The 54,653-nt window shown below is 67.3% G+C and carries 57 protein-coding genes and 1 rRNA gene (1 of these 58 running past the window's edge); 28 read left to right on the top strand and 30 right to left on the bottom strand.

Features of this window, described 5'->3' with window-relative positions:
• Together AB4059_RS14285 and AB4059_RS14280 are read right to left on the bottom strand one after the other, a co-directional pair.
• Positions 1–18, bottom strand: the 5' portion of a protein-coding gene (locus tag AB4059_RS14285) for a hypothetical protein (RefSeq protein WP_498979774.1). Its footprint begins 216 nt before the window's first position; only the first 18 of its 234 coding nucleotides appear in the window; it begins with the start codon at positions 16–18; the stop codon falls past the left edge of the window.
• Positions 15–431: a hypothetical protein gene (locus tag AB4059_RS14280; protein WP_498979773.1), complete on the bottom strand. Its 417-nt coding sequence runs from the start codon at positions 429–431 to the stop codon at positions 15–17. The genes AB4059_RS14285 and AB4059_RS14280 overlap by 4 nt, the downstream gene beginning before the upstream one ends.
• Before the next feature lie 130 nt (positions 432–561).
• Between AB4059_RS14280 and AB4059_RS14275 the strand changes: the two genes are divergently transcribed.
• From AB4059_RS14275 to AB4059_RS14265, 3 genes are read left to right on the top strand one after another with little or no spacing between them, the layout of a single operon-like run.
• Entirely contained in the window at positions 562–1,587 is a 1,026-nt protein-coding gene (locus tag AB4059_RS14275; protein ID WP_498979772.1) for a radical SAM protein, read from the top strand.
• Complete coding sequence (locus AB4059_RS14270) at positions 1,584–2,552, top strand: hypothetical protein (protein ID WP_498979771.1); 969 nt, start codon at positions 1,584–1,586, stop codon at positions 2,550–2,552. The genes AB4059_RS14275 and AB4059_RS14270 overlap by 4 nt, the downstream gene beginning before the upstream one ends.
• Positions 2,549–3,043, top strand: coding sequence for a PH domain-containing protein (locus tag AB4059_RS14265; RefSeq protein WP_498979770.1), 495 nt, complete (start codon positions 2,549–2,551; stop codon positions 3,041–3,043). Before AB4059_RS14270 ends, AB4059_RS14265 begins: the two co-directional genes overlap by 4 nt.
• On the opposite strand, the gene AB4059_RS14260 is transcribed toward AB4059_RS14265, so the two are convergent.
• Positions 3,040–3,579, bottom strand: coding sequence for a DUF924 family protein (locus tag AB4059_RS14260; RefSeq protein ID WP_498979769.1), 540 nt, complete (start codon positions 3,577–3,579; stop codon positions 3,040–3,042). The two genes, AB4059_RS14265 and AB4059_RS14260, sit on opposite strands and share 4 nt — an antisense overlap.
• The gene (locus tag AB4059_RS14255) at positions 3,576–4,352 is read right to left on the bottom strand and encodes an AMP nucleosidase (protein ID WP_498962906.1); all 777 of its coding nucleotides are present in this window, start codon (positions 4,350–4,352) and stop codon (positions 3,576–3,578) included. The genes AB4059_RS14260 and AB4059_RS14255 overlap by 4 nt, the downstream gene beginning before the upstream one ends.
• A gap of 127 nt (positions 4,353–4,479) precedes the next feature.
• On the opposite strand from AB4059_RS14255, the gene AB4059_RS14250 reads away from it, so the two are divergent.
• The 6 genes from AB4059_RS14250 to AB4059_RS14225 all read left to right on the top strand — a co-directional run bounded on the left by AB4059_RS14250 (position 4,480) and on the right by AB4059_RS14225 (position 9,570).
• On the top strand, positions 4,480–5,835 hold the full coding sequence (locus AB4059_RS14250) for an amidohydrolase (RefSeq protein ID WP_498980062.1): 1,356 nt from the start codon (positions 4,480–4,482) through the stop codon (positions 5,833–5,835).
• Positions 5,832–7,112: an amidohydrolase family protein gene (locus AB4059_RS14245; protein ID WP_498979768.1), complete on the top strand. Its 1,281-nt coding sequence runs from the start codon at positions 5,832–5,834 to the stop codon at positions 7,110–7,112. The genes AB4059_RS14250 and AB4059_RS14245 overlap by 4 nt, the downstream gene beginning before the upstream one ends.
• A 21-nt stretch (positions 7,113–7,133) precedes the next feature.
• Positions 7,134–7,538 carry a DUF1761 domain-containing protein gene (locus AB4059_RS14240; protein ID WP_498979766.1) on the top strand — a complete coding sequence of 135 codons (405 nt, stop codon included), beginning with the start codon at positions 7,134–7,136 and terminating at the stop codon, positions 7,536–7,538.
• Position 7,539: 1 nt separating this feature from the next.
• On the top strand, positions 7,540–8,169 hold the full coding sequence (locus AB4059_RS14235) for a 2-hydroxychromene-2-carboxylate isomerase (protein WP_498979764.1): 630 nt from the start codon (positions 7,540–7,542) through the stop codon (positions 8,167–8,169).
• Positions 8,170–8,222: 53 nt separating this feature from the next.
• Positions 8,223–9,167, top strand: a complete 945-nt coding sequence (locus AB4059_RS14230) for a DegV family protein (protein ID WP_498962916.1) — start codon at positions 8,223–8,225, stop codon at positions 9,165–9,167.
• 64 nt (positions 9,168–9,231) lie between these two features.
• Positions 9,232–9,570: a hypothetical protein gene (locus tag AB4059_RS14225; protein WP_498979763.1), complete on the top strand. Its 339-nt coding sequence runs from the start codon at positions 9,232–9,234 to the stop codon at positions 9,568–9,570.
• Here the strand turns inward: AB4059_RS14225 and AB4059_RS14220 are convergent, their stop codons facing one another.
• Positions 9,571–10,245: a helix-turn-helix transcriptional regulator gene (locus AB4059_RS14220; RefSeq protein ID WP_498979762.1), complete on the bottom strand. Its 675-nt coding sequence runs from the start codon at positions 10,243–10,245 to the stop codon at positions 9,571–9,573.
• A gap of 307 nt (positions 10,246–10,552) precedes the next feature.
• Between AB4059_RS14220 and AB4059_RS14215 the strand changes: the two genes are divergently transcribed.
• Entirely contained in the window at positions 10,553–11,236 is a 684-nt protein-coding gene (locus AB4059_RS14215; RefSeq protein ID WP_498979760.1) for a Dph6-related ATP pyrophosphatase, read from the top strand.
• Here AB4059_RS14215 and fghA read toward each other — a convergent pair.
• Positions 11,209–12,039 (bottom strand): S-formylglutathione hydrolase, encoded by an 831-nt coding sequence (gene fghA, locus AB4059_RS14210; RefSeq protein ID WP_498979758.1) that lies wholly within the window; start codon positions 12,037–12,039, stop codon positions 11,209–11,211. The two genes, AB4059_RS14215 and fghA, sit on opposite strands and share 28 nt — an antisense overlap.
• Positions 12,039–13,148 carry an S-(hydroxymethyl)glutathione dehydrogenase/class III alcohol dehydrogenase gene (locus tag AB4059_RS14205; RefSeq protein ID WP_498979757.1) on the bottom strand — a complete coding sequence of 370 codons (1,110 nt, stop codon included), beginning with the start codon at positions 13,146–13,148 and terminating at the stop codon, positions 12,039–12,041. Before AB4059_RS14205 ends, fghA begins: the two co-directional genes overlap by 1 nt.
• 121 nt (positions 13,149–13,269) lie before the next feature.
• Between AB4059_RS14205 and AB4059_RS14200 the strand changes: the two genes are divergently transcribed.
• Positions 13,270–14,922: a tetratricopeptide repeat protein gene (locus AB4059_RS14200; protein ID WP_498979755.1), complete on the top strand. Its 1,653-nt coding sequence runs from the start codon at positions 13,270–13,272 to the stop codon at positions 14,920–14,922.
• 9 nt (positions 14,923–14,931) lie between these two features.
• On the opposite strand, the gene AB4059_RS14195 is transcribed toward AB4059_RS14200, so the two are convergent.
• Both AB4059_RS14195 and yihA read right to left on the bottom strand, forming a co-directional pair.
• Complete coding sequence (locus AB4059_RS14195) at positions 14,932–16,308, bottom strand: glutamate--cysteine ligase (RefSeq protein ID WP_498979754.1); 1,377 nt, start codon at positions 16,306–16,308, stop codon at positions 14,932–14,934.
• A 126-nt stretch (positions 16,309–16,434) separates the two neighbouring features.
• Entirely contained in the window at positions 16,435–17,034 is a 600-nt protein-coding gene (gene yihA, locus AB4059_RS14190; RefSeq protein WP_498979752.1) for a ribosome biogenesis GTP-binding protein YihA/YsxC, read from the bottom strand.
• Positions 17,035–17,189: 155 nt separating this feature from the next.
• On the opposite strand from yihA, the gene AB4059_RS14185 reads away from it, so the two are divergent.
• The 6 genes from AB4059_RS14185 (at position 17,190) to AB4059_RS14160 (ending at position 23,737) form a co-directional block, all read left to right on the top strand.
• A complete protein-coding gene (locus AB4059_RS14185; protein WP_498979751.1) occupies positions 17,190–17,957 on the top strand; it encodes a c-type cytochrome in 768 nt (255 codons plus the stop codon).
• A 109-nt stretch (positions 17,958–18,066) separates the two neighbouring features.
• The gene (locus tag AB4059_RS14180; RefSeq protein WP_498979750.1) at positions 18,067–18,693 is read left to right on the top strand and encodes a thiol:disulfide interchange protein DsbA/DsbL; all 627 of its coding nucleotides are present in this window, start codon (positions 18,067–18,069) and stop codon (positions 18,691–18,693) included.
• Between the two features lie 60 nt (positions 18,694–18,753).
• Positions 18,754–19,602 (top strand): thiol:disulfide interchange protein DsbA/DsbL, encoded by an 849-nt coding sequence (locus AB4059_RS14175; RefSeq protein WP_498979749.1) that lies wholly within the window; start codon positions 18,754–18,756, stop codon positions 19,600–19,602.
• A gap of 32 nt (positions 19,603–19,634) precedes the next feature.
• Positions 19,635–20,372, top strand: coding sequence for an endonuclease/exonuclease/phosphatase family protein (locus AB4059_RS14170; RefSeq protein ID WP_498963011.1), 738 nt, complete (start codon positions 19,635–19,637; stop codon positions 20,370–20,372).
• 112 nt (positions 20,373–20,484) lie between these two features.
• Entirely contained in the window at positions 20,485–22,500 is a 2,016-nt protein-coding gene (locus AB4059_RS14165; RefSeq protein WP_498979747.1) for a lytic transglycosylase domain-containing protein, read from the top strand.
• Between the two features lie 10 nt (positions 22,501–22,510).
• On the top strand, positions 22,511–23,737 hold the full coding sequence (locus tag AB4059_RS14160) for a multifunctional CCA addition/repair protein (protein WP_498979745.1): 1,227 nt from the start codon (positions 22,511–22,513) through the stop codon (positions 23,735–23,737).
• Between the two features lie 25 nt (positions 23,738–23,762).
• Here the strand turns inward: AB4059_RS14160 and AB4059_RS14155 are convergent, their stop codons facing one another.
• Together AB4059_RS14155 and AB4059_RS14150 are read right to left on the bottom strand one after the other, a co-directional pair.
• A complete protein-coding gene (locus AB4059_RS14155; protein ID WP_498980060.1) occupies positions 23,763–24,092 on the bottom strand; it encodes a VanZ family protein in 330 nt (109 codons plus the stop codon).
• 71 nt (positions 24,093–24,163) lie between these two features.
• On the bottom strand, positions 24,164–25,366 hold the full coding sequence (locus AB4059_RS14150) for a class I SAM-dependent methyltransferase (RefSeq protein ID WP_498979743.1): 1,203 nt from the start codon (positions 25,364–25,366) through the stop codon (positions 24,164–24,166).
• 55 nt (positions 25,367–25,421) lie between these two features.
• On the opposite strand from AB4059_RS14150, the gene AB4059_RS14145 reads away from it, so the two are divergent.
• Complete coding sequence (locus AB4059_RS14145; RefSeq protein ID WP_498979742.1) at positions 25,422–26,162, top strand: pteridine reductase; 741 nt, start codon at positions 25,422–25,424, stop codon at positions 26,160–26,162.
• Here AB4059_RS14145 and folK read toward each other — a convergent pair.
• Genes folK through tsaD form a run of 3 tightly spaced genes read right to left on the bottom strand, consistent with a single transcriptional unit; the run spans position 26,159 to position 28,031 of the window.
• The gene (folK, locus tag AB4059_RS14140) at positions 26,159–26,641 is read right to left on the bottom strand and encodes a 2-amino-4-hydroxy-6-hydroxymethyldihydropteridine diphosphokinase (protein WP_498979741.1); all 483 of its coding nucleotides are present in this window, start codon (positions 26,639–26,641) and stop codon (positions 26,159–26,161) included. The genes AB4059_RS14145 and folK overlap by 4 nt on opposite strands.
• A complete protein-coding gene (gene folB / locus AB4059_RS14135) occupies positions 26,638–26,994 on the bottom strand; it encodes a dihydroneopterin aldolase (RefSeq protein ID WP_498979739.1) in 357 nt (118 codons plus the stop codon). The genes folK and folB overlap by 4 nt, the downstream gene beginning before the upstream one ends.
• Positions 26,991–28,031 carry a tRNA (adenosine(37)-N6)-threonylcarbamoyltransferase complex transferase subunit TsaD gene (gene tsaD / locus AB4059_RS14130; protein ID WP_498980059.1) on the bottom strand — a complete coding sequence of 347 codons (1,041 nt, stop codon included), beginning with the start codon at positions 28,029–28,031 and terminating at the stop codon, positions 26,991–26,993. Before tsaD ends, folB begins: the two co-directional genes overlap by 4 nt.
• 150 nt (positions 28,032–28,181) lie before the next feature.
• Between tsaD and rpsU the strand changes: the two genes are divergently transcribed.
• The 3 genes from rpsU to dnaG all read left to right on the top strand — a co-directional run bounded on the left by rpsU (position 28,182) and on the right by dnaG (position 30,741).
• Positions 28,182–28,397, top strand: a complete 216-nt coding sequence (gene rpsU / locus AB4059_RS14125; RefSeq protein ID WP_036170822.1) for a 30S ribosomal protein S21 — start codon at positions 28,182–28,184, stop codon at positions 28,395–28,397.
• Positions 28,398–28,539: 142 nt separating this feature from the next.
• A complete protein-coding gene (locus tag AB4059_RS14120; protein ID WP_498962958.1) occupies positions 28,540–28,989 on the top strand; it encodes a GatB/YqeY domain-containing protein in 450 nt (149 codons plus the stop codon).
• 24 nt (positions 28,990–29,013) lie between these two features.
• Positions 29,014–30,741 (top strand): DNA primase, encoded by a 1,728-nt coding sequence (gene dnaG / locus AB4059_RS14115; RefSeq protein ID WP_498979738.1) that lies wholly within the window; start codon positions 29,014–29,016, stop codon positions 30,739–30,741.
• Positions 30,742–30,747: 6 nt separating this feature from the next.
• On the opposite strand, the gene AB4059_RS14110 is transcribed toward dnaG, so the two are convergent.
• From AB4059_RS14110 to AB4059_RS14090, 5 genes are all read right to left on the bottom strand, one after another.
• A complete protein-coding gene (locus AB4059_RS14110) occupies positions 30,748–31,728 on the bottom strand; it encodes an FG-GAP repeat domain-containing protein (RefSeq protein WP_498979736.1) in 981 nt (326 codons plus the stop codon).
• 425 nt (positions 31,729–32,153) lie between these two features.
• Positions 32,154–33,095, bottom strand: a complete 942-nt coding sequence (gene cyoE / locus AB4059_RS14105) for a heme o synthase (RefSeq protein WP_498979735.1) — start codon at positions 33,093–33,095, stop codon at positions 32,154–32,156.
• 5 nt (positions 33,096–33,100) lie between these two features.
• Positions 33,101–34,261, bottom strand: a complete 1,161-nt coding sequence (locus AB4059_RS14100; protein WP_498979733.1) for a COX15/CtaA family protein — start codon at positions 34,259–34,261, stop codon at positions 33,101–33,103.
• A gap of 1 nt (position 34,262) precedes the next feature.
• Positions 34,263–34,841 carry a redox-active disulfide-containing membrane protein gene (locus AB4059_RS14095; RefSeq protein WP_498979732.1) on the bottom strand — a complete coding sequence of 193 codons (579 nt, stop codon included), beginning with the start codon at positions 34,839–34,841 and terminating at the stop codon, positions 34,263–34,265.
• A complete protein-coding gene (locus AB4059_RS14090) occupies positions 34,838–35,539 on the bottom strand; it encodes an SURF1 family protein (protein ID WP_498979730.1) in 702 nt (233 codons plus the stop codon). The genes AB4059_RS14095 and AB4059_RS14090 overlap by 4 nt, the downstream gene beginning before the upstream one ends.
• An 81-nt stretch (positions 35,540–35,620) precedes the next feature.
• On the opposite strand from AB4059_RS14090, the gene AB4059_RS14085 reads away from it, so the two are divergent.
• Positions 35,621–35,845, top strand: a complete 225-nt coding sequence (locus AB4059_RS14085) for a twin transmembrane helix small protein (protein WP_498962972.1) — start codon at positions 35,621–35,623, stop codon at positions 35,843–35,845.
• Positions 35,846–35,929: 84 nt separating this feature from the next.
• Here AB4059_RS14085 and AB4059_RS14080 read toward each other — a convergent pair whose 3' ends face one another.
• The 6 genes from AB4059_RS14080 to AB4059_RS14055 all read right to left on the bottom strand — a co-directional run bounded on the left by AB4059_RS14080 (position 35,930) and on the right by AB4059_RS14055 (position 40,699).
• On the bottom strand, positions 35,930–36,811 hold the full coding sequence (locus AB4059_RS14080; RefSeq protein ID WP_498979729.1) for a cytochrome c oxidase subunit 3: 882 nt from the start codon (positions 36,809–36,811) through the stop codon (positions 35,930–35,932).
• A 27-nt stretch (positions 36,812–36,838) separates the two neighbouring features.
• The gene (locus tag AB4059_RS14075; RefSeq protein WP_498979727.1) at positions 36,839–37,435 is read right to left on the bottom strand and encodes a cytochrome c oxidase assembly protein; all 597 of its coding nucleotides are present in this window, start codon (positions 37,433–37,435) and stop codon (positions 36,839–36,841) included.
• A complete protein-coding gene (locus tag AB4059_RS14070; RefSeq protein WP_498979726.1) occupies positions 37,432–37,572 on the bottom strand; it encodes a hypothetical protein in 141 nt (46 codons plus the stop codon). The genes AB4059_RS14075 and AB4059_RS14070 overlap by 4 nt, the downstream gene beginning before the upstream one ends.
• 27 nt (positions 37,573–37,599) lie before the next feature.
• Positions 37,600–39,225, bottom strand: a complete 1,626-nt coding sequence (gene ctaD, locus AB4059_RS14065; protein WP_498979724.1) for a cytochrome c oxidase subunit I — start codon at positions 39,223–39,225, stop codon at positions 37,600–37,602.
• A 59-nt stretch (positions 39,226–39,284) separates the two neighbouring features.
• The gene (gene coxB, locus AB4059_RS14060; protein WP_498980057.1) at positions 39,285–40,118 is read right to left on the bottom strand and encodes a cytochrome c oxidase subunit II; all 834 of its coding nucleotides are present in this window, start codon (positions 40,116–40,118) and stop codon (positions 39,285–39,287) included.
• A gap of 101 nt (positions 40,119–40,219) precedes the next feature.
• Entirely contained in the window at positions 40,220–40,699 is a 480-nt protein-coding gene (locus tag AB4059_RS14055) for a DUF2244 domain-containing protein (RefSeq protein ID WP_498979722.1), read from the bottom strand.
• Positions 40,700–40,834: 135 nt separating this feature from the next.
• Between AB4059_RS14055 and putA the strand changes: the two genes are divergently transcribed.
• Complete coding sequence (gene putA, locus AB4059_RS14050; protein WP_498979720.1) at positions 40,835–44,053, top strand: bifunctional proline dehydrogenase/L-glutamate gamma-semialdehyde dehydrogenase PutA; 3,219 nt, start codon at positions 40,835–40,837, stop codon at positions 44,051–44,053.
• Positions 44,054–44,123: 70 nt separating this feature from the next.
• Here the strand turns inward: putA and AB4059_RS14045 are convergent, their stop codons facing one another.
• The gene (locus tag AB4059_RS14045; protein ID WP_498979719.1) at positions 44,124–45,512 is read right to left on the bottom strand and encodes an OmpP1/FadL family transporter; all 1,389 of its coding nucleotides are present in this window, start codon (positions 45,510–45,512) and stop codon (positions 44,124–44,126) included.
• A gap of 207 nt (positions 45,513–45,719) precedes the next feature.
• Here AB4059_RS14045 and AB4059_RS14040 point away from each other — a divergent pair, with 207 nt between their 5' ends.
• A complete protein-coding gene (locus tag AB4059_RS14040) occupies positions 45,720–46,412 on the top strand; it encodes a rhomboid family intramembrane serine protease (RefSeq protein ID WP_498979718.1) in 693 nt (230 codons plus the stop codon).
• A gap of 15 nt (positions 46,413–46,427) precedes the next feature.
• Here AB4059_RS14040 and AB4059_RS14035 read toward each other — a convergent pair whose 3' ends face one another.
• The 3 genes from AB4059_RS14035 to gpmI all read right to left on the bottom strand — a co-directional run bounded on the left by AB4059_RS14035 (position 46,428) and on the right by gpmI (position 50,676).
• Entirely contained in the window at positions 46,428–47,795 is a 1,368-nt protein-coding gene (locus tag AB4059_RS14035; protein ID WP_498979717.1) for a S41 family peptidase, read from the bottom strand.
• Positions 47,796–47,893: 98 nt separating this feature from the next.
• Complete coding sequence (locus AB4059_RS14030; RefSeq protein ID WP_498979716.1) at positions 47,894–49,123, bottom strand: murein hydrolase activator EnvC family protein; 1,230 nt, start codon at positions 49,121–49,123, stop codon at positions 47,894–47,896.
• An 11-nt stretch (positions 49,124–49,134) separates the two neighbouring features.
• Positions 49,135–50,676 carry a 2,3-bisphosphoglycerate-independent phosphoglycerate mutase gene (gene gpmI / locus AB4059_RS14025; RefSeq protein WP_498979715.1) on the bottom strand — a complete coding sequence of 514 codons (1,542 nt, stop codon included), beginning with the start codon at positions 50,674–50,676 and terminating at the stop codon, positions 49,135–49,137.
• A gap of 113 nt (positions 50,677–50,789) precedes the next feature.
• Between gpmI and AB4059_RS14020 the strand changes: the two genes are divergently transcribed.
• The 4 genes from AB4059_RS14020 to AB4059_RS14005 all read left to right on the top strand — a co-directional run bounded on the left by AB4059_RS14020 (position 50,790) and on the right by AB4059_RS14005 (position 54,469).
• Positions 50,790–51,473 (top strand): DUF4097 family beta strand repeat-containing protein, encoded by a 684-nt coding sequence (locus AB4059_RS14020; protein WP_498979713.1) that lies wholly within the window; start codon positions 50,790–50,792, stop codon positions 51,471–51,473.
• Positions 51,474–51,557: 84 nt separating this feature from the next.
• A complete protein-coding gene (locus tag AB4059_RS14015; protein WP_498979712.1) occupies positions 51,558–53,282 on the top strand; it encodes a M28 family metallopeptidase in 1,725 nt (574 codons plus the stop codon).
• Between the two features lie 25 nt (positions 53,283–53,307).
• Entirely contained in the window at positions 53,308–53,727 is a 420-nt protein-coding gene (locus AB4059_RS14010; RefSeq protein WP_498979711.1) for an MAPEG family protein, read from the top strand.
• 22 nt (positions 53,728–53,749) lie between these two features.
• Complete coding sequence (locus AB4059_RS14005; protein WP_498980055.1) at positions 53,750–54,469, top strand: 2OG-Fe dioxygenase family protein; 720 nt, start codon at positions 53,750–53,752, stop codon at positions 54,467–54,469.
• An 83-nt stretch (positions 54,470–54,552) separates the two neighbouring features.
• On the opposite strand, the gene rrf is transcribed toward AB4059_RS14005, so the two are convergent.
• A 5S ribosomal RNA gene (gene rrf, locus AB4059_RS14000) occupies positions 54,553–54,653 on the bottom strand; the annotation flags it as partial.

Genomic DNA, 54,653 nt, shown 5'->3' with positions numbered 1-54,653 from the left:
GTATTCGCCAATCGTCATTTGGTGAACGAGACTTCGAAGGAGATGTAGAACGGCGCCGTCTGCGGCACGTAGAACATCTGGCGCGAGAGCTTGTCGTCCATGCACTTGGCCAGGCCGGTCTCCGCATTGCGCCAGTGGTTGGTCACCCGGCCCTGCGCATCGAGTTCGAGGACGACGACGAAGGACTTCGGCGACTCCTCCGTGCGGCACGAATCGGCGGCGCGATCGAGCACGCCCGATTGCGAACGGCGCAGCATGCCCGCGGAGAGTTTCGACATCGCGGCTTCGTCGCGATCGGCGAGCGCCTTGGCGGCGTCGTAATCGAGTTTCGCGACGGCGACGGGCATCGCGGTCGTGGTGGGCGCGGCGATCGTGGTGGATGCGGTGGGGGTGGTCGCCGTGGCGGCGAGGAGCAGCAGGGTCGTGATCATGCGGCGATGCTACGGCATCGGCGGGATTCGAACCCTATCTGGTGCCTGAATCTTCTGCGAGATGGCGGCTGCCATTGATCGGCGTCTTGCCGAGGGGTGACAACGAAGCACGTCGGCAAGGAGCCATGTCGTGGCATTCACCATTTCGCCAGCCAGCTTGACCATTCTGTGCACTTATCGCTGCACCGCGGCGTGTGAGCAGTGTTGCTTTGAATCCAGTCCGCATCTGCGCGGGCAGCTCGATGGGGACATCATCAGGAAACGCATTTCGGAGGCTGCTGAGGCATTTCCGCGCCTGCGGATTGTCGTCTTCAGTGGCGGCGAGCCTCTCTTGCTGAAGGAGGCGCTCATCGAATCCGTTTCGCACTGCACCTCGCTCGGCCTGCAAACAAGGATCGTGAGCAATGGCTCCTGGGCGAAGCGCCTGGCGCGGGCACGCGACACGTGCAGACGCCTTGCCGAAGCTGGATTGACCGAACTCAACCTGAGTACCGGCCGCGATCATCAACAATGGGTTGGCCATGAGGCAGTGGTCAACGCGGCTGAAGCTGCGGTCGACGCAGGCGTACGCGTGCTTGTCACGGTCGAGACGGACACTGACGACAGCCAGTGCGTATCAGCGCTCAGGTCCGATCCACGAATCGTGAAGCTGGCATCCGGCTCCGACTTCGGAATCCAGGCGAATTTCTGGATGCCGTTCCACGCCGGCGCGCCATCTCGTCATCAAGCGCCGGACTTCGCGGCGCTTCGAAAGGGATGTTCGCAGGTCTTCAACAACATCGTGATAACGCCGGCCGACGAGGTCTCGGCCTGCTGCGGCCTGACCTTCGAGCACATCCCGGAGATGAAGCTTGGGCGGTGTTCGGAAGGTGGCCTCGCTGCGCGTTATCGCATGCAGGAAGAGGACTTCCTCAAGTACTGGCTCAAGGTCGATGGACCTTATTCCATCATCGAACGACTGCTGCCTGACTTGGCGCCCCAGTTGCTCGAGGGCGTTGTTCATCAGTGCCAGGCCTGCGTGATCCTGCATCAGCGAGACGACCTTCGCGCACTGCTGACGCAGCGCTATCCGGAGTTCGTCCCCGAAGTGATGACCCGCCATGCAATGGCAGCGGCGCTCGATACCTATGGCAGCGCCACCAAGGAGTCTCGATGAAGCGGCGATCCTTCATTCAAGCGGCACTGTTGTCGATTCCGGCGACGCAGGCGGCCGCGACCGACCGACTGTTCGGTACGCCAGGCAGCGTGGCCATCGCGAATAAGCGAAGCTTGCGTTTTGCGCTACCGCTTGAACGCTCTGGCGTGCCGAGGCAGTTCTGGGCGCAGTTGGATGCGATCGCGACGTCCATCCATGACGCCATGCGCTCGGCCACCCAAGGGCGCGCCCTTTCCGAAGATCCTGCGAACTACCTTCGAAGTCGCGGGCTCGACACTTCGGATAGAACCCTCTCGGACGAGTCGGTTCGCCTCGCAGTTGCCTTGTCCGATCCACATATCAAGCACGCAATCGCAATCGGCGACTACACTAATCTGTTCAATCTGCTCGAAGCCGCGGGGATGCTCAATCGTCCAGCGCCCTCGATCCTGCAGAAGCGCGTCGAAACGATCCTCTCGGACAATGCCGCAGAGTTGCGGCAGCACCTCGACCGTCGTCGCACTGCGCAGGACATCGGCCTGCTCGGGATGCTCAACGACGGATCGGCCGCGGCTACCATCGACGACTTGTCCGCGACGCGCGAGTTCCTTTCGCGCGGCATCTATGACCCAACTCGGATGGCTGTGGTGATTTCCATCGTTGCAGCCGTCGTGACGGCCGTGGTGGCGGTCATGGTTGCCGTCATCGTCGCCATCCCGGTCGTCGCTTATGGCGTCGCAGCCGCGGCCCGGATCGCACGCCTCGATCCAATACTGATGGACAACTATCAACGTCTGTCCCACGTCGGCACCATTATCGGTGATCAGCGTTTGACCGAGCACGCGCTTCGAGAGGTGATTCGCGCGGAGGCCGTCGCAGTCGTCGACGCGATGCGTGCAATGCGCCTGATGTCGATTCCGGACTCGGCCAGGGACGAGGCAATCGATGTGCTCGCGTTGTACGCATGGAAGGCGGCGGGCGCATGACTGAAACGGCTCGATTCCGCGTTCCCGCGTTCAACCGCGCCTCGCTCACGACGCTCGTCGTTGTGTTTGCATCGATCTACGGTGTCAGCGCAGCGATGCTCGAAGGATCCGCCCGCAATGGCGCGCTCATGGTCACTACCGCGCTCTTGGCGACGATCCTTGTCCATATGGCGTGGTCCGCGGTCTCGCTGGAGGCCGACGCCCTTCGCGTAGGCGCAGGCCTCTTCCGAAAACGCATTCTCTACTCGGAGGTCATTAACGTCGCTGCGGAGCAGCGCCCTCGACTGGGATGGCGCCTCAACGGAATCGGGTTTCCAGGATTTGCGTTGGGCTGGTTTGCAGGGTCGGGCGGCCGGCGCTTGTTCGTGGCAGCGGGGAACGGTCAAATACCGGCTTTGCGCGTATCGCTGCGCGGTTCATTCGACCTCGTCGTATCGGTCAAACATCCAGTCGAATTGGAGCGCGCCCTGCGTTCCCGCGCCATGCACTAACCGAAACCCCCACCCGCATCGAGCCACGCTTGTTCAGCCGCCGTGCTCTCGCGCCCGAGGACGCGGTTGCGATGCGGGAAGCGCCCGAACTGCGCGATGACGTCGGCGTGCTTCTTCGCCCATCCGCCCTGGTCGCCGTTGGGCATCGCCGCATACAGCGCTGCCGCGCGCGCCTGGTCGGCCGGGTCCTCGGAGTGTTCGAAGGGCAGGTAGACGAAGACGCGCAGCGCCGGCTCGATGTGTTGGTCGAAGCCCGCGTCGATCGCATGCCGCGCGATGCTGCGCGCCAGGGGGTCGGTCGCGTACTGGTGCGCGGTGCCGCGGAAGATGTTGCGCGGAATCTGGTCGAGCAGGATCAGCAGCGCGAGCGTGCCCTCCGCCGTCTCCCGCCAGGCATCGAGCCTGCGTTCGGCGGCCATGAAATGCAGCTCGTGGAAACGCGCGTCGCATTCGCTGTCGAATTCCGGGCCGCCGCCGAACCACTTCTCCTGTCCGGCCTCGCGCCAGAAATCGACGATGTATTTCGGATCGGTCATTCGTCGAACCTCAGGTGCTTGACGCTCTTGCCATGGCGGCGGATCAGCCGCAGCGCTTCGATGCCGATCTGGATGTGGCGCTCGACGAATTCGGCGCTGACGCGCGCGTCCGAGGCTTCGGTCTTCACGCCTTCGGGCACCATCGGTTGGTCGCTCACCAGCAGCAATGCGCCGCTGGGGATGCGATTGGCGAAGCCCGCGGCGAACACCGTCGCCGTTTCCATGTCGATCGCCATGCAGCGCATCACGCGCAGGCGCTCCTTGAAGGCCTCGTCGTGTTCCCACACGCGGCGGTTGGTGGTGTACACCGTGCCGGTCCAGTAGTCGTGGCCCAGGTCGCGGATCATCGTCGACACCGCGCGTTGCAGCGCGAAGGCCGGCAGCGCGGGGACTTCGGGCAGCAGGTAATCGTCGGACGTGCCTTCGCCGCGGATCGCGGCGATGGGCAGCACGAGGTCGCCGAGTTGGTTCTTGCGCTTGAGCCCGCCGCACTTGCCCAGGAACAACACGGCCTTGGGCATGATCGCCGAGAGCAGGTCCATCATCGTCGCGGCATTGGGGCTGCCCATGCCGAAGTTGATCATGGTGATCCCGTCGGCCGTCGCACTGGGCATCGGGCGGTCGAGCCCGACGACCTGCGCGCCCGTGAGCCGCGCGAAATGTCCGAGATAACCGCCGAAATTGGTGAGCAGGATGGTCTCGCCGAACTGGTCCAGCGGCACGCCGGTGTAACGCGGCAGCCAGTTCTCGACGATCTGGGGCTTGTCCTTCATGGGTTGGATTATGACCAAAGACACGGTGGCGCTCGAACATGCCACCGGCTAGCGTTCGTGGCTTGCGCCGCCAAGGGGATCGACCGTGTTGCTCAAGCCCATCGTTGCCGTCATCGCGACGGTCCTCATCGCCGGCTGCGCAAGCAGCGGAGCGACGAAGTCCGACGCACCCGCCTCCGCGTCCGCCAAGCCCAGCTGGCTCGACGATCCGTACCCGAGCACCTACCAGCGCGTGCCCTCGCCGCCGGTGCTCATCACCGGCGCGACCGTGCTCACCGGCACCGGCACGCGCCTGGAAGATGCCGACGTGCTGCTGCAGGACGGCAAGGTCGTCGCCGTCGGCACCGGCCTGCAGGCGCCCGCGGGCGCGACGCGCGTGGATGCGCACGGCAAGTGGGTCACGCCGGGCATCATCGACATCCACTCGCACCTGGGCGTGTATCCGAGCCCCGGCGTGAGCGCGCACAGCGACGGCAACGAGGCGACCGCCCCGGTCACGCCCAACGTGTGGGCCGAGCATTCGATCTGGCCGCAGGATCCGGGCTTCCTCACCGCGCTCGCCGGCGGCATCACGAGCCTGCAGGTGTTGCCGGGTTCGGCCAACCTCATCGGTGGCCGCGGCGCCACCCTGAAGAACGTGCCGTCCACGACCTACCAGGCGATGAAATTCCCCGGCGCACCGTGGGGGCTGAAGATGGCCTGCGGCGAAAACCCCAAGCGCGTGTACGGCCAGAAGGGTGGCCCCTCCACGCGCATGGCCAACGTCGCCGGTTACCGCGCCGCCTTCATCGAAGCGGCCGACTACATGAAGAAGCAGAAGGACGCGAAGGAAGGCCCCGGCAAGCGCGACCTGAAGAACGACACGCTCGCCGGCGCCATCAACGGCGACATCCGCGTGCACATCCACTGCTATCGCGCCGATGAAATGGCGACGATGCTGGACCTGGCGAAGGAATTCGGCTTCAAGATCTCCGCCTTCCACCACGGCGTGGAGGCTTACAAGATCGCCGACAAACTCGCCGCGGCGGGCACTTGCGGCGCGCTGTGGGCCGACTGGTGGGGCTTCAAGATGGAAGCCTTCGACGGCATCCAGGAAAACATCGCGCTCGTCGACCGCGTGCCCAATGGTTGCGCGATCGTGCATTCCGACAGCGAGGAAGGCATCCAGCGCCTCAACCAGGAAGCGGCGAAGGTGATCGCCAACGCGCATCGTGTCGGCATCGACGTCACGCCCGAACACGCGATCCGCTGGCTCACGCAGAATCCGGCGAAGGCGATGGGCATCGACGGCATGACCGGCACGCTCGAGCCGGGGAAGATGGGCGACGTGGTCGTTTGGAACGGCAATCCGTTCACCGTCTATGCGCACGCCGAACAGGTCTACATCGACGGCGCGCGTTTGTACGACCGCAATGATCCTTCGAGGCAACCCAAGTCGGACTTCATGCTCGGACAAGACGACTCGCGCGGAGGTGTGCAATGAACCGCGCCCTCGTGAAGACGCTCGCCATCGCCTGCGCACTCGCCTTGTCGGGCGGCGCGATGGCGCAGGACCTGCTCGTGCACAACGCGAAGGTGCATACGGCGACCGCGCGCGGCACGCTCGAACACGCCGACGTGCTCGTTCGCAACGGTCGCATCGCCGCGGTGGGCACCAACCTGCAGGCGGGCAACGCAACGGTCGTCGAAGCCAACGGTCGCGCACTGACGCCGGCCTTGTTCGGCGGCATCACCGACATCGGCCTGGAAGAAGTCAGCGGCGAAAGCACCACCGTCGACAGCCAGCAATCGCTCGGTGAGGAAAAGGATCCGGCGGTGCGGCCGGAGTTCGACGTCACCCTCGCCTACAACCCCGAGTCGGTGTTGCTGCCGGTCGCGCGCGTGGAAGGCATCGGTTGGACGATGCTCGCGGCGGGCTCGACGACCGGCGGCTCGATCGTCGGCGGCCAGGGCGGCGTGGTGCGCCTGGATGGCAGCCTCGATCCCGTCGGCCCGAAGGCCTTGTTCCTTTCGCTCGGTTCGGCGGCCTCCAATCTCACCGGCAGTTCGCGCGCCGCGCAGTGGATGATCCTCGACCAGCTCGTCGCCGAAGCGCGCGGGCGCATGTCGGCCGATTCGAAGTTCGCGATGCTCACGCCGATGGGGCGCGCGGCGTTCGCGAAGTTCCTGGATCGTCGCGGCCTGATCGTCGTCAACGTCAATCGCGCGGTCGACATCGTGCAACTGCTGCGCTGGAGCAAGCGCAACAACGTGCGCGTGGCCGTGACCGGTGGCGCGGAAGCGTGGAAGGTCGCCGATCAACTCGCGGCCGCGAAGGTGCCGGTGTTCGTCGACACGCTGGCCGATTTGCCGGCGGATTTCGACCAACTGGGCGCGACGCTCGAAAATGCCGCGCGCCTTCACAAGGCGGGCGTGGAAGTCGCGATCCAGAGCGCGGGTTCGCATCACGCGCGCAAGGTGCGGCAGATGGCGGGCAACGCGGTCGCCAACGGCTTGCCGTGGGAAGACGGGTTGGCGGCGCTGACGCGCGTGCCGGCGGAAGCTTTCGGCGTCGATGGCGATTTCGGCACGATCGCGGTGGGCAAGCGCGCCGACCTGGTGTTGTGGAGCGGCGATCCGCTGGATGTCACCTCCCTCGCCGACGCGGTGTGGCTGGACGGCCGTGCGCAGCCGATGCGTTCGCGCCAGACCGAATTGCGCGACCGCTACCTGCACTCGCCCACCGGCTTGCCCCGCGCGTATCCTGCCGGCTCCGAGTAAAGGCGCCGGGGAGGATCCGCGATGCATCACTTGAACTGGTTGGCGATCGTGGCCGCGGCGGTGTCCGCGTTCGTGTTGGGCGGTCTGTGGTACGGCCCGCTGTTCAAGCATGCATGGTGCCGCGAAGCGGGCGTCGACCCGAACGCGGCACCCAAATCGCATCCGGCGAAAGTCTTCGGCATCGCCTTCGTCGCGGCGCTGATCGCCGCGTACGGCTTCGCGATGCTGCTGCACCTGATGAACACCGGGCCGGAGTTGTGGAAGTCGGTGCACGCGGGCGTGATGGTCGGCTTCTTCTTCGTCGCGATGAGCTTCGGCATCAATTACGCCTTTGCCGGCCGCAGTTTGAAACTGTGGCTGATCGACGCCGGTTACCACCTGCTGCAGTTCGCGCTGTACGGCCTGATCATCGGGGCCTGGCACTGAGATGGCGGCGCCGCTGCGCTGGTATTTCGATTTCCTCTCGCCCTTCTCCTACCTGCATTGGCAGAAGGTGAAGGGCCTGCGTGCGACGCACGCGGTGGAACCGGTGCCGGTCGTCTTCGGCGCGATCCTCTCGGCGCACGGGCAGAAGGGCCCGGCGGAAATCGCGGGCAAGCGCGAATTCACGTATCGGCACGTGCTGTGGCAGGCGCGCGCCGAAGGCGTACCGATGACCTTCCCGCCCGCGCATCCGTTCAACCCGCTCCTCGCGCTGCGCGCGTGCATCGCCGCGGGCAGCACGCCCGAGGCGGTCGATGCGATCTTCGACTGGATCTGGCGCGACGGGCGCGCGGCAGACGATGCCGCGGCGCTCGCGCCCCTGCTCGATCGGCTCGGCATCGCGCCCGAAGCGATCGGCGCAGCGGAAACCAAGGCCGCCCTGCGCGCGAACACCGACGCGGCGATCGCCACGGGCGTGTTCGGTGTCCCGACGCTGCAGATCGGCGACGCCTTGTTCTGGGGCAACGACGCGCACGACTTCGCGCTTGCTGCACTGCACGATCCCGCGCTGCTCGACGATCCGCAGATGCAGCGCGTGTCCACCCTGCCCGTCGGGATTTCCCGCCTGCCCTGAGTTGCGGTAGGGTCCGCGAACTCGATCACGTTTCCCTCGGGGGAGTTTGCGCAATGCGTATTGGTCTGGTGGTGGATTCGGCCTGCGACCTGCCGGGCGATTACCTGCGTCGCAACGGCTTCACGATCCTGCCCATCACCGTGCGCATCGGCGACCAGACGCGCGAGGACCAGCGCGACGAAGTCCAGACGCTCGAGTTCCTGCGCACGCACGTCGCCGAACACGGCGCCGAAGCCGAGACCGCGCCCTTCTCGGTCGAACAGATCACCGATGTCTTCCTCAAGAAGCTGGTGATCGACTACGACTACGTCTTCTGCATGACGATCACGCGCACGCGCAGCCCGATCTACGACAACGCATTGCAGGCGAGCTACGCGATCCTCAACGAATATCGCGGCGTGCGTTCGGCCGCGGGCCACGACACGCCGTTCGCGTTGCGCGTGATCGACACGCAGACGCTGTTCGCCGCGCAGGGCATCACGGCGGTGGAAGCGGTTCGCCTGATCAAGGCCGGCGAAGGCGCGCCGAAGATCCGTGCGCGCCTGGAGAACCTCGCGCTGCATACCTACGGCTTCATGATCCCGCGCGATTTGTATTACCTGCGCGCGCGGGCCCGCACGAAGGGCGATCGCAGCGTGGGCCTGCTCAGTGCGGCGCTCGGTTCGGCGCTCGACATCAAGCCGGTGCTGCGCGGTTATCGCGGCCAGACCGAGCCGATCGCCAAGGTCAAGGGCTTCGACAATGCGGTGCAGAAGCTGTTCGCGCACACGGCCGATCGCGTGCGCCGCGGCCTGATGACGCCGACGGTGTGCCTGAGCTACGGCGGCGAGCTCGCGGAGATGCGCGCCCTGCCCGGCTACGAGGACCTGCGCGTGACCTGCCAGAGCTACAACATCGAATTGTTCGAGAGCGTCATGAGCCTCACGGGCATGGTCAACGTGGGCAAGGGTGCGCTCGTGGTCGGGTTCGCCGCCGAGCCGCACGCGTTCGAAGCCTGAGGCCTTGACGCCGCGCACGCAGTGCGCGGGTGAGCATGCACGCATCCCGAAAGGAGTCGACCCCATGACCCGCTACTACCTCAGCCTGCCCGACCCGAAGACCGCGCGCGGCAGCGACGCGAACACGTCCTTCCAGGCGCACGGCGCGGCGGGCTTCGCATCGGAGTTGGAGGACGCGTTGCGTTCGACGGCCCTGTTCGAACGTTGGCGCGGGCAGCAGGAGGATCCCGACGATGTCGACCAGGCGCTGGCCGCGGTCGACCCGGCGGCGAGCGTCACCGGCGAACAGAACGACCTGCGCATCGACCTGGTCGCGACGACGACGCTGCCGGCGAGCATCCTGCGACATCGCCTGCGCCTGCTTGCGGGCGATGGTTGGCAACTGCGGGACGTCGCGGCCTGACTAGCCCGATGTCGTCGTCGCGCGCTCGCCGACATGCGCGGCGAGCAGCGCCATGCGCCCGTGCACGCCTTCGCGTTCGAACACGTGGTGCAAGTGCGTCTTCACCGTTTCCGGGCTGATGCCCAGTTGCCGCGCGATCTGCTTGTTGCTCATTCCGCGCGCGGCCCAATGCACGATTTCGCGCTGGCGTTCGGTCAGCGAAGACCAATCGCCGGTGTGATCGGGCGTGCCGTGCAACGGCGCTTCGGCGATCGGCGCAGGCGCGGGCACGCCGGTGCCCGCGTGCAGCGCTTCGAGCAGGAGCTCGGGCGCGACGACGAACAGGCCGGACTCGGCCGCACGGATCGCACGCATCACCGTGTCGGGGGAATCGTGTTTGTCCAGGCAGGCGTGGCCCTGCGATTCGACGCAGTGCTGCAAAGCCTCGACGTTCGGGTTGCGGTAGAAGTACAGGCGCCGCGGCGCGGGCAGTTGGGGCTTGCGTCGTTCGCGATCGACCTCGGGGTCGTCGCCGTCGAGCAGCAGTAGCGCGGGCTGGCCATTCGGGGATTCGCGCGGTTGGCCCGGGGCATAGGCGCCCAGCCAGTCGAATTCGCCGCGCATCGCGAGCAGGCGCTGCATGCGCGAACGCCAGGCGGCGTCGAGACCGATCACGAGCACGGGCATTGCAGCCATCGGGGGCCCTTGGTTGGACACGGCGCGACGATGCTTCCCCCGAATGCTCTCGCCGCTCACTCGTGAACGCTGGTCTCCCCGTAAACCGGACAAGCCCGCGTTCCCCCGACACAGCGATTGCGCGCGGGGGTTGGCACGCGGAATCTCCGGCCTGCAGCACGAGTTCGAAGTCGTGCGCCTCGTCCTGAGTTGCATGTACCCCCTTCATGCAACCCCCTGGCGGCGGAGACCCAAGGCTCCGTCGCCTTTTTTTGTGCGGAACGTGAGGGCGCGCGAGAATGGTGTTCGTTTCGCGTGAGGACGCCGCATGCCGACGGATCGACAGGCCCTGCTTTCCTGGAGCGGTGGAAAAGATGCCGCGTGGGCCCTGCAGACAGTTCGGGCGGCGGGCGGGACCGACGTGGTCGCACTCGTCACGACCGTCACGTCCGGTTTCGATCGCATCGCGATGCACGGCATCCGCCGCGACTTGCTGCAGGCACAGGCGCGGGCGGCGGGCGTGCCCGTGATCGAAGCGGTCATCCCGCCGCAATGCGACAACGCGACCTACGAAGCCTCTTTCGCGACTGCCTTGGCGCAGGCGCGCGCACGTTGGCCTGCGTGCGAGGACATCGTGTTCGGCGATCTGTTCCTCGAAGACGTGAAGGCCTGGCGTGAAGCCTTGTGCGCGCGCCTTGGATGGACACCGCGGTTTCCCTTGTTCGGTCGCGACACCACGCAACTCGCGCGCGCGATGATCGACGGTGGGTTGCGCGCGCACCTGTGTTGCGTCGATACGCAGCAACTCGATGCCGCCTTCAGCGGACGCGCGTTCGATGCGTCATTGCTCGCGGAGTTGCCGTCGGCCTGCGATCCCTGCGGCGAGCGCGGCGAGTTCCACACGCTCGTTCATGCCGGGCCGATGTTCACGCAACCGCTCGCCGTCGAACGCGGCGCGTCGGTGCTGCGCGACGGGCGCTTCGCCTATACCGACTTCAGCGCCGCGGCGTGATACGCGATGTGGTCGCCGATGAACGAGGCGACGAAATAGAAACCATGGTCGTAACCCGGGCGCATGCGCATGTCGAGGGTGTGCCCGCCATCGGCGCAGGCGTCGCGCAACATCTCCGGCAACAGTTTGTCGGTGAGGAACGGATCGGCTTGCCCCTGGTCGACCAATAGCTGCAAGCGTTCAGTCGAAGCGCGCAACAGATCGCATGCGTCCCACGCGCGCCACGTCTCCGGGTCTTCGCCGAAATACGCCGCGAAGGCCTTGCGGCCCCAGCCGCGCGATGCCGAACAGATCGGCGCCAGGGCCGACACGCTGCGATAGCGGCCCGGATTGCGCAGCGCGCAGATCAACGCGCCATGCCCGCCCATCGAATGTCCGGTGATGCCGCGCACGTCGCTCGCCGGGAACGCGGCTTCGATCAGCGCTGGCAACTCCTGCGTCACGTAGGCATGCATCCGGTACTGCGCCGACCACGGTGCCTGCGTTGCATCGACGTAGAACGACGCACTCAAACCGATGTCATCGCCTTCGGCATCCGGAACACCGGCGCCGCGCGGACTGGTATCGGGGCCGACGAGGATCAGCCCATGCTCGGCGGCGTAACGCTGTGCGCCGGATTTCTGGATGAAGTTCTGCTCGGTGCACGTCAGCCCGGACAGGACATACAGCACCGGGCAGCGCGCGCTGCTTGCCTGTGGCGGAAGGAACACGCTCACGCGCATCTCGCACGAGGTCGATGTCGCCTCGTGCGCCCAGACTTCCTGCGTGCCGCCGAAGCACGCGTGCGATTCGATCCTGCGCATCAGAAGTGGATGACGGTGCGGATGGATTCGCCGCGATGCATCAGGTCGAAGGCTTCGTTGATGCGTTCCAGCGGCAGGTTGTGGGTGATGAAGGGATCGAGCTGGATCTCCCCGCGCATCGCCTGCTGCACCATGCCCGGCAACTGCGTGCGCCCCTTGACGCCGCCGAAGGCCGAGCCGCGCCACACGCGCCCGGTGACCAGCTGGAACGGCCGCGTGCGGATTTCCTGCCCCGCGCCGGCAACGCCGATGATGACGCTTTCGCCCCATCCCTTGTGGCAGCACTCCAGGGCAGACCGCATGACATCGACGTTGCCGATGCATTCGAAGCTGAACTCCACGCCGCCGTCGGTCATCTCGACGATGACCTCCTGGATCGGCTTGTCGTAATCCCTCGGATTGATCGTGTCGGTCGCGCCCTGCGCGCGCGCCAGGTCGAACTTCGCCGGATTGGTATCCACGCCGATGATGCGCGCGGCACCCGCCGCCTTCGCGCCCTGCACCACCGCCAGCCCGATTCCGCCGAGCCCGAACACCGCGACCGTATCGCCGGGTTTCACCTTCGCGGTGTTGTGGACCGCGCCGAGCCCGGTGGTGACGCCGCAACCGAGCAGGCACACTTTTTCGAGCGGCGCCTGCGGATCGATCTTCGCCAGCGAGACCTCCGCGCACACCGTGTATTCGCTGAAGGTGCTCGTGCCCATGTAGTGGAAGATGGGCTTGCCTTCATAGGTGAAACGCGAGGTGCCATCGGGCATCACGCCCTTGCCCTGCGTCGCGCGCACGGCCTGGCACAGGTTGGTCTTGCCGGAGGTGCAGAACTTGCACTTCCCGCATTCGGCCGTGTAGAGCGGAATGACATGGTCGCCTGGCTGCACGCTGGTCACGCCTTCGCCGACTTCGACCACCACGCCGCCGCCTTCGTGGCCGAGCACCGCGGGGAACAGGCCTTCGGGGTCGTCGCCGCTCAGCGTGAACGCATCGGTGTGGCACACGCCGGTGTGCGTGATGCGCACGAGCACTTCGCCCGCGCGCGGCGGCGCGACGTCGATCTCGACGATGCGCAGCGGTTGACCGGGGGCGAAAGCGACGGCGGCGCGGGACTTCATCGGCGTGGGCTCGGCTGATCGGGGGCGCCCACGCTACACCGCCGGGCCGGCGCGTGGAATGCGTCCTGTCGGCCGGGCGACTTGCGTTTTACCTCCTGTCTCGACAGCAGGATCCTCCGCCATGCGTCGTCATCGCATCTGGGCCGCTCTCATCGCCACCCTCGCGCTCGCCGCCTGCGAAGCGCCCGCACCCCGCACCGATGCATCCGCGACGCCCGCACCGCCGCTGTTCGAAACCTTCGGGCAGTTGCATCGCGACATCGGCACGCCGGTGCCCGCTGCGCAGCGTTACTTCGACCAGGGCTTGCGGCTCGCCTACGGCTTCAACCACGAGGCCGCGGGCCGCGCATTCGCCGAAGCCGCGCGCCTGGATCCGCAATGCGCGATCTGCGTGTGGGGCCAGGCGCTCGTGCTCGGGCCGAACATCAATCTGCCGATGCAGCCCGACGTCGTACCGCAAGCCGCTGCGCTCGCGAAGAAGGCGCTGTCGCTCGCCGACAACGCGAAGCCGGCCGATCGCGCGTTGATCGAAGCGTTGGCGAAGCGCTATGCCGATCCCGCGCCCGCCGATCGCGCGCCGCTGGACAAGGCCTACGCCGATGCGATGGCGAATGTGGTGGCGCAGTTCCCCGACGACGACGATGCGCAAGCGATGTACGCCGAAGCGTTGATGGACCTCACGCCCTGGAATTACTGGACCGCCGGCAAACCGAACGCGGATACGCCGAAGATCCTCGGCGCGATCGAGACGGTGCTCAAACGCAATCCGAAACACATCGGCGCGATCCACTACTACATCCACGCGGTCGAAGCGTCCGATGATCCCGGCCGCGCCGAGGCGCTCGCCGACACGCTGGGCGGTCTCGCGCCCGGCTCGGGGCACCTGGTGCACATGCCCGCGCACATCTACATCCGTACGGGCCGCTACAACGACGCGACGCTCGCCAATTTCCGCGCCTCCACCGCCGACAAGGAATTCCTCGCGGTCTGCAGGGGCACCAATGGCATGTATCCGCTCGGTTACGTGCCGCACAACTGGCACTTCGCAACGCTCAGCGCGGGCCTGATGGGATCGCGCACGCTGGCCACGCAGGCCTCGGACCAGACCGCACAACACGCGGACATGGAGAAACTGGACGCGCTCAACTTCATGCAGCACTTCGTGGTCGTGCCGATGCAGACCGAAGTCCGTTTCGGCGAGTGGGACGCGATCCTCGCGCGCACGCAATCGCCTGCGCCGCAGCCCTATCCGACCGGCATCTGGCATTTCGCGCGCGGCATGGCGCAACTGCGCAAGGGCAACATGCCGGAGGCGGAGCGCGAACTCGCCGCGTTGCAAGCGCTCGCGGACGATCCGGCGATGGCCAAGCTGATGCTCGGTACCACGAACTACGCCGGCGATCTGCTGAAAGTGGGCGCCGGTGTGTTGCAGGGCGAGATCGCCTCGTCGCAGGGCAAACACGACCAGGCCATCGCAGCGCTGCGCAAGGCCGGGGACATCGAAGACAAGCTGACCTACAACGAGCCTGCGGATTGGCCGCTGCCCGTCAGCAATTATCTTGGCGCGGCGTTGTTGAAAGCCAGGCGCCCGGCCGATGCGGTGAAGGCGTTCGAAAACGACCTGCAGAAATTCCCGAAGAACGGCTGGGGCCTGTATGGCCTGGCGCAGGCACAGGACGCGATGGGCGACAAGCACGCCGCGGCGGAAACGCGCAAGCAGTTCCAGGCGGCATGGCAGTGGGCCGATACCCCGCTTCAGGCCGCGGTGTTCTGACCGCTTCGGTCAGTACTGGAACTCGGAAAACACGCGGTCGATGTTGCCGGCCCACGGGCCTTCGTACAGCGCGAGCTTGCGCTCGGCCGGCGTCTGGTTGGCTTCGGCGCTTTCGATCAGCGGATCGAGGAACACGCGCTCGTCCACGCCGCTCTTGTTGCGGCGATCGCGACGCGCCAGGCCCGCGGCGGAAATCTTCAGCACTTCGATCGCCAGCTCGCGCACGGTGGCCTGCGATTTGCCCAGGCGCGCGGGCAACTTCAACGCATGCTTCGGCACGCCGTCGCGCAAGGCGTGGCGTTCTTCGCGCGAATAGTCCTTGACCAGGTCCCAGGCCGCATCGAGCGAGGCGTCGTCGTACAACAGGCCGACCCAGAACGCGGGCAGCGCGCAGATGCGATTCCACGGGCCGGAATCGGCGCCGCGCATTTCCAGGTACTTCTTCAGGCGCACTTCGGGGAAGGCGGTGGTCATGTGGTCCGACCAGTCGCGCAGCGTGGGCAGCGCGCCCGGCGTGACATCCAGCTTGCCGTCCAGGAACTTGCGGAAGGACTTGCCCGACGCATCCAGGTATTCGCCGTTGCGATAGACGAAGTACATCGGCACGTCGAGCAGATAATCGGTGTAACGCTCGAAACCGAAGCCGTCCTCGAACACGAAGTCGAGCATGCCGGTGCGGTCGGGATCGGTGTCGGTCCAGATGTGCGAGCGATACGACAGGAAGCCGTTGGGCTTGCCTTCGGTGAACGGCGAATCGGCGAACAGCGCGGTCGCGATCGGTTGCAGCGCGAGCGAGGTGCGGAACTTCTTCACCATGTCCGCTTCGCTGGCGAAATCCAGGTTGACCTGCACGGTGCACGTGCGCGTCATCATGTCCAGGCCCAGGCTACCGCGCTTGGGCATGTACGCGCGCATGATCTTGTAGCGGCCCTTGGGCATCCACGGCATTTCGTCGCGGCGCCACTTCGGCTGGAAGCCCATGCCGAGGAAGCCGATGCCGAGCTGCCCGGCGACGGCTTTGACTTCGTCCAGGTGCGTGTTGGTTTCGCGACAGGTGTCGTGGATGGATTCGAGCTGGCCGCCGGAGAGTTCGAGCTGGCCGGCGGGCTCGAGCGTGACGCTCGCCCCGTCGCGCGCCAAGGCGATGGTGCGGCCGTGTTCGCGCACCGGTTCCCAACCGAAACGCACCAGGCCTTCGAGCAACGCTTCGATGCCGCGCTCACCGTCGAAGGTGGGCGGGCGCAGGTCGTCGGTGCGGAAGCCGAATTTCTCGTGCTCGGTGCCGATGCGCCAATCGGTGCGCGGCCTGCTTCCGGACGCGAGGTATTCGACCAGCTCGCGCCGATCGGTGATGGGAAGCTCGGCGACGTTGCTCAGGCTCGACATCGGTTCCTTCCGTTGCAGGCCCGGCACTATAGTCCCGGTAACGTCCACGCACTCCTCACGCGGACAGGACGCCGTCGTTCCAAAGTTGGCACTTGTGCGGGCCGTTCCCGCGCGCGGGGCTCGCCGTCAGACGCCCAGCCAGCGCGAGACCACGGCCCGCGCTTCGTCCACGCCCTGCTTGGATTCGGCGGAAAAGGTCTGCACCGAAACACTGTCGCCGTACACGCGCGTCAGTTCCATGCGCACGGCCTGCAGCGTATTCGCCGCCGCGCCGCGCGAGAGCTTGTCGGCCTTGGTCAGCACCGCATGCGCGGGGATGCCGCGCTGAAGCGCGTAACCGAGCATCTGCCGGTCGTAGTCCTTCAGCGGGTGGCGGATGTCCATGATGACCACCAGGCCCTGCAGGGCATCGCGCGTTGAGAAATAGCCGTCGAGGAACTGCTGCCAGTGCGACTGCAGATCCTTGGGGACCTTCGCGTAGCCGTAGCCGGGCAGGTCGACCATGTGTTTGTGCGGGGCGACTTCGAAGAACACCAGCTGCTGCGTCCGGCCCGGCGTCTTGGACACGCGGGCCAGCGCATTCTGCTGCGCGATGGCGTTGAGGGCGCTCGACTTGCCGGCGTTGGAACGACCGGCGAAGGCGACCTCGGCGCCGGCATCGGGCGGCAATTGGCGATAGTTGTGCGCCGAAAGGACATAGCGGGCGCGGGCAAAGGGGTTGGCCATGGCGACAAGGATCGCACGCCGCGCAAGCCCGGCCGGCCTCCGGTTTGACCGGTCGGCGGCCCGCCGTCGATAATCCCGCGCCTTCGCGACCGAATTTCGGTCCGCGACCACCCGGCGGCCTGGTTTCGCCGGACCCAGCAATTTCGGAGCTTTGCATGCGCCACGCACGCGTCCTGCGCTACGCCGGTCTCGCGGCCACCTTTGCGGTCGCCGCCGTCGCTTTCGCCCAAACCCAGGTGACGCCCGTCGCCCCGGATGCCCAGGTGGAAACCAAGCCGCTGGTCGAGGCCAAGCCGGTGTGGGGCGACGTGAAGCGTGGCGACCAGAAGGCCGGTACGTGCGCAGCCTGCCACGGCCTGGACGGCAACCCGACCGATCCGCAGTACCCGCGCCTGGCCGGCATGCCGGAGCGCTACATCGCGCACCAGCTGGAACTCTTCAAGAGCGGCCAGCGCACCTCGGGCATGGCCGCGGTGATGAAGCCCTTCGCCGACGCCCTCACCGCGCAGGACATGCGCGACCTGGGTGCGCACTTCGCGGTGCAGAAGGCCGGCGCCGGCGTGGCCGACGACACCGCCATCGCCACCGGCCCCAACGCCGGCATGAAGTTCTACGAAGTGGGCGAGCGCCTGTTCCGCCAGGGCGATCTGGCGCGCGGCATCCCCGCGTGCATGTCCTGCCACGGCCCTGCCGGCGGCGGCAACCCCGGCCCGGCCTACCCGGCCCTCGCCGGCCAGCAGTCGGCCTATGCGCAGCGTCGCCTCGAGGAATATCGCGCGGGCACGACCACGCAGACCGATCCGCACCTGTTCAACATCATGGCTTCGGTCGCCAAGCCGCTGACGGACGAGGAAATCCAGTCGCTGGCCAGCTACGTGCAGGGCCTGCACAAGCGCTCGGACGAAGCCACCGCACAACAGTAAGCACGGCGGAACCTGCGCCGGCGGAAGCTGTCGAAGCGTTCACGACCTTGATCAGCACGCCGGTCCCACACTGTGGACCGGCGTTTTTTTTGACCCCCGAAGGATCCGCATGACCCGTCGCGTTGCGTTCCTCCTGCTGGCCCTGCTGCTTCCCCTCGCCGCGTTCGCGCAGGCGCCGTCCGCGCCGGTCGAGGATGTCGACTACGAAGTGCTCGACACGCCCGGCACGTTCGACACCGTGCGCAAGGGCGAGATCGAAGTCGCCGAAGTGTTCGCCTACACCTGCCACCACTGCCACGACTTCGCGCCGAAGATCGAAGCTTGGCGCGCGAGCCTCCCGAAGAACGTCAAGGTGCGTTACGTGCCGGCGGCCTACGACCTCGACGACACCTTCGGCCGCGGGTATTTCGCCTCCGAACAGCTCGGGACCGTGGCGCGCACGCATGCGGCGACCTTCCGCGCCGTGCACGACGACCAGGTGCTGCCGATGAATCCCAGCGACGCCGAACTGACCACGTACTACGCCACCCTCGGCGTGGATGCGAAGAAGTTCTCGGCGGCGATCGCCAGCCCGCAGGTCGCCGCGCGCATGAAGGCCGCGCACGACTTCGCGCTGCGCATCCAGCTCCAGGGCACCCCGACGCTCATCGTCGACGGCAAGTACCGCGTGATGGGCCACTCGCTGGATGACATGCTGCGCATCGCCGGCGCGCTCATCGCGCATCCGCCCCGCTGATTTTCCGTTCCACCCATCCGCCCACCTGATATTCAGGCACTCCGCTGGAGGATCGACCCCATGACCCGACGCGTCCTGCTCCCCCTGGTTTCCTCGCTCCTCCTTCTCACCCTGGCTGCCTGCGGCAAGAGCGAAGCGCCGACGGCCGCCGCGCCGGCCGCGCAGTCCACCGCCGCGATGCCGGCCAGCGCCGACGAACCCGCCGCGAGCACCGCCGCCGCGCCGGTGGCCGCATCCACCGCCGCCCCGGCCGCCAACCCCTCGGCCGACGCCGCTGCGCAGAAGGCCCTGGCCTCCGCGAACGATCCCTCCGGCCTGGTCGAAGGCCGCGACTACGTCGCCATCAAGGGCGGCGAGCCGTGGAAGCCGTTGGACGGCAAGATCGAAGTCGTCGAAGTCTTCGGTTACGTCTGCCCGGCGTGCGCCGCGTTCGATCCGCTGGTGTCCGCATGGAAGGCCAAGCTGCCGGCCGACGTGCGCTTCTCCTACGTGCCCGCGCCGTTCGGCCCGGAGTGGAACCCCTACGCGAAGGCCTTCTACGTCGCCGAATCGATGGGCCTGGTCGAGCGCTCGCACAGCGCGCTGATCAAGGAGATCCACATCACGCAGACGATGCCGGGCGAAGGCGATCCGGTCGACGAGCAGAAGATCGCCAACTTCTACGGCAAGTACGGCGCGAACCCGAAGGAATTCCTGAGCACGATGAATTCGTTCTCGGTGGACGCGCAGGTCAGCAAGGGCCGGCAGTTCATGATCCGCTCGGGCGCGAACAGCACGCCCACGCTGATCGTCAACGGCAAGTACAAGGTCACCGGCAACAGCTTCGAGGACATGCTGCGCATCGCCAGCGGCCTGATCGCGAAGGAGCGTGCCGCCGGCGGCGCGCCCGCCGCGGCGTCGCAGGGCTGATCGCCGGGCTGATGACCCACCGCCGCCTCAAGCTGCTCAGCGCGAATATCCAGGCCGGGTCGAGCACCCGGCGTTACACGGATTACGCGACGCGCAGCTGGTCGCACGTGTTGCCCGCGGGCAACAAGCGCGGCAGCCTGGATGCGATCGCGCAACTGGCGGGCGGCCACGACATCGTCGGCCTCAACGAAAGCGACCCCGGAAGCCTGCGCTCGGGGTTCACCAACCAGACGCACTACCTCGCGCAACGCGGGGGCTTCGCGTACTGGAGCCACCAGCCCAACCGCAACGTCGGCGGTTTCGCCTCCAGCGCGAATGGGTTGCTGTCGAAGCTCGAGCCCGTCGAAGTGCACGACCATCCCCTGCCCGGCCGCGTGCGCGGGCGTGGCGTGCTGGTCGCGCAATTCGGCAACGGCGACGACGGGCTGACGGTGGCCGTCGCGCATCTGTCGCTCGGCGCCGGATCGCGCGCTTCGCAACTGTCGTTCATCGCCGAACTGCTGCACGACCATCCGCACGCCATCCTGATGGGCGATTTCAATTGCGATCCGGACCGGCCGGAGATGCAGCAGTTGTACAAGCGCACGCGCCTGCAGCCGCCGGCCTCGTGCGTACCGACCTTCCCCAGCTGGCGGCCGCAGCGCGCGATCGACCACATCCTCACCACGGGCGACCTGCGCATCGCGCGCATGGAAGCCTTCGCCGCGGCGTATTCGGATCACCTGGCGATCGCCGCGGAAATCGACGTTCCGGAACACGCGCTGCGTTGAGTGTGCCTTGCGGGATTCCCGACGTTCCTTCGGGTGGTTTCCTGACTGATCGATTCACGAGGCGTCGGCTATAGTCGGGCCCAGGTCGTTCGTCTCCCCCAACGGATCGTCCATGCTGCGACATACGCTGCCGCTTCTGTCCGCGCTTTTGCTGTGTTCGTCTTCGGCGATCGCACAGCAGGGCAAGACCGCGCCCGCCGGCAAGATCCTGCCGCCGCCGTTGCGCAACGCGCCGATCCTCGTGGTGCCGCAACGCGACCAGATCCGCGAGGCATTCACCGCTGCCGAGCGCGGCACCCTGTCGTCGGAACAAATGGCCGCGCTCGCCAACCATCCCTTGGTCGGGTGGGTCGAGTACGCGCAGCTCAAGCGCGACATCGACACCGTGCCGGCGTCGCGCGGGCAAGCCTTCCTCGCCAAGTACAAGGGGCAGGCGCTCGAAGGCGCCTTCCGCGAACTCTGGCTCGCCGCATTGTCGCGTCGCGAGGATTGGCCTGCGTTCCGCAGTGCGTGGTCGCCGTCGATCAAGGACACCGCCTTGCGCTGCGCCGAACTTCAGTCGCGCGCGGCCACGGGCAACACCGACGCCACGTGGGTCGCCGACGCGCAAGCGATGTGGCGCAGCACCGGCAAGGCCTTGCCGGTGGCGTGCGATGCGCCCTTCGCAATGCTGGCGTCGAAGGGCGGCTTGCCGGCTTCCCTGCGCTGGGAGCGCATCGACGCCGCGGCGAACGAATGGGAGCCTTCGGTCATGCGCAGCGCCGCGCGCGGGCTGCCGCCGGAGGACATGGCGCTGGCCAACGACTACGCCGCGTTCTTCGAAGCCGTGCACGATCGCGCGCTGACGTGGCCGAAGACGCCGCGCAGCCGCCTGATGGCCTCGCAGGGGCTCGCGCGGCTGGCGAAGTCGGCGCCGATGCTCGTCGACACGCAACTGCCGAAGTTCGCCAGTGCGCTGCAATTCACCGATGCCGATCGCGCGCGCCCGCTGTACCAGGCTGCGTTGTGGACGGTCGCCTCCTACGAACCCGATTCGGCGCGACGCCTGAATGCCGTGCCCGACAGCGCCTACGACGACCGCCTGCACGAGTGGCGTGCGCGCGAAGCGATGTCGCGCAGCGATTGGCCGGCCGCACTGGCCGCCATCCGCAAGATGGGCGACAAGCAGCGCAGCGATTCGCGCTGGACCTACTTCCAGGCGCGCCTGACCGAAATGACCGGCGACAAGGCGGGCGCGCAGGCGCTGTATCGCGATGCGGCGCGCAAGCCGGAATTCCACGGCTTCCTCGCCGCCGATCGCATCGGGCAGCCGTATGCGCTGTGCCCGGTGGATGTCGCGCTCGGCACGTCGCAGCAAGCGGCGATCGCACGCGATCCCGCCATCGTTCGCGCGATGGCGCTCTACCAGGCCGATCGTCCCGGTTGGGCGCAACGCGAATGGGACGAGGCGTTGTCGCGCTTCGACGATACGCAACGTCGCCTCGCCGTCGCGGTCGCGCAGGACTACGGGTGGTTCGACCGCGCGGTGTTCGCGCTCGGCAAACAGCCCGAAGAAGCGCGCATGTACGGCCTGCGCTTCCCCTTGCACCACGATGCGACGATCCGCCGCGAGGCCACGAAGAACGGGCTCGATCCGGCATGGGTCGCCGCCGAGATCCGCGCCGAGAGCGTCTTCAATCCCAATGCCCGCTCCGGCGCGAATGCGATGGGCCTGATGCAGGTCGTTCCCGCCACCGGCATGGCCACCGCAAAGCGCATCGGCCTGCCGTGGAGCGGTGCCTCCACGCTTTACGACCCCGACGCGAACATCGCCATCGGCGCCGCCTACCTGCGCCAGTTGTACGACAAGTACGGCCCGCCCTACATGGTGCTTGCCGGCTACAACGCGGGCCCGGCACCGCTCGCGCGCTGGCAGGCGCAGCGGCCGGGCATGGATCCGGATTTCTGGATCGAGACCATCAGCTACAAGGAAACCCGCGATTACGTCGCGCGCGTGCTGGCCTTCAGCGTGATCTACGACTGGCGCCTCAACGGCGACGCCGCGCCGGTCAGCGACCGGATGCGTGGGCGCGCCGGAGTGCGCAAGTCTTTCGCCTGCCCGACGACGGTCGTCCTGAACACCCCCTAGAATCGCGACGATGGAGACCTTCCTCGTCGGCGGTGCGGTGCGGGATCGGCTGCTGGGGCTGCCGGCGGGCGACCGCGATTACGTGGTCGTCGGCGCCACGCCCGAGGCGATGCTTGCGCAGGGCTTCAAACCGGTGGGCCGCGACTTCCCGGTGTTCCTGCACCCGACGACCGGCGAGGAGTACGCGCTCGCGCGCACCGAACGCAAGTCCGGTCGCGGGTATCGCGGTTTCGTCGTCGATGCCGACCCCGGCGTGACGCTCGAGGAAGACCTGCAACGGCGCGACTTCACGATCAACGCGATCGCACAGCGCGACGACGGCACCTTGGTCGATCCCTGGCATGGCGAACGCGACATCGCGCAACGCGTGTTGCGCCACGTGGGCCCGGCGTTCGTCGAAGATCCCTTGCGCGTGTTGCGCGCGGCGCGGTTCATGGCGCGCTTCGCCGATCTCGGGTTCACGGTTGCGCCTGAAACGATGGCGCTGATGCGCGAAATCGTGGCCTCGGGCGAAATGGCCGAACTGGTGCCCGAGCGCGTCTGGCAGGAACTGGTGCGCGCGCTCGCGTCGAACACGCCCTCGGCATTCCTGCGCACGCTGCGCGATTGCGGCGCACTGGCCGTCGTGCTGCCGGAGGTCGACGCGTTGTACGGCGTGCCGCAGCGCGCGGAGTACCACCCCGAAGTGGACACCGGCGTGCACATCGAACTGGTGTGCGACATGGCGGCAAAGCTCGCGCCGGGGGATGCGGTCGTCGGCTTCGCCGCGCTCGTGCACGATTTGGGCAAGGCGCTCACGCCGGCGGACGTGTTGCCGAAGCATCTCGGGCATGAGCACGCGGGCCTGGCGCCGCTGCGCGCGCTGTGCGATCGCCTGAAGGTGCCTTCCCAGCATCGCGATCTGGCGAAGATCGCGTGTCGCGAACATCTCAACGTGCATCGCCTGTTCGAACTGCGCGACAGCACGGTCCACGATCTGCTGCAGCGCTGCGACGGGTTTCGGCAGCCTGCGCGCATCGCGCAGTTGGGCCTGGTGTGCGAGGCCGACAAGCGCGGGCGCACGGGCCTGGAGGACCAGCCTTATCCGCAGCGCGAAGCGTTGATGCACCTGCTTGCGGTCGCGCAATCGGTGCGCGCCGCCGACGTCGCACGCGAAGGGCTCGAAGGCCCCGCATTGGGCGAAGCGCTCGCAAAAGCCCGCATCCGGGCGATCCACCAGGCGCGCACGCCGGCCTGAAGGCGCACCCGCCGCTGCGTCTGCGTCAGCGCGTATCCATGCGCAGCAACGCATCCCGCATCGGCGTCAGCGCACTGGCGATGCCAAGCAGCACGCCGCACATATTGGCGAGGGCATCCCAGGGATCCATCTGGCGCGTCGTCGTCAGCACGTTCTGCGCGATTTCGATCCCGATGCCGAGCGTCACGAGGAACAACGCGGCAAACATCAACATGCGTCGCGTCGCGAACAGTTGCACCGCCATCGCCGCGAGGATCGCGTAACCCAGCAAATGCTCGACCTTGTCGCCGCCTTCCGGCAAATCCGGCAACAGCAGCGCGGGCAGCAGGGAGCCGATGATCACCACCGCGATCATTCCCCACCACAGGCCGAGCCAACGCTGCGGGCGTGCGAAGGGTTTCGCCGCCGTCGATCCCGGCCAACGGATCACAGGCGCCAGCTCAGGTCGCCGACGAGGAAGGCGGTGCCGAATTCGGCATCGCGCTGGAAACCCATGGCCTGGAAGCGTTCGCCCATTTCGCCCGGCAAGGTGAGGTGCTTGGCTTCCTGGCGCAGGCGATAGCGCTGCGCCTCGTCGTGCGCGCGTTCTTCGGCGGCGGTCAGGTTGGGTTCCAGGCCGTTGCCGATGAGGAAACTCGCCTGCGTGCAGTAACCCGCCAGGTCGAAGCCGGCGCCCGTGCCCGCTTCGGCGAGCGCGGTGAAATCCACGGAAGCGGTGATGTCCTGCAGGCCCGGCAGGTCGTAGACGTTCTCGACCATGCGATGGCGGCGGAACGCACGCAACGTGCCGTTCGCGCGCTGCGGCGAATAGAACTCGCGACGCGGATAACCGTAGTCGACGAACAGCATCGCGCCCTTGCGCAATCCGCCGATCACCGCCTGCACCCAGTACGGCAATTGCGGCAGCAGTTCGGAGCGATAGCCATCCGGGAACGGTTCGTCGCGCTGCCGTTCGACGTGGCGGACCGCGGCGGCGAGCAGCGCATCGGCCGGGCGATCGGCGCGAATGAATCGGCCATCGCCATCGAGCGCGACATGTTCTTCGAACACTTCGCCATCGCGCAGCGTGAAGCGCGGCGTCGGTAGTGCATCGATCACTTCGTTGGCGAACAGCACGCCGTTCCACGCGCCTTGCGGGGGTGCGTCCAACCATTCGACCAGGTCGTAGAGCAGCGGATTGAGGCGTTCGCGCAGGCGATCCTGCTGGCGTTGGCGCAGGTCGGCGCTCGGCTCGAGGATCGCGTAACGCGCAGGCAGTGCGTCGGCGGCGAGCAGCTTCTTGAGCGCCACTTCCGCGAACGCACCACTGCCGCCGCCGAGTTCGACGACATCCGCCTCCGGCCCGAGTTGCTGCAGCACCGGCGCGAAGCTGTCGGCGACGCACGCGGCGAACAAGGGCCCGAGTTCGGGCGCGGTGACGAAGTCGCCGCTTGCGCCGAACTTGGTCGCGCCCGCGCTGTAGTAGCCCAGCCCCGGTGCGTAGAGGCTCAGCTCCATGAAACGCGAGAACGGGATCGCACCGCCGGCGGCGTGGATCTGTTGCTGGATCCCCTGGCGCAAGCGTTCGCTATGGGCGAGCGCGTCGGCGTCGGGCACGGGGATGGAATGGGGTTCCGGCGATGCGGACATGGACGGCAAATACATCGACAATGCGACAGCATAGCCGCAAGGAGCGCAAGCGCCCATGACGACCGCCCGTCCCGTTGCCCTGGTCACCGGCAGTGCCCGCCGCCTGGGTGCCGCGATCGTGCGCCGTCTGCATGCCGACGGCTTCGACGTGGCGATCCATTGCCACGCCTCGCGGGGCGATGCGGATGCGCTGGCCGGCGAACTCGAGGCCGCGCGCGCCGGTTCGACCGTCGTGTTGCAGGCCGACCTGGGGCAGTTCGATCGCTTGCCCGAGCTCATCGCGCACACCATCGGCCGCTTCGGCCGCCTCGATGCGCTGGTCAACAACGCCTCGTCCTTCTTCGCCACCCCGCTGGGCCAGGCCACGCCCGACCAGTGGGATGCGCTGTTCAACGCGAACGCGCGCGCGCCGTTCTTCCTGGCGCAAGCGGCCGCGCCGCACCTGCGCGCGACGCGCGGCGCGATCGTCAACATGGCCGACATCTACGCCGAGCGCCCGCTGCGCGACCACGCGCTCTACGGCATGAGCAAGGCCGCGCTGGCGCACATGACGCGCGCGCTCGCGCTCGAACTCGGGCCCGAAGTGCGCGTCAACGCGATCGCGCCCGGCGCGATCCTCTGGCCCGATGGCGGCAAGGACGACGCGGCGAAACAGGCCATGCTCGATCGCACGCCGCTGCATCGCACTGGCACGCCGGAAGAAATCGCGAACACGGTGCGTTGGTTGTTGTGCGAGGCCACGTACACCACGGGCCAGGTGCTCCGCCTCGACGGCGGGCGCATGCTCGAAGGCTAGAGCGTCACCGTTTCCAGCGTGTCGCCGAACTCGGCATGCGCACGCCACAGGTCTTCCAGCGTCGCCTTGCGGACTGGATCGACGAACTTCGGCGCGATGTCCGCCAACGGGCGCAACACGAAGGCATGCCGCAATTCGGGTCGCGGCAATTGCAGGTCCGGCAGGTCGAGCACGAGATCGTCGAAATAGACCAGGTCGACATCGAGCGTGCGGTCGCTGAACTTCACATGCCCGCGGATGCGGCCGTTGTCGGCTTCCAGATCGTGCAACCACGCGACCAATGCGACCGGATCCAGATCGGAGTCGATGATGGCCGCGGCGTTGAGGAAATCCGGTCCTTCGAACCCCACCGCCGGCACGCGATACACCGGGGACAGGACGATCCGACCGAAACGCGCACGCAACGCATCGATCGCCGCGCGCAGATGGCGCTCGGGTTCGACGTTGCTGCCGAGGCTGAGGTAGGCCTTCGCCGTCACGCGCGGCTGCGCTCGATGGACACGCCTACCGCGCGCGCGCCCCGCACCGCGCCGGGCTTGCTCAGTTTCAGGCGCACGTGCGACACGGCGAATTCATCGAGAATCAGGGCCGCGCAGCGTTCGGCGAGGGTTTCGACCAGGCCGAAATCCGACGCCGACACGTACGCGATCAGGCGCTTGCTCACCGCCTTGTAGTCGAGCGTGTCTTCGATGGCGTCGCTCGCCGCGGGCTTGCGGTTGTCGAAGGCCATCTCGATGTCGAACACGAGCGGCTGCCGGATGCGGCGCTCCCAATCGTAGATGCCGATCAGGGTTTCGATCTGGAGGCCTTCGATGAAGACTTTGTCGTTCATGCGGTCGCGGGCTGGACGGCGGGCAACGATGCCATATCCCAGCGCGGCTGCACGTGGACCTCGCGCCCGCTGTGCTGCCCGGCCTGGAGGCGAAGCGCGCCGGCGAAGGCGATCATCGCGCCGTTGTCGGTGCACAGCGCGGGGCGCGGGAAGCACACGCGGCCACCGCGCTTGGCGGCGATGGCGTGGAGTTTTTCGCGCAGGCGTTTGTTCGCGCCGACGCCGCCGGCGACGACGAGCGTGTCGCAGCCCGCGGCATCCAGCGCGCGCTGGCATTTGATCGCGAGTGTGTCGACGACGGCGTCCTCGAAACCGCGCGCGATGTTCGCGCGCGTGGCATCGCTTCGATCGCTGTCGCGCCATGCGAGCAACACCTGCGTCTTCAAGCCGCTGAAGCTGAAGTCGAGCCCGGGGCGATCGGTCATCGGCCGCGCGAACTTGAAGATGCCCGGCGTGCCGGTTTCGGCGAGCTTCGCCAGTTGCGGACCGCCCGGATACGGCAGGCCCATGAGCTTGGCGGTCTTGTCGAAGGCTTCGCCCGCGGCGTCGTCGAGGGTTTCGCCGAGCAGCCGGTAGCGCCCGATGGCGTCGACGCCGACCAGTTGCGTGTGGCCGCCGGAGACGAGCAGCGCCACGAAGGGCGGCTTCAGGTCCGGATCCTCCAGCAGGGGCGCGAGCAGATGGCCTTCCATGTGATGGACCCCGATGGCGGGGACAACCAGGGCCCAGGCCAGCGAACGCGCCACGCCGGCGCCCACGAGCAGCGCGCCGACCAGCCCCGGGCCCGCCGTATAGGCCACGCCATCGAGGTCGGCGGTGGTGAGGCCGGCCTCGTCGAGGGTCTGCCGGATCAGGGGCAGGAGCTTGCGGACGTGGTCGCGACTGGCCAGCTCGGGCACCACGCCGCCGTACTCGGCGTGCAGGGCGATCTGGCTGTAAACGGCGTGCGCGCGCAGGCCCTCGGGCCCCGGGCGCGCGGTGTCGTAGACGGCCACGCCGGTTTCGTCGCAGGAGGTTTCGATGCCGAGGACGCGCATGGGAGGCAGATGGGGCCTGCGGATGCTGAAATCGAGGCCGTCGCGCGGTTGCGTCGGCGGAAGGGTCGCGGCTATCATACGCGGCTCCCCGGGTCTGCCCGGTGGTCGTCCACTTGTGCAGCAACCCCAGACAGAAGACCGAGAAACCGTATGCCGAGCGTCAAAGTCCGCGAAAACGAGCCTTTCGAGTTTGCCCTGCGCCGCTTCAAGCGCACCTGCGAGAAGGCCGGCGTGCTCGCCGAGACCCGCAAGCGCGAGTTCTACGAGAAGCCGACGCAGGAACGCAAGCGCAAGGCCGCTGCCGCGGTGAAGCGCCAGGCCCGTCGCACCTCGCGCGACGTCACCAAGCGCCAGCGCCTGTATTGATCCCGCGCCGGCGGCGAGCCTCTCGCCCCGCGTCGTATCGATCAGCACCCCGCGAAGCCGGCCGCGCCACAAGCGCCGCCGGCTTTTCGCATTTCTGCGGTGGCCCGCCAGAACGGGCACCGGATCCCGCACGGAGCACGCCATGACCCTGAAGAACCAGCTGACCGACGACATGAAGGCCGCGATGAAGTCCGGCGAGAAGGAACGCCTGGGCGTCATCCGCCTGATCAATGCGGCGATCAAGCAGAAGGAAGTCGACGAGCGCATCAGCCTGGACGATGCCCAGGTCGTGGCGGTGCTCGACAAGATGGTGAAGCAGCGCCGCGATTCGGTGTCGCAGTACGACGCCGCCGGCCGCGAGGACCTGGCCGGCATCGAACGCAACGAGATCGCGATCATCGAGCACTACCTCCCCGCCCGCATGTCCGAAGCGGAGATCGAGGACGTGGTCGACGGCGCGATCCGCGACACCGGCGCCGCCGGCCCGGCCGACATCGGCAAGCTGATGGGCGTGCTCAAGCCGCGCCTGGCCGGCAAGGCCGACATGGGCGAGGTTTCGTCGATCGTGAAGCGCCGCCTCGCCGAAGGTTGACCGCCGCGTGGCATCCTGACGCCGATGGCCCGCATCCCCGACGCTTTCATCGACGACCTGCTCGCGCGCACCGACATCGTCGAGGTGATCGCCGCGCGCGTGCCGCTCAAGCGCCAGGGCAAGGAATTCGCGTCGCGTTGTCCGTTCCATGACGAACGCTCGGCGAGCTTCACCGTTTCGCCGACCAAGCAGTTCTATCACTGCTTCGGCTGCGGCGCGCACGGCACCGCGATCTCGTTCCTGATCAACTACGACCGCCTCGAATTCCTCGATGCGGTCGACGAACTCGCCAAGCGCGTGGGCATGGAAGTGCCGCGCGACACGCGGCAGTCGAACGAAAACCACGACACGACCGACCTGTTCGCCGCGCTCGATGCCGCGGCGAAATTCTTCCGCAAGCATTTGGCCGGCAGCGACAAGGCCAAGGCCTACGTCGACAAACGCGGCATCGCGCCGGAGATCGCCGAGCGCTACGGCATCGGTTACGCGCCCGATGGGTTCAATGCGCTGCGCGATGCGCTCGGCACCGACCAGCGCCGCATGCAGTTGCTCGAACGCGGCGGGATGTTCTCGAAGAACGACAAGGGCCACATCTACGACAAGTTCCGCGATCGGCTGATGTTCCCGATCGCCGACCGCCGCGGGCGCACCATCGCCTTCGGTGGGCGCGTGCTGGATCCCGAGGATTCGCCGAAGTACCTCAATTCGCCGGAAACCCCGCTCTTCCACAAGGGCCGCGAGTTGTACGGCCTGTGGCAGGCGCGGCAGGTCAACAGCAAGCTGGATCGGTTGATCGTCGTGGAGGGCTACATGGACGTGGTCGCGCTCGCGCAATACGGCGTGTCGCAGGCGGTGGCCACGCTCGGCACGGCGACCACGCCCGACCACGCCGAACTGTTGTTCCGCAACGCCGCCGACGTGTTCTTCTGTTTCGACGGCGATCGCGCGGGCCGCAACGCCGCGTGGAAAGCGCTCGAATCCGTGCTGCCACGCATGAAGGACGGCCGCCAGGCCTTCTTCCTGTTCCTGCCCGACGGTGAAGACCCCGACTCGATCGTGCGCAAGGAAGGCAGCGAAGGTTTCGACGCGCGCCTGCGCCAGGCCACGCCGCTGTCGGAGTTCTTCTACGGGCAGATGAGCCTGGATGTGAACCTGGCAAGCCTGGACGGCAAGGCGCGCCTGGCCGAGCGCTGCAAACCCTTGCTCGCGCAGATTCCCGATGGCGCCTTCGGCGATTTGATGAAGCAGCGCCTGACCGAACTCACCGGCGTCGGCGCACGTGCGAGCACGCCGGAAACGCACGTGCCCGCGCAGCGCGCGCGCAACGCGCCGAGCGTGCCCGCGCCCAAGCGCAGCCTGGTGCGCAGTGCGATCGCGTTGTTGCTGCAGCAGCCTTCGCTGGCCTTGGCGCTGGAACCGCCGTATCGATTCGCCGCGCTGCGCCAGCCCGGTGTCGAGTTGCTGTCGGAACTGGTCGCGCTCGTGCGCGAGCGGCCCGACATCCGCACCGGCGGCGTGCTCGAACACTTCGGCGACCGCGAGGAAGCCGCGGCGCTGCACAAACTCGCCACGCAATCGCTGCCCGGCGAACAGGAATGGGAACGCGAGTTCCTCGACGTGATGGTGCAGCTCGAAGACCAGACCGTGCAGCAACGCATCGACGAGCTCAAAGCGAGCCAGACACCGCTGGATTCCGTCGAGAAAGACGAATTGCGCGCGTTGCTGCTCGATCAGCGCTCGGCGAAGCGCTGAGGCCCGTCACGGATACGGGTAGGGATACGGCGGCGGCATCGGCGGCGGTTCGGGCGGCGGCGCTGGCGGTGGTGGCGGCGGATCGAGTTCCGCCGCGCCATTGACGTTCCACTGCGGGGCGACCGCCGCGCACGCATGTGCCGTCGCGGCATTCGCCGAGCGCCAGACGATGTTCTGCCCACTCGATGCATTCCGCCACAGCACGTCCGCGTGCAGGTCTCCATCGAAATCGCCGACGCCTGCGACCCGCCAGGCCGTACCGCCCACGGCCTTGACGGCCTGTGGCGTCGCCCGGTTGGCCGAACGCCACATCACGTTCGCGCCATCGGTCGTGTTGCGCCAGAGGATGTCGGCGGCGCCATCGCCGTTGAAATCGCCGACGCCGGCGACGTTCCAGGAAAGTGCCACGGTTCCCAGCCCCACCGCGGTCGCGGCGTTGCCCGATCGCCATGCGACCACCAGCCCGTTGACGCGATTGCGCCAGAGAATGTCCGCACGGCGATCGGCGTTGAAGTCGCCGACGCCCGCGACGTTCCATGCAATGTTCGCCGCGGCGATCGCGATCGGCGTCGCCGCATTGCCCGATCGCCAGATGCGGTTCTCGCCCGTCGACCGGTTGCGCCACAGCACGTCCGCGATTCCGTCGTAGTCGAAGTCGCCTGCGCCGACGATGTCCCACGGCGCAGCGAGTGATGCCACGAAGATCGGCAATCGCGAATCGCCCATGCGCCAGATGCGGTTCTGGCCACCGGCGGTGTTGCGCCACAACACGTCGGCCACGCCGTCACCGTCGAAGTCCGCGAGTGCGGCGATGCGCCAGGTGCCGGGCACCGAGGTCAACGCGGCCGCGTGCTTGGCGTCGGCCGATTTCCACACCACCGTCTGGCCGCTGGCGGCGTTACGCCACACCAGGTCGGCTTGCCCCGCGTGTGCCAGGAACGGCCACACGGCGAGGATCACGGCAGAGCTCCACAGTTGCGCGCGCATGGCCCGCCTCCCGCGCCGCATCTGGCGACGCGCGAGTGGATGCGCCGGTTCGCGTCAACGGTTCAAATGCCCCCGCGAAGGCAGGGGACGGAGGATCGCGGAGGCCATCTGCGCACGGTCGCGCGTCGGGCGTCCACGCCGCCATGCCCCTGCCTGCGCAGGAGGAGTCAATCAGGCCGGTGCGCTCGCCAGCGCCCAGGACACCGCGGCGCAAAGGGCGAAGAAGAGCAGCAAGCGCGCGCTGCGTTCGCTGCGGTCGGCGTTCTTGTCTCGATGCATGTTGGAATCCCCACATTCCGGGGGACCGATATGACGCGCGCCGCGGGGCGATGTTTGAGCAGCGCGTCACAACCCGCGCGTGCGCTGCGCGGGCCGTGCCGGGTTTGCGGATCAGGTCGCGATGTAACGCGACGAACGGCGCAGTTTCAGTGCCCCATCGCCATCGCGAGCGGCTGGAAGTCCAGCGCCGAGGCCGGCGCCAGCCAGGGCATCAGCCAGTGGTCGATCAGCAGGAAGGCGAAGAGGGCCATCAGGTACACGACCGAATACTGGAACGTGCGCATGGCGAAGAACTCGTCCGGCGGATCCAGCAGGCGCCAGGCGTACCAGAGGAACACGCACCCCAGCACCACCGCGCCGCCGATGTAGAACGTCCCGCTCATGTGCAGCGCCCACGGCAGCAGCGTCGCAAGCACCAGCAACACCGTATAGAACAGGATCTGCCAGCGCGTGTAGGTCACGCCGTGCGTGACCGGGAGCATCGGGATCATCGCCTTGGCGTAATCCTCGCGGCGGAAGATCGCCAGCGCCCAGAAATGCGGCGGCGTCCAGAGATAGATGATCAGCACGAGCGTCAGGGCGTAGGCCCAATCGGCTTCGCCCTGCATGCCGGTGATCGCCGACCAGCCCAGCAACGGCGGCGCGGCGCCGGCGATGCCGCCGATGACGATGTTCTGCGGCGTCGCGCGCTTCAGCCATCCGGTATAGACGATCGCGTAGCCGATCAACGAGCCGAAGGTCAGCAACGCGCACAGCGGGTTGACCAGGAAGACCAGGATCGCCATCGACGCCACGCCCAGCGCGAGCGCGAACACGACGGCCTGCGACGTACGCAATCCGCCGGTCGGCAACGGACGATCGTGCGTGCGTGCCATCAGCGCATCGATGCGCTGGTCGAGCACGTGGTTGATCGCGGCCGCCGACGCCGCGGCGAGCCAGATGCCGAGCAATCCGAACACCGCCTTGTCCAGCGGCAGGTCCGACAGTCTCGGCACCGCCAGGAACATGCCGACCAGCGCGGTGAACACGATCAGCGCGACCACGCGCGGCTTGGTCAGCGTCCAGTACGGGGAAAGGCGCGAGCGCACGTGCGTCAGGCGTCCGGCGCGCGCACGCGCGCGATGAGCGTGACCAGCACGAACAGCAGCAGCGCCGCCCCCGCGTTGTGCGCGACGGCCACGTGCAGCGGCAGCCCGAGCTTCACGTTGGCGATGCCCAGCGCGACCTGCGTTAGCAGCAACGCACCGAGCGTGACGCCCCACGCGAGCATTCCCGGAATGCGCACCAGGCGCACGGCGAGCAAGCCCAGGTACACGAACACGACGCCCGCCATGATCCGGTGCGCCATCTGGATCGCGATGCGCGACTGCCCGTCGAGCACGCCGCCTTCGTAATCCACGCCGATGCCGCGCCACAGCACGAAGCCTTCGCGGAAATCGGTCGGCGGCCACCACTGGCCGACGCATTTCGGGAAATCGTTGGCGCAGGCAAGCGCTGCGTAGTTGGCGCTGGTCCAGCCACCGAGCGCGATCTGCACCGCGAGCAGGCACAGGCCGATCACCAACAGCAAGCGGATCCGCCGGGCCTGTGCGAGGCGGATGGGCATGTCGGTCGCGCGCCACGCCATCCACGTCAGCAGCGCGAAGGTCAGCAGGCCGCCGAGCAGGTGCCCCATCACGACGATGGGTTTGAGCAGCCAGGTGACCGTCCACATGCCGAGCAAGGCCTGGAACACGATCACCATCAGGGTGAGTGCGGCGGTGCGCGCAAGATCCACGTTCGACCAGCGCAGCGCGGCGATGAGCAGCAGCGTTTCGCCGGCGAGCGCGAACACCGACGCGGCGACATGCTGGCCATGCATGTACAGCGGAATGCCGATGCCCACCAGCAGCGATGCGCACAGCACCTGCGCGATGCCGAAACGGCGGCGACGCGCGGCGAGCAGCGCAAGCGACAACACGATCAGGCCGAGCGAACCGGCGAGCATCCGATGCAATTGTTCGCGCCACGCCTTGTGCGGTTCGACGGCGCGGATCGCGGTTGCGGCGTGATCTGCCGCTTCGTTCGCATGTTGCGGCCACGCCGCGCGGCCGTAGCACGTCGGCCAATCGGGACAACTCAGGCCCGCGTTGGACAGGCGCACGAAACCGCCGAACACGATCACGCCCAGCGCGAGCACGACGGCGAGCCACGCCAGGCGATGGAAGTTGCGATGGATGCCGTGGCGGGCGACGGATGTGGCGCTGGACACCATCTCAGTTCACCTTGAGCAGGCGGGACAGGTCGGTCCGCACGTCCCCGGGATCGGAGCCGGGAGCGTAGCGCAGAACCACCCAGCCGTTCGGATCGAGCAGATACACCGGCATGCCCTTCGGATCGCGCGAACGCGGCAGGCCGTCGATCAGCGCATCGGTGGGACGCAGCACGCGCAGCGTTGCAGGGCGCGGGCCGTGCGGCGGCAGTGCGCCGACCCACAACACGTGCACGCGATCGGCATCTTTCCCCGCAAGCTGCCACACCTTGTCCAGGTCGGTGAGCAGGCGCTCGCACGCCGCGGCGTTGCTCGTATCGCAACGCTCGGTCACCGCGAGGATGCGCCACGTGCGTTCGGCATCTTTCCATCGATAAGCGCTGCCATCGGCGAGCGTCGGCGTGAGTGCGCGCAGGTCGGCCGGCGGTTGCAGCAATTCGCCCTTGTTCTTCAGGCCTTCGGGGCGCCAGCCGGAGAAACGCAGCAGGCCAGCGAGCACGAGCCCGCCGAAGAACAGCAGGAAGATGCCGACGAGCATCCAGCGATTGCGATTGCGCGTGGCGTGGTCGACGGGAGCATTCATGCGCGGGGCTTTGCTTTGCGAATGGAAAGGACGAGCGCTGTGATGAAGACGGCGAGCGACAGCGCCCACCATTGGACCGCATAGCCGAGGTGGCGTTCCGGCGGCAGCGTGTTGGGAAGCACGTCGAGGTCGCGCGCGTAGCCGACGGGCAATTTGGGATCCAGGCGGATCACCCGCGCGGGCAAGTCGATGTGCAGCGCCGCGCGGATCGCATCCACGTCCGCCCGCGCCATCAGCCAGCGCGTTCCACCGATCTGCTGCATCGGCGCGCCCACGTGCAGGCCGCTAGAGGGCAAGGCCGTCATCAGGCCGCGCACGTGCAGCGGGCCGGCGGGACACGCGGCCTCGGGCATCGTGCGATCGGGCTTCACCGCGAGCCAGCCCAGGTCGACGAGCCGGTCGGCGACGCCCGAACGCGCGATGCAATACACGTGCACGCCGGGCGTGCCCTCGCGCATCTGGTTGTCGAGCAGCAGGGTCCGCGCGTCGAGGGTCGCCTCGCCTTCCACCCAAGCCATTTCGCGGGTGCCGGCCGCATCGATGGCCACCGGCGGGGCGTGCAACACGCGCTCGACGTTGGCGAGCATCGCCTGCTTTTCCTGCATCCGCCCGTATTGCCAGAACCCCAGGCGCGCGAAACCCCCGATGGCAACCAGCGCGAGCGCCCAGGCGAACCAGAATGTTCCGCGCCGGGTCACGCGGATGCCCCCGCGCGGCGCGATAATGCCGCCCAGAGTGCGTGCGGGCACCGCGCGCGCGACAGGCCAAGGACCGTCGCCATGAACGATTCGCTGAAGACTTTGCTGATCATCGCCGTCCTGATACTCATCGTCTGGAACCTCGGCGCGGGGCTGTATTACATGCTCGTGGACAAGGGCACGACCAAGCGCACCGTCAATGCATTGACCAAGCGCATCGCGCTGTCGGTCGCGTTGATCCTGTTCGTGGTCCTGGCCATCTACATGGGCTGGATCACGCCGCACGGCATCGGCCGCGCGCCTTGACGGCCTGATCCCGGAGACGGCACGGGCCGGCGCATGGCCGGCCCGCGACGGGAATTGCTTGTGTCGTGGCGGCGCGTGCGCGCCTTACAGCACGTACACGAACAGGAACAGGCCCAGCCACACCACGTCGACGAAGTGCCAGTACCAGGCCACCGCTTCGAACGCGAAGTGGTTGTCGCGATTGAAATGCCCGGCGGCGCAGCGGAACCAGATGATCGCGAGCATGATCGTGCCCAGCGTCACGTGCGCGCCGTGGAAACCGGTGAGCATGAAGAACGTCGAGCCGTAGATGCCCGAGCCGAGCGTGAGGTTGAGCTCGTGGTAGGCGTGGATGTATTCCTTCGCCTGGAAGAACAGGAACGAGGCGCCCAGCAGCACGGTCATGCCGAGGAACAGCAGCAGCTGCTTGCGGTGGCCGGCCTTCAGCGCGTGGTGCGCGATGGTGACCGTGACGCCCGAGGACAGCAGGATCAGCGTGTTGAGCAGCGGCAGGCCCCACGCCGGGATGGTCTGGTACGCACCACCGACCGCGCCCGGGCCGTTGCTCGGCCAGCCGCCGGTGAAGTCCGACCACAGCACCGCGTGCGTGGCGACCTTGTGGCCTTCGCCGGTGAGCCACGGCAACGCGAACTGGCGCGCGTAGAACAGCGCACCGAAGAACGCGGCGAAGAACATCACTTCGGAGAAGATGAACCACACCATCCCCATGCGGAAGGAGGTGTCGACCTGCTTGTTGTAATAGCCGCGCAGCGATTCGCGGATCACGTCGCCGAACCACTTGAACAGGATCGAGGCGAGGAAGGCCAGGCCGAGGAAGAACACCGGCTTGCCCCAGCTGACTTCGTTGAGCCACTGCGCGAAGCCGATCATGGTGGTGAACAGCGCCACCGACGCGATCACCGGCCAGCGGCTGCCGTGCGGCACGTAGTAGACGTTGGTGTCGTGGGACTCGTGGGCTTGGGCCATGACGGTTTTCCGGGTTTCGTATGAGGCTCAGGGAGCCGCGTGCGGCAGGTTCGATCCACCCTTGGGCGCGTTCAACTGCGCGGTCTGGGTCTCGTTCTTGTAGAAGGTATACGACAGCGTGATCGTGTTGACGTCGGCCGGCAGCGCCGGATCGACGATGAAGCGCACCGGCATCGCGCGGCCTTCGCCGGCGTCGAGTTCCTGCGCGGTGAAGCAGAAGCATTCGGTCTTGCTGAAATAGCCCGAAGCGCGCGCCGGCGCCACGGAGGGCACGGCGTTGCCGACGATCGCGCGCGTGCTGGTGTTGCGCGCGAAATAGCTGGCTTCGTATTGCTGGCCCGGATGGACCTGCATCGTGGCCTGCTGCGGTTCGAAGGCCCACGGCAGCTTGGAGTTCACGCCGCCGTCGAACACCACGGTCACCGTGCGCTGCGTGTCGGCCCTGGCGTCCAGCGGCGCGGCGATGGCTTCCTTCTCCAGGCGCACGCCGAACACTTTCTCGCACGCGATGCGATACAGCGGCACCAGCGAGAAGGTGAACGCGAACGCGCCGAGCGCGACGCCCACCATCTTGCCGACGCCGAATTTCCGGCCGTCGCGAGGCGTGTTGTCGGGCGTGCTCATTTGCCGAGCACCCCCGAGAGCAGGAACGCCAGGTACACCGCGAGCGCGACCAGGCCGATCGCCCACGCGGTCAGCAGCACGCGCTTGCGGCGGGCTGCGACCTGTTCGGGGCTCAAGGGCTTGGGGGCGTCTTGCATGGCGTCGTGATCAGGCACGCGTGCCCGTCAGTCGAAATCCATGTGCGCGAAGTCGCCGTGCGCGAGGTCGCCGTCCTTGATGACCGGCGGCGTCGTGAACGTGTGGTGCGGCGCCGGGGAAGCCACCGTCCACTCCAGGCCGCGCGCGCTTTCCCACACGCGGTCGGTCGCCTTCTCGCCATTCTTCAACGAGGACCACAGGATGAAGAACATGATGAAGGGCGTGGCGAACATGCCGAACGCACCGATCGACGAGACCATGTTCCAGTCGGCGAACACGACGTTGTAATCCGGGATGCGGCGCGGCATGCCGGCCAGGCCCAGGAAGTGCTGCGGGAAGAACAGCAGGTTGACGAACACCACCGACCACCAGAAGTGGAACTTGGCGGCGGCCTGCGAATACATGCGCCCCGTCCACTTCGGCCACCAGTAGTACACCGCGGCGATGATGGAGAACACCGCGCCGGTCACGAGCACGTAGTGGAAGTGCGCGACGACGAAGTAGGTGTCGTGGTACTGGAAGTCCGCCGGCACGATCGCGAGCATCAGGCCCGAGAAGCCGCCGATGGTGAACAGGATGACGAAGGCGATCGCCCACAGCATCGGGGCTTCGAAGGAGATCGAGCCCTTCCACATCGTGGTGACCCAGTTGAACACCTTCACGCCCGTCGGCACGGCGATGAGCATCGTGGCGAACATGAAGTAGATCTCGCCACCCAGCGGCATGCCCACCGTGAACATGTGGTGCGCCCACACGATGAACGACAGGAACGCGATCGACGCGGTGGCGTAGACCATCGCCTGGTAGCCGAACAGCGGCTTGCGCGAGAAGGTGGGGATGATCTCCGAGGCCACGCCGAAGGCGGGCAGGATCATGATGTAGACCTCGGGGTGCCCGAAGAACCAGAAGATGTGCTGGAACATCACCGGGTCGCCGCCGCCGGCCGCGCTGAAGAAGCTGGTGTCGAAGAAGCGGTCGGTGAGCAGCATCGTCACCGCGCCGGCGAGCACCGGCATCACGGCGATCAGCAGGAACGCGGTGATCAGCCACGTCCAGCAGAAGATCGGCATCTTCAGCAGGTCCACGCCCGGGGCGCGCATGTTGAGGATGGTGGCGATGATGTTGATCGCGCCCATGATCGAGCTGATGCCCATCATGTGGATGGCGAAGATCGCGAAGGCCAGGTTGCTGCCGCCCTGCAGCGACAGCGGCGGATACAGCGTCCAGCCGCCGGCGGGCGCGCCGCCCGGCAGGAACAGCGTGCCCAGCAGCAGCGTGAAGGCGAAGGGCAGGATCCAGAACGACCAGTTGTTCATGCGCGGCAGCGCCATGTCCGGCGCGCCGATCTGCAGCGGCACCATCCAGTTGGCCAGGCCCACGAAGGCCGGCATCACGCCACCGAAGATCATCACCAGCGCGTGCATGGTGGTCATCTGGTTGAAGAACTCGGGCTTGACGTACTGCAGGCCCGGTTGCATCAGCTCGGCACGGATCATCACCGACATCGCAGCGCCGATGATGAACATGACGAACGAGAACAACAGGTACAGCGTGCCGATGTCCTTGTGGTTCGTGGAGAAGAACCAACGGTCAAGGAAACTCTGCTTGTGTCCGTGGTCGTCGTGGTGGACGGCGGCGTCGTACTGGGCCATGGCCTACCTCAGGTAATGCGCGTGATTCGGTGGGGAACGTCGGGGACCGGTGCGTGCGCTTACTGCGTCACGGCCGCGGCTGTCTCGGGCGTCGGCGTGGTGCTGGCGTGCTTCGCCTTCTGCTCGGCGAGCCAGCGCTGGAATTCGACCTTCGAAACGGCCTTCACGACGATCGGCATGAAGCCGTGGTCCTTGCCGCACAGCTCCGCGCACTGGCCGCGGTAGATGCCGGGGGTGTCGATGTCGGTCCAGGCTTCGTTGATGATCCCGGGGATCGCGTCCTGCTTCCAGCCCAGCGAGGGCACCCACCAGGCGTGGATGACGTCGTCGGCGGTGATGACGAAGCGGATCTTGGTGTTCACCGGCACGACGAGCATGTTGTCGACGTCGAGCAGGTAGTGGCGGTCGGCTTCGTTGTTCCAGGACGGCACCTTGCCGGACTGGCGCATCGCATCGCTGCTCTTGGCAAGGCGGCTGGTGAATTCCACGCCCTCGCCCATGTATTCGTACTTCCACATCCACTGGTAGCCGGTGACCTTCACCGTCATCTGCGAATTGCGGGTGTCGTACATCGCGATCAGCTTGGCGGTGGCCGGCCAGGCCATGCCCACCAGCAGGATCACCGGGACGAGCGTCCAGACGATTTCCAGCTTGGTGCTGTGCGTGAAGCTGACGTCGGGCACGGCGCCCTTGGAATGGCGGAACTTCCACATCGCGTAGAACATCGCGCCGAACACCACGATGCCGATGACCACGCAGATCCACAGCGCGACCATGTGGGCGTCGTAGGCCATCCGCGAGGAGTGCGTGACGCCCTCGCGCATGTTGAGCTGCCACGGGTGCGGCGAGGTCGGCTCGGCGGCCGGCGTCGCGAACGCGGCGGCCGAAGCCATGAGCGCGAACGCCGCGGCGGCGGCACGGACGGCGATAGCCTTGGCGCCGGAAGAGTTGAAGCCTGCTTTCATCGGTACGAGCCCCGCAGCTGAATGCAATGTCATGTCGTCGATGGGTTCCGGCTGGCCTCGAGCAGCGCCCTCAGGCGCGTGGCGAGTTGCCCGCGTTCACCCGGGCCGAGGAAGGCGCCGACCTCGCAGCGGACTCCGCTGGAGGACAGCACGATCGACTCCCCGTCGCCTTCCACGTCCAGGCGCACCCACACCGGGTGTGCTCGAAACGCGGGCGCCGGCTGTGCCGACCGCCAAACCTCGACCGCTTCCGGCCCGACCGAAATGATTTCGCGACGCTCTCCCAGCCGCCACGCCCATCGCAGTGCCACCGCCACGAACACGCTGTCGAGCAGCGCGAACGCGGGGGCGAAGACGTTGCCGCTCCACCATCCCAGGCCCGCGACCAGCCAGGTTGCAGCGGCCAGCGACGCGAACAGGGTGAGGAACTGCCGGGCCGTCAAAGCCCGTCGCGGACGCAACCGCAGTTGCGCACCCGCCCCGACCCCCGACGACACCATCTCGATCATGCCGAACCGCAACCGGTGTGACGCAAAACCGGCTGCGGAAACGGGAAATGGTAGCCCCCGCCGACCATGCGGGGCAAGCCGCGCGGCGTACACGTCGCTACAATATGCGGCTCGCCACGTACCCACGCGGGCCCGATGAATTCCCTTCCCCTCCCCGCGACGGCCGAACGGCCGTTGCTCACGCCGGAATTGCCGGCGTCCCCCGATCCGCTCCGCGCCGCCATCACGGCCGCCTGGGTGCGCGACGAAACGCAACATGTGCGCGAACTGCTCGCGCAGGCCCGCCAGCCCGAAGCCGACAGCCTGGCCATCCAGGCCACCGCCGCCGACCTCGTGCGCCGCGTGCGCGCCCGCGCCGAAGACCAGGGCGCGATCGAAGCGTTCATGCGGCAGTACGACCTCGGCAGCGAGGAAGGCGTGCTGCTGATGTGCGTGGCCGAGGCCCTGCTGCGCATTCCCGACCAAGACACCGCCGACAAGCTCATCCGCGACAAGCTGGGCGAAGCGGACTGGAAGCGGCACATGGGCCAGTCCGATTCGATCCTGGTGAATGCGTCGACCTGGGGCCTGATGCTCACCGGGCACCTGGTCGACCTGGCCGACGACACCAAGCGCGACGTCCACAACGCCTTCAAGCGGCTGGTCGGCCGCATCGGCGAGCCCGTCGTGCGCCTGGCCGTGCGCCAGGCGATGCGGATCATGGGCCACCAGTTCGTCATGGGCCGCACGATCGGCGAAGCGCTGTCGCGTTCGCGCAAGGGCGACAACGCGGCGTACCGCTATTCGTTCGACATGCTCGGCGAAGGCGCGCTGACGACGAAGGACGCGCTGCGCTATCTCGAGGCCTACCGCGCGGCGATCCACGCCATCGGCACCAGCGGCAAGTTCGTCGGCACCGACGTCTTCGCCGCGCCGTCGATCTCGGTGAAGCTCTCGGCGCTGCACCCGCGCTACGAACTGGCCAAGCGCGCGCGCGTGATGGACGAGCTCGTCCCCCGCGTGCTCGAACTCGCGCAACTCGCCAAGTCCCACGGCATCGGTTTCACCATCGATGCCGAGGAAGCCGACCGCCTCGAACTCTCGCTGGACGTCATCGGCGCTGCGTACGAAGACAAATCGCTCGACGGCTGGGAGGGCTATGGACTGGCCGTGCAGGCCTACCAGAAGCGCGCGCCGTTCGTGATCGATTGGCTCGCCGATCTCGCGCGCCGCACCGGCCGCCGCATTCCCGTGCGCCTGGTCAAGGGCGCGTACTGGGACAGCGAGGTCAAGCGCGCGCAGGTCGATGGCCAGGCCGGGTACCCGGTGTTCACGCGCAAGCCGAACACCGACGTCAGCTACCTCGCCAACGCACGCCGCATGCTCGCTGCGTCCGATGCGATCTATCCGATGTTCGCCACGCACAACGCGCACACGATCGCGGCGATCCATCGCCTCGCGCGCAACGGCGAAACGCGGAAGAACTTCGAATTCCAGAAGCTGCACGGCATGGGCGACGATCTGTACGCCGAAGTCGTGCCGGCCGATCGCCTCGACGTGCCGTGCCGCGTATACGCGCCGGTCGGTTCGCATGAGGACCTGTTGCCGTACCTGGTGCGCCGCCTGCTCGAAAACGGCGCCAACTCCAGCTTCGTCAACCGCATCACCGACGAGACCGTGGCCATCGCCGACCTGGTGAAGGATCCGGTCGAGATCGTCGACGGGTTCGAAACCATTCCACATCCGCGCATTCCGCTGCCGCGCGACGTGTATCGCAGCCAGGCGCACGACATCGCAGACGAACGGGACAATTCCATGGGCCTCAACCTCGCCAACGACGCGCAACTGCGCGCCCTCGCCGAACAGCTCAACGCCGCCGTGACCGGCGATTGGCGTGCACTCCCGCTCGTTCCGGGCATCACCGCCGGCGGCGCCGACATCGCCGTGACCAATCCCGCCGACCGCCGCGAACAAGTCGGCACCTGGCGCGCCGCGGACGCAGCGACGGTCGAACAGGCGCTGCGCAACGCCGTCGCCGCGCAGCCGAAGTGGGATGCCACGCCGGCCGCCTCGCGCGCGGCGATCCTCGAACACGCGGCGACGCTGCTTGAAGCGCGCATGCCGCAGTTCATGGCGATGTGCACGAAGGAAGCCGGCAAGACCATTCCCGACGGCGTCGCCGAAGTGCGCGAAGCCGTCGACTTCCTGCGCTACTACGCTGGGCAGGCGCGCAAGCTGTTCGCGCATCCGGAAAAACTGCCGGGCCCGACCGGCGAGTCCAACGAACTGCACCTGCAGGGCCGCGGTGTGTTCGTGTGCATCTCGCCGTGGAATTTCCCGCTCGCGATCTTCCTCGGCCAAGTGGCCGCGGCGCTCGCCGCCGGCAACAGCGTGATCGCCAAGCCGGCCGAACAGACCAACCTCATCGGGTACTACGCGGTGAAGTTGCTGCATGAAGCCGGCGTTCCGGAAGCGGTCGTGCAGTTCCTGCCGGGCGACGGCGCCACCGTCGGCGCGGCGCTCACCAAGGATCCGCGCGTGGCGGGCGTGGCCTTCACCGGCTCGACCGATACCGCGCGCGCGATCAATCGTTCGCTCGCCGCGCGCGATGCGGCGATCGGCGTGCTCATCGCCGAAACCGGCGGGCAGAACGCGCTGATCGGCGATTCCTCGGCGCTGCCGGAACAGTTGATCAAGGATGCGTTGTCGTCAGCGTTCACCTCCGCTGGCCAGCGTTGTTCGGCCGCGCGCGTGCTGTTCGTGCAGGACGACATCGCCGACAAGACGATCGCGATGCTCGCCGGTGCAATGGCGGAGTTGCAGGTCGGCGACCCCGGCCTGTTGTCGACCGACGTCGGCCCGGTGATCGACAAGGATGCGTTCTCGATGCTCCAGGCGCACGGCAAGCGCATGCGCAGCGAAGCCAAGCTGATCGCCGAAGCGAAGATGGATGTGTCGACGGCGCACGGCACGTACTTCGCGCCGGTGGCCTTCGAGATCGATTCGATCGATCGCCTGCACAAGGAAGTCTTCGGCCCGGCGCTGCACGTCGTGCGCTGGAAGGCCGACGAACTGGACAAGGTGATCGATGCGATCAACGCGACGGGCTACGGCCTGACGCTCGGCATCCATTCGCGCATCGACGAGACGATCGAGCACATCGTGTCGCGGGTGAAGGTGGGCAATGCCTACGTCAACCGCAACCAGATCGGCGCGGTCGTCGGCGTGCAGCCCTTCGGTGGACAGGGTTTGAGCGGCACGGGCCCGAAGGCCGGTGGCCCGCACTACCTGCCGCGTTTCGGCACCGAGAAGACGGTGACGGTGAACACGACGGCAGCGGGCGGCAACGCGTCGTTGTTGACGCTCGGCGAGTAAGCGCCGCGCAATCGGCATAAAAAAAGCCCCGCTTTCGCGGGGCTTTTTCTTTGTTGCGTTGTCGCTGCGATCAGAACTTGTACTGGCCCGAGAGGCCCCACAGGTTCACGTTCGCGTTGTAGCTGCCGAACAGCGTCGTGCCGCTGTTGGCGAGCGACGGGCTCAGCGCGACCTTCGGATCGTCGGTCTTGATGCGCGAGTAACCGGCGGTGACTTCCCAATGTTCGCTCGGGGCCCAGGTGGCGCCCAGCGAGAACCACTGGCGGTCTGCGTCGGGCAGGCGCGGGGTACGCGTTTCGATGTGCGTCGGCGACTGGTCCTGCGCGTAACCGGCGCGGAACGTCCACTGGTCGTTGAACGCCCACTCGGCGCCGACCGACCAGAACGAGGTGTCTTCCCACGCGAAATCTTCGACGGCCGGGTTCGGCTGCTGCGCCGGGTTCTTGAACTGGATCGCCACTTCCTGCAGCGAAGACCACTGCGTGTACGACCAGTCGCCCATCAGCGTGATGCTGTCGGTGAGACCGTAGGTGACCGAGACCGTGTCGACCGCCGGGGTCGTCAGCGAAGCCAGCGCGCCGGCGTCGATGAACTGGCCCGGGGCGGCGCCGGCGAGCAGCGCGGCGATGTTTGCCGGCAGGGTGAAGTCGGCCGTGCCTTCGATGTCGTGGTCGATTTCCGAGCGGTGCGAGAAGCCCAGCGAGAAGTTCTCGCTCGGGTGGATGTGCATGCCGGCGATCCAGCCGATGCCGGTGTCGTCGCCGTTGACTTCGACCGTGCCGTCGTTCTTCTGCGGACCGAACGCAGCGGTCTGCGGCGTCGGGAAGATGCACGCCTGGATGTTGATCTGGCAGACGCGCGAACCGAAGTCGATGGCCTTGGACAGCGTGGCTTCGGCGCGCTCGTACACCAGGCCCATGCCGAAGGAGACTTGGCTGCCGAAGTCGAAGGACGCGGCCAGCGTCAGGTCATAGGTCTTCACTTCCGACTTGATGGCGGTGTAGCGGCCCACCCAGTTGGCGTCGTATTCGGTCTTCAGGCCGAAGGGCGCGCTGACCATGGCGCCGAGCGTGACGCCCGAGTCGCCCATCGGGAACACGGCCGACAGGGCCGGGACCGCGGTGCTGTCGCCGGCGTCGCCGCCGTTGCCGCCGGTCAGGGGCTGCTGGAAGGGCGTGCCCGCGGCAGCCGAACCGCCGCCGGAGAAGTCGGCCGACAGGTCGATCATGGTGACGTCGGCCTGGATCGCGGCCTTCTTGAACGTCGACATCGCAGCCGGGTTGTTGGCGACGACCGAGGTGTCGCCCTTGGCTGCCGCGCTGCCCGCGAAGGCACGACCCATCGCCTTGACGCTGTTTTCCTTGAGCTGGAAGCCCGACGCGTGCGCCTGGCCGATCGCAAGACCGCCCGCGACAGCGAGCGCGAGTGCGGAGATGCGAATGACGGTGTTCGTTTGCATTGCGAGTTGTCTCCGGTGACGAATTTTTGGTTTAGGGCTCGGGAGGCTCTGCGGCCTGCACCGGCGCGTGCCGGAACCCCTCCCGACGTACGACGCCGTAGGGAAGATACACAACTCGTTAACTTGTTGCTAACGCCAAGCTGCCTATTTCGTAACGAACGCTCGTTCGCTTTTTTGCGCGCGGCATCCCGGTAGGATCGGCCGGCCATGTTCGTCTCCCTCCCCACCCGCCAGAAGCGCGGCCTGCGATGGGCCACGCCCCTGCTGGTCGTCCTCCTGTCGTCCGCCTTCCTGTGGGCGACGATGGGCACCAGCGGCGAGCAGCGGGCGCTGGTGCTGGGCTGGGGCGCGCTGTCGGGGGGCTTCATGTCGCCCGATGCCTGGCCCGCTGCGCTGCAGGACGGGCGGGCGCTGCGGCTGGTGACGGCCCTGTTCCTCCACGCCGACTGGGCCCACCTGGTCGGCAACCTGGTGTTCCTGCTGATCTTCGGGCTGCCCGCCGAGCGGGCGATGGGGCCGTGGCGGTTCCTGGGCCTGTTCCTGCTGGGCGGGGCGGTGGCCAACCTCGCCGCGGCGCTGACCATCGGCGCGCCGGACCGGATCATCATCGGTGCGAGCGGCGCGGTGTCGGCGGTGATCGGCGCGTACCTGGCCTTGTTCCCCCGCGCGAAGCTCGGCGTGGTACTGCCGCTGGGGCTGTTCCTCGAATTCGTGCGTGCGCCGGCCTCGCTGCTGATCGGCATCTGGGCCTTGCTGCAGGTCGTGTTCGCCTACATCGGGCCGACGCTCGGCTCGGTGGCCTGGTGGGCGCACCTGGCGGGCTTCGCCTTCGGCATTCTCTTTGCGGTGGTCGTGCGCGCGGCGATCGCCCGCCGACTGCGGCGCCAGCGCGGCTATTGAGCCGCGCCGGTCGCGTCAGTTTTTCTTCGGCGCCGACGGCGAGGGCGAGGTCACCGCGACGTTCTTCTTCAGTTCGGTCAGCGCGGCGGTGATCGGCGCATCGCCGTCGAGCACTTCGCCGGCGTTGGAGCCCGCGATTTCCTCGTCGCCATGCAGGTGGCCCGGCAGCGAGGCTTCGCTGTAACCGGCCTTGCCACCGTTCACCGCATCCTTCGACGGGTGCAACACCACGTCGGGCTGGATGCCGAGCGCCTGGATCGACTTCCCGCTCGGCGTGAAATACCGCGCGGTGGTGAGCTTGACCGAATCGCCGTTGTCCAGCGGCAGCAAGGTCTGCACCGAGCCCTTGCCGAAGGTGCGACTGCCGACGACGCGCGCGCGATTGTTGTCGCGCAACGCACCGGCGAGGACTTCGGACGCACTCGCCGAACCGGCGTCGACCAACACGACGACCGGCGCACCATTCAATCGATCGCCCGGCGTCGCGCTGAATTCGGCATCGCTGAGCGCCACGCGGCCGCGCGTGCTGACGATCTTGCCCTTGTCGAGCAGTTCGTCGGCGATCTGCACCGCGGCGGTGAGCAGGCCGCCCGGATTGCTGCGCAGGTCGAGCACCAGCCCGCGCAATTTGCCCTTGGTTTCCAGCGTGTCGAGCGCGCGCGAGAAATCGGCGGCGGTGTCGGCCTGGAAGGTCGCCACGCGGACGTAGCCGTAACCGGGTTCGAGCATGCGCGAACGCACGCTGGTCACGCGGATGCGTTCGCGCGTGAGCGTGACATCGAAAGGCTTGGGCTTGCTTTCGCGCACGATGGTCAACACGACCTTCGTGCCCGGCGCCCCGCGCAGCGGCGCGGTGTTGCCATCGGCGTCGTCATCGTCGGCGCTTTCGTCGGAAGGCGAATCGGCCACCGACTTGCCGTCGATGGCGATGATGATGTCGTTGGCCTGGATGCCCGCGCGCGCCGCCGGCGTTTCGTCGATCGGCGAAACCACCTTGAGCGTGCGATCGGGCAGCGTCATCAACTCCACGCCGACGCCCGTGTAGGCGCCCTGCGTCTGTTCGTCGAAGGCGCGCGCGTCGCGCTTGGGCAGGTAGGCGCTGTGCGGATCCAGATCCAGCAGCAGGCCGCGCACCGCCGAATCCATCAGCTTCTTGTCGTCGACCGGATCGACGTAGGCTTCCTTCACCGCGTTGTAGACCCACACGTAGCGACGGATTTCGTCGAGCGGAATCTTGGTCGCGCTCTCGGCGGCGTCGGGGTCGTCGCTGGTGGAGACTTCCTTTTCCGCCTGTTGTTCCGGCGCCGAGGTCGCAGGCGCCTGTTGCGCGAGTGCGCAGCCCGAAGCGAGCAGCAGCAGGAGGGCGTAGGTCGGAGTGCGCATGTCGGGTTCCGGTGCGTGGGGGCGCGAGGAGGTGCGTCCTGATTATGCAAGCGTGGCGCGTTGGCGCGTTAAGAGCGCGTGGCGTTGGTCATCCGGCGTCACTGGCGTTTCAGCCACGCGTCGGGATCCACCGGTTGGCCGTTTCGGCGCAGTTCGAAATACAGCGCCGCGCGGCCCTGCGCGCCGGAGTTGCCGACGCTGGCCAGGCCATCGCCGCGGTGCACGGCATCGCCCGCATCCTTGAGCAGCGCGTCGTTGTGCGCGTACAGGCTCATGTAGCCGTTGCCGTGGTCGACGATGAGGATCAGGCCGTAGCCGTTCATCCAGTCGGCGAAGACCACGCGGCCATCGGCGACCGCCTTGACGGTCGTGCCCGCGGGCGCGGCGATCAGCACGCCCTGGCTGGTGCGCCCATCGGGCATTTGGCCGCCATAGCGCGCGAGCAGGCTGCCCGATACCGGCCAACTCAGGCCGCCGACCTGAAGCGCGGGGCCGGTGGTGGCGTTCTTGCGCAATGGCGTGCCGGCACCTGCGGTCGCCTTGTTGCCCGCGGCCCTGGCGGCCTTGGCGGCGGCGCGATCGGCCGCGGCTTTCTCGCGCGCGGCCCGCGCCGCGGCGGCACGCAATTGCGCGAGCAATTCCTGCAGCGCCTTCGCGTCCTGGCCGAGCGCGCGTTCGCGGCTGGCGCGATCCTTGTATTTGGATTCGATCTGCTCGACCAGCTTCGCGCGATCGGTGCGCGCATCCTGCAACGCAGCCAATTGCGTCCGCTGCGCCTGGCGCGCTGTGTCTAGCGCGGTGCGGCGTTCGACGATCTGCTGCTGGAGCGCGTCGACTTCCTGGATCTGCGCGGTCAGTTCGGCGATCCGTCGCGCGCGATCGCGTTGCGCGTAACGGTGATAGGCGAGCGTGCGCTGCGCTTGTTCCACGGTGTCCTGCGCGAGCAGGGCCTTGAGCGCGGAATCATCGCCGACCGTGTAGGCCGATCGCACGAGTTGTCGCAGTTCGGTGCGTCGCGCGGCGAGGCCGGCGTCGAGCGTGTCGCGACGCTGCTGCAGGTCGGCGAGCGCCGCCTGGTCGCGCGCGAGCGCATGTTCGGTGTCGCGCACCGCGCGGCCGACGCGGCCCACGGCTTCATCGGCATCGCGCAACTTGCGCGACGCATCGCCGCGCTGCCCTTCCAGCATCCGCCGTTCGGCGGCGACATCCTTGAGCTCGCTGCGGACTTTCTTCAGCCGTTGCTCGGCGTCCTTGCTGTCCTGCGAAGACGCGGCCCCGGCCGTCAGCGACAGCGCAAGGGCGAGGAGGAACGCGGAGGCGTGCTTCAAGCGCGGCGCATTCAATGCGAGCCGATCAGGCTGGCGCCTGTCATTTCGGCCGGTTGCGGGAGGCCGAGCAGGGCGAGCATCGTCGGCGCGACATCGCGCAACGCGCCTCCACTGCGCAGCGATGCGATGTGCGGGCCGACGAAGATCAGCGGCACCGGGCCCACGGTGTGGGCGGTGTGGGGCTGGCCGGTGTCGGGATCGCGCATCTGCTCGAGGTTGCCGTGGTCGGCGGTGATCAGCAAGGCCCCCCCGGTGCGGCGCACCGCGGCTTCGACCGCGCCGATCGCGACGTCCACCGCTTGCGCGGCCTGGATCGCGGCTGCGATGTTGCCGGTGTGGCCGACCATGTCGGGGTTGGCGATGTTGCAGACGATGACATCGAAGGCCTGCGAATCGATCGCCTCGACGAGTTTGGCGGTCAGCTCGGGGCAGCTCATTTCCGGTTGCAGGTCGTAGGTGGCGACTTTCGGGCTGGGAATGAGGATGCGCGATTCGCCCGCGTAGGGATCTTCGCGGCCACCGCTGAAGAAGAACGTGACGTGCGCATATTTTTCGGTTTCGGCGATGCGCAGTTGCGTCAGGTGGTTCTCCGCGAGCAACTCGCCGAGCGTGTGGCGCAGGTCGTCGGGCGCGAAGGCGACGGGGGCGTCGAGCTTCGCGTCGTATTCGGTCAGGCAGGTGAAGCGCGCCAGTTGCGGGCGGCGCGCGGTGAAGCCGGCGAAGTGCGGGTCGACGAAAGCCGCGGCGAGCTGGCGCGCGCGGTCGGCGCGGAAGTTCATGAAGACGACGGCATCGCCGTCGTGCATCGGCGTCGCGCCGGCGAGCACGGTCGGCGCAACGAATTCATCGGTCTCGCCGCGTTCGTAGGCATCGGCGAGTGCGGACAGCGCATCGGCCGCGCGATGGTCGGCGCGCGCTTCGACGATCGCATCCCATGCGCGGCGCACGCGGTCCCAGCGCTTGTCGCGGTCCATGGCCCAATAGCGCCCGCCGATGGTGGCGATGCGTGCATTGCCGAGCGCGTCGCAACGCGCTTGCAACGCGACGAGGCTGGCGTGCGCCGATTGCGGCGGCGTGTCGCGGCCGTCGAGGAAGGCGTGGACGCGCACGCGTTCGACGCCGGCCTGTTTGGCCAGATCGAGCATCGCGAAGATGTGCGTTTCGTGGCTGTGCACGCCGCCCGGCGAGAGCAGGCCCATGACGTGCAGCGTGCCGGCACCGGCGCGCACGGCGGCGCAGCTGGCCAGGAGTTCGGCGTTGGTGAAGAAGCTGCCGTCCTCGATGGCCGCGTCCACGCGCGTCAGGTCCTGGTAGACGATGCGGCCGGCGCCGAGGTTCATGTGCCCGACTTCCGAATTGCCCATCTGCCCGTCGGGCAGCCCGACGTGGCGGCCTTCGGTATGGATGAGCGTGTGTGGTTGCGTGGCCCAGAGGCGGCGCCAATTGGGAATGTCGGCCTGGGCCAGCGCGTTGTCGGTCGGGTCCTCACGATGGCCCCAGCCGTCGAGGATCAGCAGGACGACGGGCTTGGGACGGGAGGGGGCGGCAGGCACGGCAACTCCGGCTGGAACAAAGGACTGCCGAGGATTGTAACGAAGGGGGTTAAACCGAAGCCCCCTTCGCCGCATCTGTTCCCGGACACCTGCCCATTTCCAGGATCCGCCCCATGAAGCACGCCCGCCTCACCCTCGCCCTGGCCTTCGCCATCGCGGCCCTTCCCGCCTTCGCGCAGCACCACGAGGACATCGACAAGGTCAACGGCAGCATCACGGCGGAGCCGGGCCAGGTCTACGACGACCTGAGCACCGTCAACGGCAGCATCAAGGTCGAATCCAACGCACAGGCCGACGACGTCGAGACCGTCAACGGCAGCATCGCCGGCGCCGACGGCATCCGCGTGCGTTCGCTCAGCACCGTCAACGGCGGCATCCGCGTCGGTGCGCAGGCGCAGGTGGCCGACACCATCGAAACCGTCAACGGCGGCATCTACGTCGACACCGGCGGCCACATCGGCAAGGGCATCACCACGGTGAACGGCGCGATCGGCCTGGTCCAGACCGAAGTCGGCGGCGGCATCGAGACGGTCAACGGCGACATCACCGTCGGCGTCGGGTCGCACGTGCACGGCGGCATCCACGTGGAAAAGAACAACAACCACGGCTGGTTCCAGATGGGCAAGCAGAAGCCGCCGCGGATCGTGATCGGCCCGAATGCGCGCGTCGATGGCGCGCTGGTCTTCGAACGCGAAGTCGTGCTTTACGTGCACGCCACCGCGAAGGTCGGCCGCATCAGCGGCGCCACGCCGATCGCCTTCAGCACGCAGACCGCGCCGGACGACCGCCGCGACTGATGTTTCCCGCATCGCGGGCCGGCACGGGCCGGCCTGCGATGGGCGTGCTTAAATCCCGGGGTTGCCCTTTCCCGGAGACGGCGGATGCCGAGCGCGCAGGTTCGACCCTTGGTGATCGTGTTGGCGGGCGCGATGGCGCTTGCCGGTTGCAACCGTGCGCCCGAAAGCGCGGCGCCTTCCAGGCCCGCGGCGGCATCGACCGCGACGGCGCCGGCGCCCGCTTCCACCCACGCATTCGTTCCGGAGATCGCCGCAGGCGATTTCGCCGAACACGTGCGCGTGCTCTCGTCCGATGCCTTCGAAGGCCGCGCGCCCGGCAGCCCGGGTGAGCAGAAGACCGTCGATTACATCGTCGCGCAATTCAAGGCGATGGGCCTGCAGCCGGGTAACGCCGGTCAATGGACGCAGGTCGTGCCGATGACCGAGACCACCGCGAGCGACAAGACGACGATGCAGATCGTCGTGAAGGGCAAGCCGCATACGCTGCAATTCGGCCAGGACATGGTGATCGGCACGCGCACGGGGCAGAAGCACGTGAGCGTGCAGGACAGCGACGTGGTGTTCGTCGGTTACGGCGTCGATGCACCGGAGCAGCACTGGAACGATTACGCCGGGCTCGACGTGAAGGGCAAGACGGTCGTCATCCTCGTCAACGATCCGGGCTTCCATGCGAACGATCCGACCTTGTTCGAAGGGCGCCGCATGACGTGGTACGGGCGCTGGGTCTACAAATTCGAAGAAGCCGCGCGCAAGGGCGCGGCGGCGGCATTGATCGTGCACGACGATGCGGGCGCCTCGTATGGATGGGATGTGGTGCGGGGTTCGTGGTCGGGCGCGCAGTTCGATTTGCGTGCGGGCGACGATCCGGCGCCGCGTTTGCCGGTGCAGGGCTGGATCACGGGCGAGCAGGCGAAGGCCTTGTTCGCCGATGCGGGCCAGGATTTCGACAAGCTCCGCGCGGCGGCCAACAAGCGTGGATTCAAGGCCGTGCCGCTTCAGGCGAAGGCGTCGGTGACGCTGGACAGCACGATCGTCGAGAAGACCTCGCGCAATGTCGTTGCGAAGTTGCCGGGAACGGAACGGCCGGACGAGGCGGTGGTGTACCTCGCGCATTGGGACCACCTGGGCAAGCATCCCGACGAAACCGGCGACAACATCTACAACGGCGCGATCGACAATGCGACGGGTGTGGCGGGCATCATGGAAATCGCCGGGCAGTTCGCGAAGGCGCCGCCCAAGCGCAGTGTCCTGTTCCTCGCGGTCACGTTGGAGGAATCGGGCCTGCTGGGTTCGAAGTATTACGTCGCGCATCCGGCCGTGCCGCTGAAGGACACGGTGGCGGCGATCAACATCGATGCGATGTCGACCTTCGGGCCGTCCAAGGACATCGTGGTGACGGGCCTGGGCAATTCGGAACTCGACGACGTGCTCAAGACGATCGCCGACAAGCAGGGACGCGCGCTGCATGCCGAAGCCACGCCGGAGAGCGGGTTCTACTTCCGTTCCGATCATTTCAACTTCGCCAAGGCCGGCGTGCCGGCGCTGTATGCCGAGGGCGGCGAGGATCTCGTCGAAGGCGGCACCGCGGCCGGGCGCAAGGCGGCGGAGGAATACACCGAGCAGCGGTACCACAAGCCGGCCGATGAATTCGACGCGCACTGGAACCTGAAAGGCACGATGCAGGACCTGGACACGTTGTATGCGGTCGGCCACGTACTAGCTGATGGGACGACGTGGCCGAACTGGCGCGCGGGTAATCCGTTTCGAGCGGCGCGCGATGCGATGCGCGCGGATGCGAAGGCCCCCTGACGCACTCTTCACCGGAGACGCAACGATGACGATGGCCCTGGCGTATTGGTGCGTGTTGGCGGCGGCGTTGCTGCCGTATGTGTGGACGACGGTCGCCAAGTCGGGCGGTACGCGCTACGACAACCGCGATCCGCGCGGCTGGGTCGCGCGGCAGACCGATCCGAAGGTGCATCGCGCGAATGCGGCGCAGCTGAATGCGTTCGAAGCCTTCGCGCCGTTCGCTGCGGGCGTGGTGATGGCGCAATTGGCCGGCGTGCCGGAAGCGCATGTTGCGTGGCTTGCGGTGATTTTCGTCATCAGCCGCGTGTTGCACGGGGTCGTGTATTCGCTGGGGATGAAGCATTCGCTGCGCAGCCTGGCGTGGTTCGTCGGGTTCGCGTGCGTGATGGGCTTGATCGTGCTCGCGGCGCTGCATGTCGGCGGCGCGGCACCCGTTGCGGCCTGATGGGGTGAGCGGCACGTTCGCCATGGATGCGGAAGGCGCGCGTTGCGTCGACGTCGTGCGCGAGCAGGGGTTCTGTTTCGTGCACGGCGATGCGATGCGGGCGACGCTCGCCGGCGTCGGCGGGTTGGAAGATTGGGCGGGGTTCGCTGCCAGTTGGGAGCAGCTCGGGCCCGATCCTTATCTCGCGCGCACGGGCCGTGCGCGGCGGCGGCGGCATGCGGTGTTCGACGCGACCGCCGATGGCGCCATCGTGCGCGCACCGAACCAGCCGCATTTCCAGACGTCCGAATACAACGCGCTCCAGGGCGATATCGAACGATGGTTCGAGCCGGTGACCGACGTTGTCGCCGGCGGCGCGTGCCTGCAGACGATCCTGCGTTATTGCGTAGGGTTCTTCGGTGGGCTTGCGCCCCAGGTCGCGCGATGGCGGATCGAAGTGCATCAGTTCCGCATCGAGGCGCGGCCGGGGGAAGCCGGCGAGCCGACGCCCGAAGGCGTGCATCGCGATGGCGTCGATTACGTGCTGGTGTTGATGGTCGATCGGCGGAACATCGAAAGCGGCACCACGACGATCCACCTGGCCGATGGGACGGAGCTTGGGTCGTTCACGTTGCGCGATGCGTTCGACGCGGCGCTTGTCGATGATGCGCGCGTCTTCCACGGTGTGACGGCGGTGACCGCCCTGGATCCAGCCGAACCCGCGCATCGCGACGTGTTGGTGATGACGCTCAAACGCGCCTGACATCGGGGGTGGGTTAGTTCCCCCGTAAGTTCCAATCGCCCAAAGAAAAACCCCGCCATTGCTGGCGGGGTTTGGGTATAAGGCCCTGGCGATGACCTACTCTTGCATGCGGATGCACACTACCATCGGCGCGGCTGCGTTTCACTTCCGAGTTCGGAATGGGATCGGGTGGTGCCACAGCGCT

It is taken from the genome of Lysobacter sp. 2RAF19, from assembly GCF_052115395.1.
Lineage (GTDB): Bacteria > Pseudomonadota > Gammaproteobacteria > Xanthomonadales > Xanthomonadaceae > Noviluteimonas.
The sequence above is the reverse complement of the archived record's forward strand: the minus strand, read 5'-3'. Positions and strand labels throughout refer to the sequence as shown.

Excerpts from the sequence above, each read along its gene's own strand:
- AB4059_RS14280 (WP_498979773.1), bottom strand. The coding sequence starts at position 431 with ATGATCACGACCCTGCTGCTCCTCGCCGCCACGGCGACCACCCCCACC.
- AB4059_RS14270 (WP_498979771.1), top strand. The coding sequence starts at position 1,584 with ATGAAGCGGCGATCCTTCATTCAAGCGGCACTGTTGTCGATTCCGGCG.
- AB4059_RS14265 (WP_498979770.1), top strand. The coding sequence starts at position 2,549 with ATGACTGAAACGGCTCGATTCCGCGTTCCCGCGTTCAACCGCGCCTCG.
- AB4059_RS14260 (WP_498979769.1), bottom strand. The coding sequence starts at position 3,579 with ATGACCGATCCGAAATACATCGTCGATTTCTGGCGCGAGGCCGGACAG.
- AB4059_RS14255 (WP_498962906.1), bottom strand. The coding sequence starts at position 4,352 with ATGAAGGACAAGCCCCAGATCGTCGAGAACTGGCTGCCGCGTTACACC.
- AB4059_RS14245 (WP_498979768.1), top strand. The coding sequence starts at position 5,832 with ATGAACCGCGCCCTCGTGAAGACGCTCGCCATCGCCTGCGCACTCGCC.
- AB4059_RS14240 (WP_498979766.1), top strand. The coding sequence starts at position 7,134 with ATGCATCACTTGAACTGGTTGGCGATCGTGGCCGCGGCGGTGTCCGCG.
- AB4059_RS14235 (WP_498979764.1), top strand. The coding sequence starts at position 7,540 with ATGGCGGCGCCGCTGCGCTGGTATTTCGATTTCCTCTCGCCCTTCTCC.
- AB4059_RS14230 (WP_498962916.1), top strand. The coding sequence starts at position 8,223 with ATGCGTATTGGTCTGGTGGTGGATTCGGCCTGCGACCTGCCGGGCGAT.
- AB4059_RS14225 (WP_498979763.1), top strand. The coding sequence starts at position 9,232 with ATGACCCGCTACTACCTCAGCCTGCCCGACCCGAAGACCGCGCGCGGC.
- AB4059_RS14220 (WP_498979762.1), bottom strand. The coding sequence starts at position 10,245 with ATGGCTGCAATGCCCGTGCTCGTGATCGGTCTCGACGCCGCCTGGCGT.
- AB4059_RS14215 (WP_498979760.1), top strand. The coding sequence starts at position 10,553 with ATGCCGACGGATCGACAGGCCCTGCTTTCCTGGAGCGGTGGAAAAGAT.
- fghA (WP_498979758.1), bottom strand. The coding sequence starts at position 12,039 with ATGCGCAGGATCGAATCGCACGCGTGCTTCGGCGGCACGCAGGAAGTC.
- AB4059_RS14205 (WP_498979757.1), bottom strand. The coding sequence starts at position 13,148 with ATGAAGTCCCGCGCCGCCGTCGCTTTCGCCCCCGGTCAACCGCTGCGC.
- AB4059_RS14200 (WP_498979755.1), top strand. The coding sequence starts at position 13,270 with ATGCGTCGTCATCGCATCTGGGCCGCTCTCATCGCCACCCTCGCGCTC.
- AB4059_RS14195 (WP_498979754.1), bottom strand. The coding sequence starts at position 16,308 with ATGTCGAGCCTGAGCAACGTCGCCGAGCTTCCCATCACCGATCGGCGC.
- yihA (WP_498979752.1), bottom strand. The coding sequence starts at position 17,034 with ATGGCCAACCCCTTTGCCCGCGCCCGCTATGTCCTTTCGGCGCACAAC.
- AB4059_RS14185 (WP_498979751.1), top strand. The coding sequence starts at position 17,190 with ATGCGCCACGCACGCGTCCTGCGCTACGCCGGTCTCGCGGCCACCTTT.
- AB4059_RS14180 (WP_498979750.1), top strand. The coding sequence starts at position 18,067 with ATGACCCGTCGCGTTGCGTTCCTCCTGCTGGCCCTGCTGCTTCCCCTC.
- AB4059_RS14175 (WP_498979749.1), top strand. The coding sequence starts at position 18,754 with ATGACCCGACGCGTCCTGCTCCCCCTGGTTTCCTCGCTCCTCCTTCTC.
- AB4059_RS14165 (WP_498979747.1), top strand. The coding sequence starts at position 20,485 with ATGCTGCGACATACGCTGCCGCTTCTGTCCGCGCTTTTGCTGTGTTCG.
- AB4059_RS14160 (WP_498979745.1), top strand. The coding sequence starts at position 22,511 with ATGGAGACCTTCCTCGTCGGCGGTGCGGTGCGGGATCGGCTGCTGGGG.
- AB4059_RS14155 (WP_498980060.1), bottom strand. The coding sequence starts at position 24,092 with ATGATCGCGGTGGTGATCATCGGCTCCCTGCTGCCCGCGCTGCTGTTG.
- AB4059_RS14150 (WP_498979743.1), bottom strand. The coding sequence starts at position 25,366 with ATGTCCGCATCGCCGGAACCCCATTCCATCCCCGTGCCCGACGCCGAC.
- AB4059_RS14145 (WP_498979742.1), top strand. The coding sequence starts at position 25,422 with ATGACGACCGCCCGTCCCGTTGCCCTGGTCACCGGCAGTGCCCGCCGC.
- folB (WP_498979739.1), bottom strand. The coding sequence starts at position 26,994 with ATGAACGACAAAGTCTTCATCGAAGGCCTCCAGATCGAAACCCTGATC.
- tsaD (WP_498980059.1), bottom strand. The coding sequence starts at position 28,031 with ATGCGCGTCCTCGGCATCGAAACCTCCTGCGACGAAACCGGCGTGGCC.
- rpsU (WP_036170822.1), top strand. The coding sequence starts at position 28,182 with ATGCCGAGCGTCAAAGTCCGCGAAAACGAGCCTTTCGAGTTTGCCCTG.
- AB4059_RS14120 (WP_498962958.1), top strand. The coding sequence starts at position 28,540 with ATGACCCTGAAGAACCAGCTGACCGACGACATGAAGGCCGCGATGAAG.
- dnaG (WP_498979738.1), top strand. The coding sequence starts at position 29,014 with ATGGCCCGCATCCCCGACGCTTTCATCGACGACCTGCTCGCGCGCACC.
- AB4059_RS14110 (WP_498979736.1), bottom strand. The coding sequence starts at position 31,728 with ATGCGCGCGCAACTGTGGAGCTCTGCCGTGATCCTCGCCGTGTGGCCG.
- AB4059_RS14100 (WP_498979733.1), bottom strand. The coding sequence starts at position 34,261 with ATGGTGTCCAGCGCCACATCCGTCGCCCGCCACGGCATCCATCGCAAC.
- AB4059_RS14095 (WP_498979732.1), bottom strand. The coding sequence starts at position 34,841 with ATGAATGCTCCCGTCGACCACGCCACGCGCAATCGCAATCGCTGGATG.
- AB4059_RS14085 (WP_498962972.1), top strand. The coding sequence starts at position 35,621 with ATGAACGATTCGCTGAAGACTTTGCTGATCATCGCCGTCCTGATACTC.
- AB4059_RS14080 (WP_498979729.1), bottom strand. The coding sequence starts at position 36,811 with ATGGCCCAAGCCCACGAGTCCCACGACACCAACGTCTACTACGTGCCG.
- AB4059_RS14075 (WP_498979727.1), bottom strand. The coding sequence starts at position 37,435 with ATGAGCACGCCCGACAACACGCCTCGCGACGGCCGGAAATTCGGCGTC.
- AB4059_RS14070 (WP_498979726.1), bottom strand. The coding sequence starts at position 37,572 with ATGCAAGACGCCCCCAAGCCCTTGAGCCCCGAACAGGTCGCAGCCCGC.
- ctaD (WP_498979724.1), bottom strand. The coding sequence starts at position 39,225 with ATGGCCCAGTACGACGCCGCCGTCCACCACGACGACCACGGACACAAG.
- coxB (WP_498980057.1), bottom strand. The coding sequence starts at position 40,118 with ATGGCTTCGGCCGCCGCGTTCGCGACGCCGGCCGCCGAGCCGACCTCG.
- AB4059_RS14055 (WP_498979722.1), bottom strand. The coding sequence starts at position 40,699 with ATGATCGAGATGGTGTCGTCGGGGGTCGGGGCGGGTGCGCAACTGCGG.
- putA (WP_498979720.1), top strand. The coding sequence starts at position 40,835 with ATGAATTCCCTTCCCCTCCCCGCGACGGCCGAACGGCCGTTGCTCACG.
- AB4059_RS14045 (WP_498979719.1), bottom strand. The coding sequence starts at position 45,512 with ATGCAAACGAACACCGTCATTCGCATCTCCGCACTCGCGCTCGCTGTC.
- AB4059_RS14040 (WP_498979718.1), top strand. The coding sequence starts at position 45,720 with ATGTTCGTCTCCCTCCCCACCCGCCAGAAGCGCGGCCTGCGATGGGCC.
- AB4059_RS14035 (WP_498979717.1), bottom strand. The coding sequence starts at position 47,795 with ATGCGCACTCCGACCTACGCCCTCCTGCTGCTGCTCGCTTCGGGCTGC.
- AB4059_RS14020 (WP_498979713.1), top strand. The coding sequence starts at position 50,790 with ATGAAGCACGCCCGCCTCACCCTCGCCCTGGCCTTCGCCATCGCGGCC.
- AB4059_RS14015 (WP_498979712.1), top strand. The coding sequence starts at position 51,558 with ATGCCGAGCGCGCAGGTTCGACCCTTGGTGATCGTGTTGGCGGGCGCG.
- AB4059_RS14010 (WP_498979711.1), top strand. The coding sequence starts at position 53,308 with ATGACGATGGCCCTGGCGTATTGGTGCGTGTTGGCGGCGGCGTTGCTG.
- AB4059_RS14005 (WP_498980055.1), top strand. The coding sequence starts at position 53,750 with ATGGATGCGGAAGGCGCGCGTTGCGTCGACGTCGTGCGCGAGCAGGGG.